Below are 54,984 nucleotides of genomic sequence, written 5' to 3'. Positions count from 1 at the left end.
GACCGATCAGGCGCCGGGCGCTCTGTTCGAAGATGTTCTCTGCCGCTGCGTTGGCTGCCGCGATGGTCCGGTCGGCATGCAGCATCACTACAGCCATGGGCAGGCTCTGCAGCTGCGCAGCGGCGTCCGGAGCCTGAGCGGCCACCGGGTGCATCAGGCAGCGGCGCGGCGCAGCCAGGGGCGATAGAATTCACCCAGCATGCCCAGAACCTGATCGGGATTGTCCAGCGTGTTCATCTTGTTGCGCAGCTCAGCCGAACCTGGAAGCCCCTTGGTGTACCAGCCAAGATGCTTGCGCGCCATCTTCACGCCGGTTTCGGCCCCGTAATGCTCGAGCATCGCGTGATAATGCTCGACGATCACGCCATATTGCTCGTCCAGATCGGGATCCGGCAGCGTTTCGCCGGTGCGCAGCGCGTGCATCACCTGGCCCAGCAGCCAGGGCTTGCCATAGGCGCCGCGCCCGATCATCACGCCATCCGCACCGCTCAGTTCCAGTGCCTTGCGGGCATCGTCGATGCTGCAGATATCGCCGTTGACGATCACCGGCAGCTTCACCACCGCCTTGACCTTCGCAACGAAGGCCCAGTCGGCGCTGCCCTTGTACATCTGGTTGCGGGTGCGGCCGTGCACGGTAATCATCTTCGCTCCCAGATCCTCGGCGATACGCGCGAGTTCGGGCGCGTTGAGGCTGTCATGGCACCAGCCCATGCGCATCTTGACCGTGACCGGCACCTTGACCGCATTGACCGTGGCCTCGATCAGCCTGGCTGCAAGTGGCAGGTCGCGCATCAGTGCCGAGCCGGCATCACCATTGACCACCTTCTTCACCGGACAGCCCATGTTGATGTCGATGATTGCGGCACCACGATCCTCGTTGAGCTTGGCAGCCTCGGCCATTTCGTAGGGCCCGCAGCCGGCAAGCTGCATCGAGACCGGTTCCTCGACCGGATGCCAGGCGGCCTTTTGCAGCGACTGGCGAGTCTCGCGGATCATCGCCTGGCTGGCTATCATCTCGGTGACATTGAGCCCCGAGCCGTAACGCCGCACCAGCGTGCGAAACGGCATGTCCGTGACGCCGGTCATCGGCGCAAGCAGCACCGGCTCGTCGATCTGGAGCGGGCCGATCTGGATCGGCTTGAGGAGCGGTTCGTGGTTCATGGGATATCGATGCCTAATATTTAGGCAGCGCACATAGTCGCAAAGCGGCTGGCGGGCAAGCGGCTCTTGGTCTATGCGCCCTGCCCGATGAATGACGTACCGTCCCTTCCGGGCCAGTCCGCCCCTCGCCGCGCCGCGCTGATCGTCGCGGCGGGCAAGGGCCTGCGGGCAGGCGGCAGCCTTCCCAAGCAATATGCCCTGCACCAGGGCAAGCCCCTGCTGCGGCACAGTGCCGAGGCCTTTGCAGCATGGCAGCGCGATTGCGCCATCATCGTCGTTATCGGCGAAGCGCAGCGGACCCTTGCCGAGGCAGCACTGGAAGGCCTGGGAGACGTCACCTACGTAACCGGTGGTGTAGAGCGCAGCGATTCCGTGCGCGCAGGCTTGATGGCGATCGCCGCTCAGGGCGGCTGCGACCGGGTGTTCATCCACGATGCCGCGCGCCCGCACCTGTCCGCTGCGGTGCTCGACAGGCTGGACGAAGCTCTGAATACACTGGCCGGGGCCGTGCCGGTGCTTCCGGTCGTCGACAGCCTGGCGCGTGGCAATGACGGGCTGATGCAGGAAGCGGTGGATCGCGCCGCATTGTGGCGCATCCAGACTCCGCAGGCCTTTCACTTCGACTCCATTCTGGCGGCGCATCTGGCGTGGCCGGTTTCGGCGCCAGCAAGTGATGACAGCCAGGTGGCCCGCGCGGCTGGACTGGACGTCGCGATTGTTCAAGGCGACGAGGCGCTCAGAAAGATCACCTTTGCCGAGGATTTCGCAATGCCTGCCCCACTCCCCCAGCTGATGACGCGCACCGGGATGGGCTATGACGTCCACCGTCTGGCCAGCGGCGAGGAACTGTGGCTCGGCGGGATCCGGATCGAGCATGACAAGGGGCTGGTTGGGCATAGCGACGCTGACGTCGCGCTCCATGCGATCACCGATGCGCTGCTGGGCGCCATGGCACTGGGCGACATTGGCGAGCATTTCCCGCCCAGCGATCCGCAATGGCGCGGTGCAGATTCGGCGCGCTTTCTGGCCCATGCGGCATCGCTGGTGCGCGCAAAGGGCGGCGAAATCGTCAATATCGACCTGACTGTCATTTGCGAGGCGCCCAAGATCGGTCCGCACAAGCGCGCCATCCAGCAGCGCATTGCCGAAATCCTGACGCTCCATCCCGATCAGATCGGCGTCAAGGCAACGACGACGGAACGTTTGGGCTTTACCGGTCGTGGTGAGGGTATCGCGGCGCAGGCCGTAGCCAATGTCATCGCGCCCGCGCCATCGCAACCAACAAAGGATGAACGCGCATGATCGGTTCTGTTCAAGTTCTGCGCATCTCGGCTGCGCTCGCCACAATCGCAGCTTTGGCCAGCCAGTCGGCATTCGCTGCTCAGGCGGGCAAGTGCCTGTCGGCCGCCGAGGCCGAATCCGTTGCCGTAAGCGCCTTGCCCGATGCGTTGTCCAGCGCCCAGCGAGCCTGTGCACCGCATCTGCCCGCCCAATCGGCCCTGCGCAATGCAAGTGAACGGATCGCGCAGGTCTATCGGCCAGCCGCCGACAAGGCCTGGCCCAGGGCCGGGCGTGCGTTTCTCTCAGCGGTCGAATTGCCGCTTCCCGAAGGCACCAGCCCGGATGTGATGCGCCCCTTGCTGGTTGCGACGATCAGCGCGCTGGTCGAGCAGGAGATCAAGCCGCAGGACTGCGGCACCGTGAACGAATTCTATAGCGCGCTCGAACCATTGCCGCCGGAAAATATTGCCAGGTTGCTGATTGCCTTCATGAAGCTCGGCGATCGGGAACGAGCTCCGGGCAAGGGGAAGACCAGTCCGTTCACAATCTGCGAGAGCCCCAAGCCATGACCAGTCTTTTCCCTGCATCGCTGACCGATCTTGCGGCTCGCGTCGTTGCCGAAAACGCAGCCGCCGGACGCAAGGTGGTGCTCGCCGAAAGCTGCACCGGGGGACTGGTGTGTGCTGCGATCACGGAAATTCCGGGAAGCTCCGAGGTACTGGAACGCGGGTTCGTTACCTATTCGAACGAGGCCAAGATCGAGTCACTCGGCGTCAGCGCCGAGTTGATCGATACCTTCGGAGCGGTTTCGGTCGCCGTGGCCTGGGGCATGGCGCGCGGCGCGCTCCAGCATTCGGATGCGGATGTGGCGGTGGCGATCACCGGGATTGCCGGGCCGGGCGGCGGATCGGAGACCAAGCCTGTTGGCACGGTCGTGTTCGCCTGCGCACTGCGCGGCCAGAACGAGAACGACATCAGCGCCGAACAGAAGAATTTCGATCCCTCGCTCAGCCGATCCGAAATCCGTCAGGAAGCGGCGCTCGCCGCGCTCGAACTGCTGCTGCCGTAAAGCTCAGCCGCCCGGGTCTCGAATGCGCTGACCATCTTGCGGAAAGCGCGGTCGAAATACTGGCCGGCAAGCGATTCGAACAGCCGGTTCTTGAAAGTGAACGCAACGTAGAAATCGACGGTGCAACCGCCCTGCCCATCGCTCGCAAACTGCCAGACATTCTCGAGGTTCTTGAGCGGGCCGTCGAGATACTCGACCTCGATCTTCTCGCCCGGCACCTTGCGCACCAGCGAGGTGAACTTCTCGCGCAGCTGCTTGAAGCCGACCACCATGTCCGCAACCATTTCGGTCGGGCTGTCAGACTTTACCCGGGTGGCGATCACCCATGGCAGAAACTCCGCATAGCGGCCGACATCAGCGACCAGATCGTACATCTGGTCGGGCCGGAAGGGCAGATGCCGGGTTTCGCGGTGCGAAGGCATGAGCGGCTCAGCGGGCCGCCTGCCTGGCGAGCTTCGCCTCGCGCGCTGCGCGCATCTCGGCAAAATCCTCGCCGGCATGATAGCTGGAGCGGGTGAGCGGGCTCGATGCGACCTGCAGGAACCCCTTGGCGCGCGCGATCGCCGCATAGGCATCGAATGCCTTGGGAGTGACGAAATCGATGACCTTGGCATGGCGCGGCGTCGGCTGCAGATACTGGCCCATCGTCAGGAAATCGACATCGGCCGAGCGCATGTCGTCCATCACCTGGTGCACCTCGAGCCGTTCCTCGCCCAGGCCCAGCATGATGCCCGACTTGGTAAAGATCGACGGATCGAGCCTTTTCACCATCTCGAGCAGGCGCAGCGAGGCGTAGTAGCGCGCGCCAGGGCGGATGGTCGGATAGAGCCGGGGCACGGTTTCCAGATTGTGGTTGTAAACATCGGGCCGGGCGGTGACGATCGCCTCGACTGCCGCCTCGTGCTTGTTGCGGAAATCGGGCGTGAGGATCTCGATGGTCGTGCTGGGTGTGGTGCGACGCAGCGCCTCGATCACCTTGACGAATTGGCTCGCGCCGCCATCGGCCAGGTCGTCGCGATCCACCGAGGTAATGACGATATGCTCGAGCCCCATCGCAGCGGCCGCATCGGCGACGTGCTGCGGTTCGTTCGTGTCGACCTTGCGCGGCATGCCCGTCTTGACGTTGCAGAAGGCGCAGGCGCGCGTGCAGACATCGCCCAGAATCATGACCGTGGCGTGCTTCTTGGTCCAGCACTCGCCGATATTCGGGCAGGCCGCCTCTTCGCACACGGTATTGAGATTGAGATCGCGCATGAGCTTGCGTGTCTCGTTGAAGCCCTTGCTGGTGGGGGCCTTCACCCGGATCCAGTCGGGCTTGCGGACACGGGCCGGACGACCTTCGGGCGTCTCGATGGGTGTGATCTCGTTCATGCTGCGCGCTTTAGCGCAGGGGGAAGCGCACTTCCACTGGTAAAAGCTTGGGTTGAGACTAGATCGGCTTCTCGCCTGAAGGAGAGCCGCTGCGATGAACCCGCTCGATGAAGTGATCGACGACCTGGACGAGATGCGCGCTGACATCTTCCGTCGCCTGGGCCGCGCAGCCAAGGACCGCCGCAGTGCTATGCACACACCGGTGATAGGCACCGTCAAGGCGGATGGCAGGCCCAGCCAGCGCGTCATGGTGTTGCGCGCGTTCGATCCCGCAACGGCGACGCTGCGCTTCCATACGGATTCTCGTGCAGCGAAGGTCGACGAAATCGGCGAAGGTGCTCCGATATCGGTGCTCGCCTATGATCCCGGCGCCAAGCGTCAGTTCCGCCTCTCGGGCACCGGACGGATCGAGGCAGATGGCGCAACAGCGGACAAGGCGTGGAACGATGCGACCCTGTTCGCGCGCCGGTGCTACCTCGCCGATCCGGCCCCGGGCACGCTATCGGACATGCCGATATCGGGCCTCCCCGCCGATATCGAGGGCCGCAAGCCGGAGGATGATGCCGAGGTCGCGCCGGGACGTGCAAATTTCGCGGTGCTGCTGGCGCAAATCGATACGATCGAATTCCTCCACCTCGCGCACACCGGCCATCGCCGCGCGATCTTCCGCTTGCAGCCGGATGGCAGCTGGCACGGCCAGTGGCTGGTGCCATGACCCGTTGCATTTGAGCGCGGCAGCGGCCACCGTTTGCCATGGCAAAAGAAACACCCCCCAATGTCGCCCTGCTGATCGATGCCGACAATGCCAGCCCGGCAGGCATCGACCCGGTGCTGACCGTGCTGGCCGAGCTGGGCACAGTGAACATCCGCCGCGCCTATGCGAATTGGCGCAAGCCCGCACTCAAAGGCTGGGCGGATATTGTCCACAAGTTCGGCATCGAGCCCCAGCAGCAGTTCGATCTGACCAAGGGCAAGAATGCGACTGACATGAAGATGACGATCGATGCGATGGACCTGCTGTTCCGGGGTCGGGTCGACGGGTTCGGGATCATGAGCTCGGACAGCGATTTCATGCCTCTTGCGCAGCGCATCCGGCAGGATGGTCTGCCGGTCTATGGCTTTGGGGGTGACAAGACCCCCGAGGCGTTCAAGCAGGCCTGCACCCGCTTCATCGATGTCAACGCCCTTATCAAGGTGCAGAGCGCAGAAAAGAAAGCGGAAATCGCTGCGTCATCCAAGGCGCCGTCCAAGCCCGACCCGAAGCCTTCCGCAGGTGGCAGCCCGATCGACGATGATGTGATCAAGCTGCTGATCGACGCCTATCAGGCGAGCAAGCGCGACGAACGTGGCTTTGCTTCGCTGAGTGAAGTCGGCAAGCTGGCCGGCAATCGGTCCAGCTTCGACGTCCGAAACCACGGATTTGCGCGACTGCTCGACATGTTCGAAGCCTCGCCGCAGTTCGTCACTGAGCGGCGCGACAATGGCGGGCTTTTCGTCAAGCGGCTGCGATAAGGTTCATTCCCACTCGATCGTGCCGGGCGGCTTCGAGGTGTAATCGTACACCACGCGGTTGATGCCCTTGACCTCGTTGATGATCCGCGTCGCGGTGCGCTGCAGGAAGCTGGAATCGAACGGATAGATATCTGCGGTCATGCCGTCGGTGCTGGTGACGGCACGCAGCGCGCAGACGCTGTCATAGGTGCGCCCATCGCCCATCACGCCCACCGTCTTGACCGGCAGCAGCACCGCAAAGGCCTGCCAGATCGCATCGTACAGCCCGGCATTGCGGATTTCGTCGAGATAGATCGCGTCGGCCTTGCGCAGGATATCGCAGCGCTCGCGCGTCACCTCGCCGGGGATGCGGATGGCAAGACCTGGTCCCGGGAAGGGATGGCGGCCGACGAACACGTCGGGCAGGCCAAGCTCGCGGCCAAGCGCGCGCACCTCGTCCTTGAACAGTTCGCGCAACGGCTCGACCAGCTTCATGTTCATCCGCTCGGGCAGGCCGCCGACATTATGGTGACTCTTGATCGTCACCGAAGGCCCGCCGGTGAACGAGACGCTCTCGATCACGTCAGGATAGAGCGTTCCTTGCGCCAGGAACTCCGCCCCGCCGATCTTGCGTGCTTCGCTCTCGAACACGTCGATGAACGTCTTGCCGATGAACTTGCGCTTCTGTTCGGGGTCGGTGACCCCCGCCAGTCCGCCGAGAAACAGCGCTTCGGCCTGAACATGCACCAGCGGGATATTGTAATGGCCCTTGAAAAGACTGACCACCTGGTCGGCTTCGCCCATGCGCATCAGGCCATGATCGACGAACACACAGGTCAGCTGGTCGCCGATCGCCTCATGGATCAGCACCGCCGCGACCGCGCTGTCGACACCGCCGGAAAGCCCGCAGATCACCCGCGAGCTGCCCACCTGCGCGCGGATTTCGGCGATCTTGGCGGCCTTGAACTCGGCCATCGACCAGTCGCCGCGACAGCCGCAGACATGCCGGACGAAATTGGCGATGAGCTTGCCGCCATCGGGGGTGTGCACCACTTCGGGATGGAACTGCATCGCGTAGAAGCAGCGCTCGTCATCGGCGATCACGGCATAGGGCGCGCCGGGCGAGGATGCGACGGACCGGAAGCCAGGAGCGAGCGCGGTGACCTTGTCGCCATGGCTCATCCAGACCTGATGCGCCTCGCCTTCCTTCCACAGGCCGTCGAACAGGCGGCAGCGGTCGGTGATCTCGATGAACGCGCGGCCGAACTCGCCGCCCTTCTCGCCGCCGCCCTCGACCGTGCCGCCGAGTTGCTGCGTCAGTGTCTGCTGGCCGTAACAGATGCCCAGGATCGGCAGGCCCGAATTCAGAATCGCTTCCGGTGCGCGCGGGCTGCCATCCTCGGTCACCGATGCCGGCCCGCCCGAGAGGATGATGCCCTTGGGCTTCATCCGGTGAAACGCGGCCTCCGCGCTGCTGAAAGGGGCGATCTCGCTATAAACCCCCGCCTCGCGCACCCGGCGGGCGATCAGCTGCGTCACCTGGCTGCCGAAATCGACAATCAGCACGGATTCGTCATGGGCTATGGTCATACCCCAGCCGATAGTTTGGCGGCCCGCCCAAGTCTAGCCCGCAGTCTCAGCCAGCATCGCGCGGAGATCGGTTTTCAGGATCTTCCCGATATGGCTGCGCGGCAGCTCGTCGATCGGGTATAGAGCGGACAGGCGCTGGGTCTTGCCGAGTTCGGCGTTCACCGTCTGCAGCAGCACATCAAGATCAAGCGCATGGCCTGGCGCTGTGACCACGAAGCCAACCGGCGTCTCGCCCCAGCGTTCGGAGGGCATGCCGACCACAGCCGCATCGGCGACGCCGGGCTGCTGCATGAGTATCTCTTCAAGATCCTTGGGATAGATGTTGAACCCGCCCGAGATGATCATGTCCTTGGCGCGGCCGACGATCTGGACAAAGCCATCCTCGTCCATGATTCCGATATCACCCATCTTGAACCAGAGCTGGCCATCGGCGTCGCGCCATTCCATCTCGCGCGTCTTCTCAGGCTGGTTCTTGTAGCCGCTCATCATGGTGGGCGAGCGACCGACCATCTCGCCCTTGGAGCCGGGGGGCAGTTCGTTGCCCTGCTCATCAATCACCTTGAGCTCGTGCCCCTTGACCGGCTGGCCGACGGTATGGAGCTTGTCGGCGAAGTTGTGCGCCTGAAGCATGCACACCACCCCGCCCTCGGTCATGCCGTAGATCTCGACCAGCCCCCCGGGGAAGCGGCGCAGCGCCTCGGCCTTCAGTTCGGCGCTGAACGGGGCGCTGGTGCAGAACTTGATCTGCATCGAGGAAAGGTCGTGCGCATCGAAAGCGGGATCGGAGAGCAGTCGCTGATATTGCACCGGAACCAGCATGGTGTGGGTCGCGCGCATTGCTTCCGCAGCCTTGAGCCATTGGCTGACATCGAACTTGCCCATCAGCCGTGCGAGGCCGCCATGCACCATGGTAGGCAGGAAGACGGCGAGCGTGGTGTTCGAATAGAGCGGGGTCGACAGGATCGAGCGCGCGTTCTTGCTGTAGATTGACTGGAAGCCGGCCACCGATTGCCGCCAGCGCATCGCATGCGAATGGACGATGCCCTTGGGCGTGCCGGTGGTACCGCTCGAATAGATGATGTTGAACGGATCGCTGGGCTCGGGTGGGGCGACATCGGGCATCGTGCCCGCTGATGCCATCCATGTGTCCATCGCGGGCGCATCGCCGTCCGCAGCGTCCAACATGATGCGTCGCGCTTCGCCTAGGCCGATGCCGCTGGCGATGAGTTCGGCGCGCTTCTCGCGGTCGATGAACAGATGGATCGCGCCCGAATCCGCCAGCATGTTGGCGAGCTGGCGCGGGGTCGCGCTGGTGGTGAGCGGCGCAGCGCAGCCCCCTGCCCGGATCGCGCCGAGATAGGCCAGCGCATAGGCCACCGATGTCGTGCCGAGGATCGCGACGGCCTGGCCGCGCTGCAGCCCGTCGGCGAGCAGCTGCGCAGCGATACGATCGACGCGCGACGACAGCTCGGCCCATGTGACCCGGCTCGTCCCGTCATCGAGTGCGGGCGCCTCGGGGCGCTGGTGGCCCCAGGCCGCGATGATGCCCGGCCAGTTGCCGAATTCCTGCTCAAGCTCTGCGCGAATATCCATGAAATCCCTCTCCAAACGGCAGTTGTCCTGCCTTGGGCATGACTATGCCGAGAGGTTGCGCAGGAAGAAAGAGGCTATCGTAGACGTAAAGCGATGGCGTGCTCAGCGGGCGACGACTGCGACAAAGGTATTTTCAACCCAGCCGCTGAGACAAGGTCCGGCATAGGAACGCTTGGTCCTGACAGGCGTCGTGACGCCGCAGTCCACGCCAGCGGCAGATGGGGCTGGTGTGGCGTCGCCCTGACCATCCTGCACCGCCTCGGATGAACGAACCGCGATCGGCTTCATGCCATCCTCGCTCGCGACGACCACGCCCAGCCATTGCTGGTCGAGGCTGCGGGTGCAGATGAAAACGTGCGCATTTTCTTCGAGCGAACCGATCTGCTTGGCTTCGTCAAATGGGGCATCACGCACGACGAGCGTGCCGCCGCGCAGATTGCCGACGCGCCCGCGCCCCTGGCAGGCCGCAAAACGTGGTCCGCCCTCTCCGATCTTCACCGGACGCGCGGTCGGGCTGGGTTCGGCAGCATCCAGACGCTCGCCCGCCTGAACCCCGCCTGGCGCACGCTTGGTTGCAGGCTCCGGATCGGCACAAGCAGACAGGACAAGAAGAGCGGCAAATGGCAGCAGGGCAGCTTTCATGGCCTCAAGCTAAAGCGTTCCCAGGCCGCATTCAAGCAAGCTGCGGCAGGTGCCCTGGCACGGTATCGCCAAACCGGCGATGAATGTGGAAAATATGTGCAAAACCGACCGGTAATGCTTGGGTTTCACGGGTCACGCGGCTATGGCAAATTCATGACAGAGAACACCAATACCTCCACCGAAAACAACCAGAACCCCGCCAACACCAACAGCTATGGCGCGGATTCGATCAAGGTCCTCAAGGGACTGGACGCCGTGCGCAAGCGCCCGGGCATGTATATCGGCGACACCGACGACGGTTCGGGCCTGCATCACATGGTGTTCGAGGTATCGGACAATGCGATCGACGAGGCATTGGCCGGGCATTGCGACCGGGTGCTGATCACGCTCAATCCCGACAATTCGGTAACTGTGGAAGACAATGGCCGCGGCATTCCCACCGGCATTCACCCCGAAGAGGGCATTTCCGCAGCAGAGGTCATCATGACCCAGCTGCATGCGGGCGGAAAGTTCGAGAACACCAGCGACGACAATGCCTACAAGGTTTCCGGCGGTCTGCACGGCGTGGGCGTCAGCGTTGTCAACGCGCTCTCCGAATGGCTGGAACTGCGTATCTGGCGCGACGGACAAGAACACTGGATGCGCTTCCGCCATGGCGATTCCGAAGCTCCCCTGGCGGTCACCGGCACCGCGCCCGAAGGCAAGAAGGGCACACAGGTGACCTTCCTGTTCTCGCAGGACACCTTCAAGAACGTGCAGGAATATGATTTCGAGAAGCTCGAGCATCGCTATCGCGAACTCGCCTTCCTCAATTCCGGCGTACGCATCGTGCTGCGCGACGAGCGCCACGCCGAGGCCAAGGAGCACGATCTCTATTACGAGGGAGGCATTGCCGCATTCGTCAAATGGCTCGATCGCAACAAGCAGCCGTTGATGCCCGATCCGATCGCGATTTCCGGATCGCGCGACGATGTCACCATCGACGTCGCTCTGGAATGGAATGACAGCTATTACGAAAACGTGCTGTGCTTCACCAACAACATCCCGCAGCGCGATGGCGGCACGCACCTGGCGGCGTTCCGCGCCGCGCTCACCCGCACGCTCAACGGTTATGCCGACAAGTCGGGGCTGCTGAAGAAGGAAAAGGTGTCGCTGACCGGCGATGACATGCGCGAAGGCCTGACCGCGATCGTCTCGGTCAAGCTGCCCGATCCCAAGTTCAGCTCGCAGACCAAGGACAAGCTGGTGAGCAGCGAGGTCCGTCAGCCGCTCGAAAGCCTGATGGCCGACAAGATGGCCGAATGGCTCGAGGAAAACCCGGCGCACGCCAAGGCCATCGTTGCCAAGATCATCGATGCGGCTGCTGCGCGCGAAGCCGCCCGCAAGGCGCGCGAGCTCACCCGGCGCAAGGGGGCGATGGACATCGCCTCGCTGCCCGGCAAGCTGGCGGACTGCCAGGAGCGCGATCCCGCCAAGTCCGAACTGTTCCTGGTCGAGGGTGACTCGGCAGGCGGATCGGCCAAGCAGGGCCGCGACCGGCACTATCAGGCCATTCTTCCGCTCAAGGGCAAGATTCTGAACGTTGAGCGCGCGCGCTTCGACCGGATCATCTCGTCCAAGGAGGTCGGCACGCTGATCCAGGCAATGGGCACCGGCATCCGCGACGATTTCAACCTCGAGAAGCTGCGCTATCACAAGATCGTGATCATGACCGACGCAGACGTCGACGGCGCGCATATCCGCACGCTGCTGCTCACCTTCTTCCACCGCCAGATGCCGGACATCATCCGCGCCGGCCATTTGTACATCGCGCAGCCGCCGCTGTACAAGGTCGCCAAGGGCAAGAGCGAGGTCTATCTGAAGGACAACGAGGCGCTCGACCAATATCTGGTCGACGCCGGGCTTCAGGGCCGTCTGCTGGAAACCGCTGGCGGTGCACGGGGTGGCGAAGATCTGCGTGAGCTGATCGAGCATGCCCGCCGCATGAAAAGCCTGATGGCCTATATTCCGCGTCGCTATGACCCGCTGATCATCGAGGGGCTCGCGCTCGCGGGAGCCCTGTCCCCCGACATGCCCGAAGGCGATCGAAAGGCAGCGGTCGACACGGCAGCCGCATGGATGGACGGGGCCGATCCTGAAGCGCGCTGGCAGGGTGAAATCTCGGCCGAGGGCGGCTATCACCTGCAACGTTTCTGGCGCGGCGTCACAGACCATCATGTCGTCGACCTACCCTTCCTCAACAGCGCCGAGGCCCGTAAGCTGCACCGCGTTGCCGGCGAATTTGCCGAGGTGTACCTGACGCCCAGCCGCCTGGTGAAGGCGGGTGCTGCGCAGGCTGCATCGACAGACGACGCTGGCGAGGATGCGGACGAACCCGTGGTCGCGACAGGTCTGGTCATCAACCGCCCGTCCGCGCTGCTGGAAGCCGTGCTTGTCGCAGGCCGCAAGGGTCTCGCGATCCAGCGCTACAAGGGTCTTGGCGAGATGAACGCCGAGCAGCTGTGGGAAACCACGCTCGATCCGAACCATCGCTCGCTGCTGCAGGTAAAGGTAGAGGACGCCGATGTGACCGACGAGGTGTTCACCCAGCTGATGGGCGATGTCGTCGAACCGCGCCGTGACTTCATCCAGGAAAATGCGCTGAACGTCGCCAACCTCGACGTGTGATGGCGGTCGGCGGGTGAAGCCGATCCATCTGGCCTATACCGTCGCGCAGCGCGTTCGCGTGCTGTGGCGGCGCGCAATCGGGGTGCGCACGCGGGGCGTCAAGGCCGTGGTGCTGAAGGGCGATGCCGTGCTGCTCATCCGGCACAGCTACCAGTCGTCGCATCTCTACATGCTGCCAGGTGGCGGAGTGAAGCGGGGCGAGACGCCTATCGCTGCAGCCATTCGCGAAGTGCGCGAGGAAACCGGATGCCGGCTCACCGGGGCGCGAGAGCATGGCGATTTTCTGACCCGCGCTGAGGGCTGGTCCGATCATGTCACTGTGGTGATCGGCAGCACTGTGGACGAACCCGTCGCGGACGGCCGAGAGGTCATTGAAGCGCGCCTGTTCCCGATGCACGCGTTGCCGCCGAACGTATCGGATGCGTCCTTGCGCCGCATCGCCGAAATTCGCGATGGCAGGCCGCCTTCTGGCGAGTGGTGATCAGGCGAAGGGCAGTTCGGGCTGGCGCATGTCCTGAGCTTCCTCGTCTCCAGTGCGCGACAAGCCCGATAGCGTCAGGCCCAGCAGCCGCACGCCGTTGTGCAGGGGCAGAATCTGTTCGACGAGCGCATGGCCGATCTCGGCAAATACGGCCCGGCTCTGAACCGGCTGGCTGAGCGATCTTGCCCGGGTTATCGTGTGAAAATCGGCGAACCGGGCTTTCAGCGTTACCGTGCGCCCCTGGGCATCGGCGCGTTCGACCCTCTCCCACACGATATCCGCAACCTGTTCCAGCGCCGAGCGAAGCGCATCCTCTGTCCAGATATCCTCGCCATAGGTCCGCTCCCCACCGATCGATTTCCGGATGCGGTCAGGCCGTACCGGGCGATTGTCGATGCCTCGTGCCGCGCCAAACAGATAGCTGCCCCAGCTGCCGAAGTGCTGGAGCAACCATGGCTCGGATTTCGAGGCGAGGTCTGCGCCGGTGACGATACCCAGCGCTTCCATCTTCTCCGCCGTGCGCGGCCCTACCCCGTGGAAGCGCTTAACCGGCAGCCCGGCGACGAAGCCGGGCCCCTTTTCGGGCCGGATGACGCACAGGCCATCGGGCTTGTTCTGGTCGCTCGCGAGCTTGGCAATGAACTTGTTGTACGACACTCCGGCACTCGCGGTGAGACCTGTTTCGCGACGGATTTGAGCACGGATCGCTTCGGCAATATGGGTGGCCGACACGATCGCCTGCTTGTTGATGGTGACGTCGAGATAGGCCTCGTCGAGCGAGAGCGGTTCGATCTGGTCGGTATGCTGCGCGAATATCTCCCGGATCTGGCGCGATACCGATTGATAGACATCAAAGCGCGGCTTGACGAACACAAGGTCCGGGCAGCGGCGCAGCGCGGTTACCGAGGGCATGGCCGACCGGACCCCGAATGCCCTTGCCTCATAGCTGGCCGCTGCCACCACGCCTCGCCGGGAAGAGCCTCCAACCGCGACAGGAAGCCCGCGAAGATCAGGATTGTCGCGCTGTTCGACGCTCGCGAAAAAGGCATCCATGTCGATATGGATGATCTTGCGCAGGGGTGGATCGGATGCTGCCTCCATGGGTTCTGGCAAAATAGAAATCACGCGCGCGGTTGGCAATGACCACCCCAGCGCCCATTATGGTGCAATGCACAATGAAAAGATCCTGAATATGGCAACGACTGCAGTTCCCGGTGAAACCGGCACTTTCCCCATGGGCACGCGCGAACTGGTGGCGATGATGGCCGCGCTGATGGCGCTGAATGCGCTGGCCATCGATTCGATTCTGCCGGCCTTTCCGGCGCTGGGTGCCGCATTCGACGTCGCGAGCCCGAACGATCGCCAATATGTGATCAGCAGCTATCTGATGGGCATGGGAATCGGATCGCTGTTCTACGGCCCGATCGGAGACCAGGTCGGTCGCAAGCCGGTGTTGCTCGGATCTCTGCTGTTCTACGTGATCTTCGGGGGGGCCTGTGCCTTCGCCCCCGATTTCCAGACATTGCTGGTGCTGCGCTTCGCCCAGGGCTTCGCCGCCGCAGCGATGGGCGTGCTGGTGGTCTCGGTGATCCGGGACATTTTTTCGGGCGACCGCATGGCAAGCTTCATGTCGATCATCTTCATCGTGTTCATGGCGGTGCCGGTGCTGGCGCCGACGGTGGGCCAGCTGATCCTCTATTTCGCGCAGTGGCAGTTCATCTTCATCCTGCTCGCAGTGATGGGCAGTGCGGTGGGCGTGTGGGTCTGGCTTCGTCTGCCAGAGACGCTGCGCCCCGAAAATGTCATCCCGATCCGCCTCGATACCATCGGCAGCACGTGGTTCCAGGTCGTGTTTAACCGCCAGGGCTTTGGCTATGTCGCGGGCGCCGGATTGCTGGTCGGCGCCATGTTCGGCTTTCTCAACAGCTCGCAACAGGTCTTTGCCGACGTGTTCGATGCGGAAGCCATCTTCCCCTATGCCTTTGCTGCCGTGGCTGGCGCGATGGCGGTGTCGAATTTCTTCAACAGCCGCATCGTCGAACGCTTCGGAGCGCGAAGGGTGTCGCACTCGGCGCTGATGGCGTTCCTGGTGCTCTCGCTGCTGCAGATTGCCGCAGCGAATGTTCCGGGAGAGCCTATGGCCCTGTTCCTCGTTATTGTTGCGCTCAACATGGCGATGGTCGGCTTTATCGGTGCCAATTTCAGCTCGATCGCCATGGAACCCTTCGGCGCGATGGCGGGCGCGGCCTCCTCGTTCCAGATGGCCTTCCGTACAGTCCTGGGCGCAGGGATTGGCGCGATTGTGGGTCAGGCATTTGACGGAACCACCCTGCCGATGGCCGTCGGGTTCTTCAGCTGCGGTGTAGCTGCTCTTGTCGTCATTCTCTGGGCGGAAAAGGGCAAGCTCTTCCGTCGTCCCGGAACCTGCCCCAATTCGCCGATGTGACGCCCGCGCAAAGAAAAACCCCGGCGGATCGCGCCAGGGTTCTTGCCTTAGTCAGTGCGGCATGATGCCGGGTTCGTCATCGACCACCTCGACAATGCCCTTGCCCAGATGGCTCGCCTTGTACCCATAGAGGTAATAGATCACGAGGCCGATGGCACCCCAGGCGGGCAGCACGATCATTGCCTCGAACGGCAGATTGAGGAACAGGAAGATGCATCCTGCGATCGTCGCCGGACCAACCAGCCACAGCATCGGCGTGCGGAACAGGCGTTCACGGTCGGGATCGGTCTTGCGCAGCATCATCACCGCAATCGCCACCATCATGAACGCATAGAGCGTTCCGGCATTGGCGATGTCTGCCAACTGACCGACAGGCAGGAATGCCGCGGCGAAGGCCACGATTCCGCCGGTGATCGCGGTCACGACATAGGGTGTCTTCCACTTGGGGTGGATCTTCGACAGACCCTCGGGCAGCAGACCATCGCGCGCCATCACGAAGAAGATGCGGGTCTGGCCGAACAGCAGGATCAGGATCACCGAAGGCAGCGCGACAAAGGCGGCGATGCCCAGCATGTTGCCCACGGCACCGAAGCCGATCTCGCGCAGCACGTGCGCCAGTGCTTCGTTGGAGCAGACCAGCATGTCGGCATATTGCGGCAGCGCGCACTGGCGCGCGAGTTCTTCCGATCCGGCGGGGAACGGAATGCTGTTGGGGCCGAGGATCGGCTGGCCACCGATGGTGCCCACCGCGCCGGCGGCAACCAGAATGTAGAACACCGTACAGAAACCAAGGCTGCCGATCAGACCGATCGGAACGTTACGCTGCGGGTTCTTGGTTTCTTCAGCTGCGGTCGAGACCGCATCGAAGCCGACATAGGCGAAGAAGATGGTCGCTGCCGCACCCACTGCACCAATGCCCGATCCGAATCCACCGAACACGCCTGCGGGCAGAAACGGGTTGAAATTGGCCATTTCGGTCTTGGGCACCGTCAGCACGATAAATGCGGTGAGGGCTGTCACCTTGATCGCCACCAGAACCGCATTGACCTTGGCCGATTCATTGGTGCCGATCATCAGCAGCCAGGTGACGAGCAGGGCGATGACGATCGCGGGAAGGTTCACGAAACCGCCGGGCGCACCGCCGAGCCAGAGCGGCCCTGCGGTGAGATAGGTCGGCAGAGATATGCCGAAAAACTCGTTCAATATCGTACCGGTGAAATAGCCGGACCAACCGACCGCCACCGCACTTGCTGCCACGGCATATTCCAGCACCAGCGCCCATCCGACAGTCCAGGCCAACAATTCGCCCATCACGGAATAGGTATAGGTATAGGCAGAGCCCGCGACGGGGATCATTGCAGCAATTTCGGCATAGCAGAGCGCTGCGACGATGCAGATCAGGCCCGCAATCGCAAATGCCAGCATCAGGCCGGGGCCGGCCTTCTGGGCGCCGGCCGATGTCAGCACGAAGATACCGGTGCCGATCACGCAGCCGATGCCGAACAGGGTCAGCTGAAACCAACCCAGGGTCGGATGCAGCGACTTCTTCTTGGCTGTCGCCAGAATGGCGTCCAGCGGTTTGACACGCGCAAATTTCATGATGTGTACGATTTCCCACCCTAGGCAGGCGCATGGCCGGCCGGTTGCGTCCCGGAGGTTCCACCCCCTCCATGCTGGCGACAGGATTAGCGGCTTTTCACGCTCTGGCAACCGGCTTGTCACGCATCTGTCGCATGGCCATCAGGCTTATGGCTCCAATTCGGCGCGCGCGGCATAGCTGGCCAGCACATCGGGAGGCAGCATGATCCGCCGCATGGGTTCAAAGGCGGCGCGCGCTCCGCAACTGGCAAAATCGGCCTCCGCCTCTGCCACCTCACCATAGGGATGGCCACTTGCAAAGACCCGCAGCCAGTCGCCATCGATCTGCACCACCCTGATCTTGCGGTTGCTCCCCCTGGCCGTAACACTGTACCAGCCCGTCATCGGATCGAGGCGCAGGCCGCGTGCACCCAGCGTACAGCTGTGCGCATTGGCGCCGATCGATTCCCCACTCGCGATGTACTGGCCATCGCCGGACCGCTCGACATGAACATAGCCCATCGATGCCTGCGCCAGCAGCGGCGCGAGGCGAGCGAACAATGCGGTCTGGCGCATGCTGTCGCTGACCGGAAGTTCGTCATCGATGAACAGCGCAGCTTCGCCCGGTTTCAACCAGTCGCGTTCTCCCAATGCCCCCAGCAATTGCCCTTGTCGATCCGCATAGGCGCTGCGCAGGCAATCGGTCGGGAATTCCTTCCCCATGCAGGCATCGCGCTGCTTCAACCATTCGCGCTGTCCGGCGACGAGCTGCGAATCCTTCTTTCGCGCTTGGGCGAAGGTGCGGGCCAGCAGGCGGTCGGCGTCCGCAAGATCGCGACTGTCCTGCAGACAGATGGTTTTCTCTGCAGCGCTGTTCGCCGTGGAGCAATCGAACGAGGGATCCTTTACCGCAGGGTCGGCGATTGCGACGTCATCGGCAAGCGCCTGCGCCTCGGCCGCAGTCAGCTCGATCCGCATGGCACCCCCCACAAGCACCAGGGGATGGCTGATCAGCAATCCCTTGAGGCTCGCCAGCTGGGCGGGCGAGATTTCGGTTCGGTCCAGCACTGCGCCGTCCAGTTCGATATCGAAGAGCCCATAACGATGGAAGGTGCTGAGCTTCGCGCGGGTCAGATCGGCGCCACGTGCCGATATCGGCTTGTCGCTGCCATGAAGCGGGCACCCGTCGGACAACGTGATGCCGCAGGAAAAATCGAAGCCGGAAAGATTGGCATTGTCCAGGACCAAGCCATCGATACTGCCGTCAAACCATCCGCCCTCGAGCTTGCCGTCGCTGAAATCGGCCTTGGTCGCCTGGACATCGGACAGATTGGCGTCGCGCAGCAGGATGCCGGGCGCCTGGATACCGATCAGCGATGCGCCTGCCAGGTTCGACTGGATGAACCCGATGCCCGGTGCGCGTGCCTCGTCCCACAGGCTGCGCTGCAAGTCCGCCTCGACGAAGCACACATTGGTGAGCGAAAGTCGACGGAAATCCCATCCGGCGAAATTGCCGCCCCTGATCACCGTGTTCTGGCGGACCGCCTTGATCAGCTGGGCTGGAGCACCAAGTTTTGTGCCGTCGATCTGCCTGACGTCGCTCCGCCCTTCCCTTTCGCCCCAGAGATCGCCAAGCATGGCTTCGCACGGCACACTGGCCTGGGCCGAGGCGGGTGCTACCGCCAACCAGATTGCACACAGCGCGGCCAGCGATCGCAACATGTATCGTCTCCCTCAAGCCCGCTGATTCTATTCTAGTCCTGGCGTCACGGCTTGCAAAGAGAGCGACCTCAGCCCCGCATCAGCATCGGGCCAAGCGGCTTTCCGGCGAACAGGTGGACATGCAGGTGCGGTACCTCCTGATGCGCGTCGAGCCCGATATTGGCGAGCAGGCGATAGCCGGGCTCGACAAGACCCAGCATGCGCGCCACCTCGCCTACGCCCCGGACAAAAGCCGAAATCTGCTCGTCGGTGCCGCGAGCGGAGAAATCGTCCCAGCTGACGAACGGAGCTTTCGGGATTACCAGCACATGGGTCGGCGCCTGCGGGTTGATATCCTTGAAGGCAAGCACGTGGTCGTCCTCGTGCACCTTGGTGCAGGGAATCTCGCCTCGCAGGATCTTGGCGAAGATGTTCTGGTCATCATAAGGCAAGGTCGGATCGATCGGCATGAGCGTTCACTCCTGAGGACGCGACAGTTTTTCAGTGATGCCTGACGTGCCTTCGCGCGCATCCAGTTCGGCAAGCACGTCGGACCAGCCCAGCCCCATATCAGCGAGCAGCACAAGCAGGTGGAATATCAGGTCGGCGCTTTCGCCAACCACGCCCTTGGCATCACCCTGAATGGCGGCGATGACCGTCTCGACGGCCTCTTCGCCTATCTTCTGGGCAATCCGCTGCCGCCCCCGCGCGGTCAGCTTTGCGACATAGCTGCTGTCGGCCGATGCCTTGCGGCGCTCTGCGATGACGGCTTCGAGCCGTTCGATGGTGGATTGAGCCATGGCGGCATGCTCTGCGCGGCTGACCGGCCTGCGTCAAGCGCCCTCAGGGACGGGGTGGCCCCTTGTGGCTGCGACCTGCCGCCCAGCGACCGATCAGCAAGCCGAGAACACCCATGCACAGCAGACCCAGACTGCCAGGCTCGGTAATTTCTATCCAGCTGCGAATGCCCTCGGCACGGGTGAGGCCGTCAAGAGTGATACGGCTCAGAGGGCTCGCCTCGCCCGGCACGGCCGAAGCCATGGCCAGCACGCCGACAGCCCAGCGCTGCCCGACCTTAAAGCTGTGCAATCTGCCGGGTTTCATTCCGAGACACTTCATGCCGAATGGTTAAGCAAGCCCTTTGCCAGAACCGGCAAAGCCACAGATCCGCTTGCTCCGATTGGTTAACGCATCTTGCGTCGGCAGCGCAAGTGTCAAGCCAGCCGACGTTGTCCGTTCAGGTGACCGGAGTTGACGAATGCGATCGGGCAGGCAGTCCTGCCGCCACGAGTGCGCGGTGAGCGTCGGCAATGCTGGCTTCGCCGAAATGGAAGATCGAAGCGGCCAGCACCGCGCTGGCATGGCCGCGAGTCACACCTTCCACCAGATGCCCGATATGCCCGACCCCACCGCTCGCAACCACGGGAATATCGACCTGATCGGCTATCGTCCGGATCAGGTCGAGATCATAACCGTCGCGGGTGCCATCTCGATCCATCGAGGTGACCAGCAATTCCCCTGCCCCGAGCCTTGTGAGTTTCAGCGCGTGCTCGATCGCGTCGATCCCGGTTTCCTTGCGCCCACCATGCGTGAAGATTTCCCAACCCTGGCCATCGGCGCGACGGCGCGCGTCGATGGAAGCCACGATGCACTGGCTGCCGAAGCGCTCGGCAATGTCGGCCACGACCTCCGGGCGCGACACCGCTGCGCTGTTGACCGCGACCTTGTCTGCTCCGGCGAGCAGAAGCGCGCGCGCATCTTCCGCGCTGCGCACCCCGCCGCCGACCGTGACCGGCATGAAGCAGACTTCGGCCGTGCGTCGGACAACATCAATGATGGTACCGCGCGCTTCGTGGCTGGCGGAGATATCGAGAAAGCAGAGCTCGTCAGCCCCGGCGGCATCATAGGCACGTGCCTGCTCGACCGGATCGCCGGCATCACGCAGATCGACGAAATTCACGCCCTTGACCACCCGGCCATTGGCGACGTCGAGACAGGGGATGACGCGAACCCGGACGCTCATCAGCGCGACGCCATGGCAATCGCGGTGGCTAGATCGAGCCGTCCGTCATACAGCGCGCGGCCCGTGATGACGCCTTCGATGCCGTCTTCGGCGTGGAGGCTGAGCAGATGGATGTCGTCGAGCCCCTTCACCCCCCCACTCGCGATCACCGGAATGTCGGTGGTGCGGGCGAGCGCGACGGTCGCATCGATATTGCAGCCCTTGAGCAGCCCATCGCGGCCGACATCGGTGAAGAGGAGACTGGCGACGCCGGCATCCTCGAACCGGCGGGCCATGTCGGCGACCGGAACGTCGGATACATCGGCCCAGCCATGGGTTGCGACCATGCCGTCGCGCGCATCCACTGCCACGACAATTCCGCCTTCATAGGCCCTGGCCATGTCGCGGACAAATTCGGGATCGGTCAGCGCAGCAGTGCCGATCACCACGCGTGCCACGCCGAGGTTGAACCAGCCTTCGACCGCCTCGCGCGTGCGGATGCCGCCGCCGAGCTGCAGATAGCCGGGAAAGCTCTTGATGATCGCTTCCACCGCGCTGCGGTTCACCGCCTCGCCCGCGAACGCGCCATCCAGATCGACGACATGCAGGTGCTGCGCGCCGGCTTCGGCAAAGAGCTGCGCCTGCGCCGACGGATCGTCGCCATAGACCGTCGCGCGGTCCATATCGCCTTCGGCCAGGCGGACGACCTGACCGCCCTTCAGATCGATCGCGGGAAAGACGATGATGCTCATGTCATGGTCCAGTCGAGAAAGCGGCGGAGCAGATCCAGCCCATAGGCCTGGCTCTTTTCCGGATGGAACTGCACGCCCAGGATATTGTCGCGCGCGACGGCTGCGGTCACGGGACCGCCATGATCGGTGACTGCCGCGACATGACCGGCATCGGCCGCATCGAAAAGATAGCTGTGCAGGAAATAGGCCTCGCCCGGCAAGATCAGCGGCGCGCCAGCGGACGGGGTGACGTCGTTCCACCCCATATGCGGCACCTTGATGCCCTGCGCGGCATCGAGCATGCGCACCTCGCCGTCAATCCAGCCAAGACCTGCGTGCGTCCCATGCTCCAGCCCGCGGGTAGCGAGCAGCTGCATTCCGACGCAAATACCGAGGAACGGCACCTTGTCCTCGCGCACGCGGGCTTCGAGCGCATCGATCATGCCCGGGATTGCCGAAAGCCCGTTCATGCAGGCGGCAAATGCCCCGACGCCGGGCAGCACGATACGGTCCGCCGCACGTACCAGCGCAGGGTCGTCGGTCACCGCAATATCGGCAGCCCCGGCGGCTTTGAGCGCGTTGTGGACACTGTGCAGATTGCCCGCGCCATAATCGATCAGCGCGACGCGATCAGCCACCCAATATGCCCTTTGTCGAAGGCACCGCGCCTTGCTTGCGCGGGTCGATCTCCACCGCTGCGCGCATCGCACGAGCAAAGCCCTTGTAGATGCTTTCGCAGATATGGTGGTTGTTGGCGCCGTAAAGCAGTTCGATGTGCAGCGTCAGGCCCGCCGTCTGCGCGATCGAGTGGAACCAGTGCTCGAACAGCTCGGTGTCCATCTCGCCGAGGCGCGGCTGGGTGAAGCCGGCCTTCCAGACGAAATAGGGCCGACCCGAAATATCGACCGCGACCCGGCTCAGCGTCTCGTCCATGGGCGAATAGGCATGGCCGTAACGCACGATGCCACCCTTGTCTCCCAGCGCCTGGGTCAGCGCCTGACCGATCGCGAGCGCGCAATCTTCGGTCGTGTGGTGCTGGTCGACATGCAGGTCGCCCTTGATCCTGCAGGTCAGATCGATCAGCGAATGGCGCGAAAACTGCTCGACCATATGGTCGAGAAAACCGATGCCGGTCGACACGTCGAACTGGCCTGTCCCGTCGAGGTTTAACTCGACGAAAATATCGGTTTCATGGGTCTTGCGTTCTATCCGAGCCGTGCGCATGCTGCGCCCTATAATCACCTTGCGGACACGCGCAACATTTTTGCCGCACTGGGTCGGTCGATGGCCTGCGTGCCATTAGCGCCTTGACCCTGAACGATTGTCAGTCCAACAAAATGGGCATGAGTGACGATGCGCCCGACAGCCTGATTCCCTATGACGAGATCGTCCAGGAAGCCTTGCGCGCGGTCGTCGGCCGGGTGCTGGGCGAGGTCGAATCGAATGGCCTGCCCGGCAATCACCATTTCTACATCACCTTCAAGACCCGCTCGCCGGGCGTCGATATCCCGCGCCATCTGGTCGAACGCTTTCCGGACGAGATGACGATCGTCCTGCAGCAGAAATTCTGGGACCTGAAGGTCGAGAAGACTGGATTTTCAGTCGGCCTCAGCTTCAACCGTGTCCCTGCGCATCTGTTCATCCCGTTCAGTTCGATCACCGCATTTGTCGACCCGGCGGTCGATTTCGGCCTGCAATTCCAGGTCTCGGGCGATACGCCCCCGCCCGAACCGCATGAAGCGGCGGAAAACGACCATCCCGGCGGCGATGGTGATGGCTCCAACGTCGTCAGCGTGGACTTCGGCAAGCGCAAGTAACGGCTATGGGGCCGTTCGCCGCGGGTAACCCAGAACGGACTTAGCCTTTGACTGACATTGAAATGCGCATGGAAAGCGACTCGCTGGGCGAGATTGCGGTTCCGGGATCATGCTATTGGGGCGCGCAGACACAGCGAAGCCTCGAGAACTTTCCCTTCCCTCCGCACGAGCGCATGCCGATTGGCATTGTCCATGGCCTGGCGGTGGTCAAGCAGGCGGCAGCGCGGGTCAACCGCAACCATGGCCTTTCCTCAGAGCTTGCCGACGCGATCGAGATTGCTGCCGCCGAAGTCGCGGCAGGCGCACTCGACGACCAGTTTCCGCTGACGATCTGGCAGACCGGCAGCGGCACCCAGAGCAACATGAACGTCAACGAGGTCATCGCGAGCCGGGCCAATGAATTGCTCACCGGTCGGCGCGGCGGCAAGTCGCCGGTTCACCCCAACGATCATGTGAACAAGAGCCAGTCGTCGAACGATGCCTTCCCGACCGCGATCCATATTGCCGCCAGCCTCGCGGTGCAGACACGGCTGCGCCCTGCCCTCGACCGGCTGACATCTGCGCTCGCGGAAAAGGCTGCAGCCTGGGATCATATCGTCAAGATCGGTCGTACGCATCTGCAGGACGCGACACCGCTGACACTGGGTCAGGAATTTTCCGGCTATGCAAACCAGGTCTATCGCTGCGGACGCAGGATCGAGCCTGGTGTGGTGGCGGGTACGTATCGGCTTGCCATCGGCGGCACGGCTGTCGGTACCGGCCTCAATGCACCTCAGGGCTTTGCGCAGGCCATGTGCGAGGCCATCGCGGAGATTACCGGCCATCCCTTCCACCCGGCGGAGAACAGCTTCGAGGCGCTCGCCAGCAATGATCCGCTGGTGCATCTCTCGGGCACGCTGAACACGCTGGCCGTCGCGCTGACCAAGATCGCCAACGACATCCGGCTGCTTGGCTCGGGTCCGCGTTCCGGTCTGGGCGAGTTGGACCTGCCAGCCAACGAGCCGGGCAGTTCGATCATGCCGGGCAAGGTCAATCCCACCCAATGCGAGATGCTGACCATGGTGGCAGCGCAGGTGATGGGCAACCATCAGGCGATTACCATAGGCGGGCTGCAGGGGCATATGGAGCTCAACGTGTTCAAGCCGATGATCGGCGCGAACGTCCTTCGATCAATCGATCTGATGGCGATCGGCATGGAAGGTTTTGCAGAGCGCTGCGTCGACGGGCTCAAAGCCAACGAGTCGCGGATCGCGGAGCTTGTCGATCGCTCGCTGATGCTGGTGACTGCCCTTGCCCCGGTGATCGGGTATGACAATGCGGCCAGGATTGCCAAGCACGCGCATCAGAATGGGCTGACGCTCAGGCAATCCGCCCTTGCACTTGGGCTGGTCGACGAAGCCACGTTCGATGCACATGTCCGGCCCGGCGACATGATCGGGCGTTGATCCAACCGCGCCGCCGCAGAGGGTCGGAACGGATCGGCGAACGCAGACGTTTATGCCGAGGGCAATATCAGCTATGGAATACCAATGACCAGGGCAGAACCGCAGCTTTCCGACACCGACGCACCCGTCATTGACGCTCCAGCACCGATCGCGGGATCAGGCGTGGTCGCCAATCCCCCCGCTGCCCAGGCACATTGGACCGTGGGCGCCTGGAACGGAGCGAGCCGACTGGTTGCTTCCGCGGCCAAGGATCAACTGATTCGCGACCTGATCGGCGCCAAGGCACGCAACCAGATTGCGGCAACGGTGTTCGGCGGGACCGTGATGGGAGCGATTGCGGCGCGTGTGGCGACCAGGTCGGTGCCGGGCGCGCTGCTGGTCGGAGGGGCGTTGATCGCCAAGGCGGTCTACGATCAGCGCAAGGACAGGAACAAGCCTCCCAAGACCTGATCAGAGGGACAAACCGCACAAACCGGTTGACCTTTCGGCATGGCTTTGGCCATGAGCCGCCATGGTCGATACCGTCATCCAAGCGCCCCTTGCCCGCCGTGGCCTGCTGTTCATCCTGTCATCGCCTTCAGGCGCGGGCAAATCCACGATCGCCAGAATGCTGCTCGAGCAGGACGGGCATATTGCACTGTCGGTTTCGGTAACGACACGGCCCCCACGCCCGGGCGAGGTGGACGGGCAACATTATCATTTCATCGACGAGAGCGAATTTCACCGACTGGTCGAAGAGAATGCGCTGCTCGAATGGGCCAAGGTGTTCGGCCATTATTACGGAACGCCCAAGGCGCAGGTGAAGCAGGGCTTGCGCGAGGGTCAGGATTTTCTTTTCGATATCGACTGGCAGGGGACGCAGCAGCTCTACCAGAGGGCCGAGGGCGATGTCGTACGCGTGTTCATCCTGCCGCCGTCACTCGAGGAGCTCCATCGCCGCCTGCGCAGCCGCAACACCGATAGCGAAGAGGTGATCGCTGGCCGCATGGCCCGCGCGCAGGACGAGATCAGCCACTGGGATGGCTATGATTTCGTCGTCATCAACGACAATGTCGACAATTGTTTCGAGAAGGTCCGCCAGATCCTGAATTCGGAGCGGATGCGCCGCGCGCGCCAGACCGGCCTGATCGACTATGTCCGCGATCTGATGAACGCGCCCGCCCCCTGATCAGTTTGACCTCATCCGATCGAGCAGTTTCTTGCCGGACTTGAGCGGATTCTGACGAAAACTGGCTTCCTCGCGCCCGATATAGGTGAAGATGCCCGACATCGCCTGATCGGTGACGCTGTCGATCAGGCCATCGCGGCTGAGATCGACGCCCGCCAGCGCACCCAGAACGCCGCCGGTGCCGCTGCTGCCAAGACTGTCGAGATGCTTGAAAGCTCCGGTGCGGCCCAAGGCATTGCCCACCAGCGGCCGCATTTTCTGCCGCAGCACTTCGCCCGAAGTTCGGCGCAGATATTGTGTTCCCGCCGTGTCGCCGCCCGCGACGACGCCGACGCCGTCCGCCAGCGTCATCGAATCGATCGCCGAGCGGAACACCGGCTTGGCCTCCTGCGCCGCGAGGCCCGCCGCATCGTTGAGCGACTTTACAAGATTGTTGGTGATGCCCGCCCGGTCGGTGAGTCGCATCAGCCTGGTCGCCTTTTGCAGCGGGCCCGGGAGTAGGATACGCACAGCCTGATCCGCATAGAACGCGCCGGGCTGTCCCAGCTGATCGAGCGCGCTGTCCGACGCATTGCCGAGCAGGCCCTTCATCGACCCGCCTAGTGAGGGCGAGGATTTGCGGGATTGCGCCTCGGCGATCGGAACGGTCACAACCACTGCCATGCTCAGGCCGATTGCCATCGCCAGGTTGCGCAAGGCCATCACACATCTCCCCAGAATATTCCCGGTCAGTGTGCATCAAAACGGCGCGCGCAACCAGTGCGCGCGCCGCGATTTTACGACCTGTCGGGACCGATCAGTGCCCTTCGGGGTCGTAGCCGCCCTGCGGGACCGAGGCATTGACGATGCCGCCATCGACCGGGATCGTCGTTCCGATGACATAATCGCCGGCCCGGCTGGCGAGAAAGATCACCGCGCCCGAGATATCCTGCCAGTCGCCGACCCGCTTGTTGGGGATGCCGCTGGCGACCTTGTCGCCATAATCACGCGCGGCCTTGTTCATGTCTGACGGGAAAGCGCCCGGACCGATACCGGTGACATAGATATGGTCGCGCAGCAGGCGGACGGCCATGCGCTTGGTCAGCTGGATCAGCGCCGCCTTGCTCGCCTGATAGCTGTAGGTTTCCCACGGATTGACGCGCATGCCATCGACCGAGGAGATGTTGATCACCTTGGCCGGGGTTTCGGCAGTCGCGCCTGCCTTGAGAAGGTCGTGAAGCGCCTGGGTCAGGAAGAACGGCGACTTGACGTTCAGATCCATCACCTTGTCCCAGCCGATTTCCGGGAAATCCTCGAACTCCGCCCCCCAGGCGGCGCCGGCATTGTTGACCAGAATGTCGAGACGGCTTTCATGCTCGGCGAGCTGGGCCGCAAGCTGGCGCGCGCCTTCGACACTGGATACGTCGCAGGGCAGCGAAATGCAGTTCGGACCCAGTTCCTCGGCAGTCGCATCGCAGGCCGCCGCCTTGCGCGCCGAGATATAGACCTTCGCGCCACCGGCGATCAGGCCCTGTGCGATCATCTTGCCAATGCCGCGCGACCCGCCCGTAACCAGGGCGACCTTGCCCTTGACCGAAAACAGATTCTCAATGCTCATGTTCATCCCTCCGAACGCAAGGCTTCCCTTGCGATAATGGTCCGCTGTATCTCGCTCGTTCCCTCATAGATGCGGAACAGGCGGACATCGCGGTAGAAGCGTTCGATGCCGTAATCGGCGATATAGCCCGCGCCGCCGAAGATCTGCACGGCGCGGTCGGCGACGCGGCCGACCATTTCCGATGCGATCAGCTTGGCACAGGCGCAATCCTCGGTGATCCGCTCGCCGCGGTCCTTGGCCTTGGCCGTCTGCAGCACCAGAGCCTTGGCCGCCTTGCACTCGGCGACCGAGTCGGCAATCATCGCCTGGATCAGCTGGAACTCGGCAATCGGCTTGCCGAACTGCTGCCGGTCCTTTGCATAGGCGATGCTGTCCGCGATCAGCCGCTCCGCCGCGCCGACACAGACCGCCGAGATGTGCAGCCGCCCGCGATCGAGCACGCGCATGGCGACCTTGAAGCCATCGCCCTCCGCGCCCAGCCGGTTCTCCACAGGCACGCGCACATTGTCGAAATTGACATCACAGACATGCGCACCCTGCTGGCCCATCTTGCGCTCGGGCTTGCCGACCGACAGTCCGGGCAGATCGCGCGGCACCAGGAATGCGCTGACGCCCTTGGGGCCGGGCCCACCGGTGCGCGCCATCACGGTGAACAGGTCGGCCTTGTCGGCGTTGGTGATGTAGCGCTTGGAGCCGTTGAGCACATAGGCGTCGCCATCGAGCTCGGCGCGTGTCTTCACCGATCCGCTGTCCGATCCGACATCAGGCTCGGTCAATGCAAACGAGGTGATGATCTCGCCGCTCGCGATCAGCGGCAGGTACTTGGCTTTCTGCGCCTCGTTTCCGTCCATCACCAGCCCCTGGCTGCCGATGCCGACATTGGTGCCGAAGGTGGAGCGCATCGCGGGCGACGTGCGCCCGAGTTCGAAGGCGATGCGCACCTCCTCCTCCATGTTGAGGCCGAGACCGCCATAATCCTCGCTGATTGACAGGCCGAACAGGCCGAGTTCGCGCATGTCCTGGACGAGATCGTCGGGAATCTCGTCGGTTTCGGACACCTGCGCCTCGAGTGGACGCAGGCGTTCGGCGACGAAACGACGGACGCCTTCGAGCAGGGCTTCGAAAATTTCGGGATCGAGTGCCATTTATCGTGTTCTCCCCAAGCGTGGCTGGGCGGTACCGACCATCAGTACCCGAATATCTCCGCAACCCGGCCAGCGTGGAAATTGGCATCGCCCATGAACTCGTTGAGCGCACGATCTCGCTTCATGTAGAAGCCAATATCATATTCATCTGTCATGCCGATGCCGCCGTGCATCTGCACGCCCTCGCGCACTGCCAGATTCGCGCTGCGACCTGCCTTGGCCTTGGCAACCGAGACATAGATGTCGGCGCTGTCCTTGCCCTCGTCGAGCAGCTGCTGCGCCTTGAGCACGGCGGCGCGCGCGATCTCCATCTCGCTGTACAGGTGCGCGGCGCGGTGCTGCAGCGCCTGGAATTCGCCAATCAGACGGCCGAACTGCTTGCGCTGTTTCAGATAATCGACCGTCATGTCCATCGCGCCCGATCCGACGCCGACAAGTTCGGCGGCAGAGCCGGCACGGCCCGCCTTGAGCAGCGCGGCAAGCACCTGCCAGCCCTGATCGACCTCGCCGATCACCGCGTCGCCATCGACCTCGACACCGTCGAGCGTGACATGCGCGGCCATGGAGCTGTCGACCAGCCGGGTGTTGTCGATCGACATGTTCGCAGCGTCCTTGTCGACCGCAAACAGAGTGATCCCGTCGGTCTCGCCCGGCGCGCCAGCGGTCCGCGCCGCCACGATCAGCGCGTCGGCGCTGGCGCCCTGCACAACGAACTGCTTCTTGCCACTGAGCTTGAAGCCGTTACCCGACTTTTCTGCCTTGGTCGCGATCTGCGCGGGGCGATGCTTGGCATGCTCGTCGATCGCCAGCGCCAGCACAGTCTCGCCCGCCAGGATGCCGGGGAAGAACTTGTCCTTGAGATGCTGGCCGCCATGGTTCAGCGCCGACACGCCTGCGACTGCCGTGGTCAGGAATGGCGAAGGCGACAGGTTGCGGCCGATCTCCTCAAGCACCACGCCGGCCTCGACATGGCCGAGCCCGAGCCCGCCATCGTCCTCGCCGATGAGGATCCCGGTAAAGCCCATCTCGCCGAACTGCTTCCACAGCGCATGGCGGAAACCGTCCTTGCAGCCTTCGTCGCGCAACTTGCGCATATGGCTGACCGGGGCTTCGGATTTGAGGAATTCGCGCGCGCTGTCGCGCAGCATGGCTTGGTCTTCGTTGAGGAACATGGGCATTTAAAGTCTCCGTCTCCCTTTCAGGGGAGAAGGCCGGGGAGAGGGAAGCGAAGCCCTGGCCGGCCCTTTAAAATATGGAAAAAACGAGGGGGTTGCCCCCTCTCCCAACCCTCTCCCCTGAAGGGGAGAGGGCCATAATGGCTCAAGCGCCCGGCAGGTCGAGGATGCGCTTGGAGATGACGTTGAGCATCACCTCGCTGGTGCCGCCCTCGATGCTGTTCGCCTTGGTGCGCAGCCAGTTGCGGGCCTTGGCACCGCCCTTGCTGGCTTCGCTTTCCCACTCGAGCGCGTCCGAACCGTTGCCCGCCATGACCAGCTCGTGACGACGCTTGTTCAATTCGGTCCCGGCGTATTTCATCATGTTGGGCTGGGCGGGATGCCCCTTGCCCGCCTTCATCTCGTCTCCGAAGCGCTCGGCCATCGCCTTGAATGCCAGCGCATCGACATCGAACTGCGCGAGTTCGGCGCGCAGGATGCCGTCGTCGAGCTGACCAAGGCCGTTGGTGCCGATCGAGTTCTTGAGCTGCGCGCCAAGCGACGGCGCGCCATCGCCCAGGCCACCGCCCGAGATCATCTCGCGCTCATGGCCGAGCAGATACTTGGCGACGTCCCAACCGCGGTTGAGTTCGCCGACGATCTGGTGCTTGGGCACCACGACATTGTCGAAGAAGGTCTCGCAGAAGGGCGAATTGCCGCTGATCAGCTTGATCGGCTTGGTGGTGACGCCGGGCGTCTCCATGTCGAACAGCAGGAACGAGATGCCCTGATACTTGTTCGTCTTGTCGGTGCGGACCAGACAGAAGATCCAGTCGCACTTGTCGGCATAGCTGGTCCAGATCTTCTGGCCGTTGACCACCCAGTGATCGCCCTTGTCCTCGCCATAGGTCTGCAAGCTGACGAGGTCCGATCCCGAACCCGGTTCCGAATAGCCCTGGCACCAGCGGATTTCGCCGCGCGCGATCTGGCCGAGATAATGCACCTTCTGCTCTTCGGTGCCAAAGTGCAGCAGCGCGGGGCCAAGCATCCAGATACCGAAGCTCGACAGCGGCGGTCGGGCATTGATGCGCGCCATTTCCTGGCGCAGGATCTTGGTTTCAGCTGCCGACAGGCCGGCACCGCCATAGGCCTTGGGCCAGTCGGGCACGGTATAGCCCTTGGCGACACAGCGATCGAGCCACAGCTTCTGCGCCTCGTTCTTGAACTTCCAGTTGCGTCTGCCCCAGCACACGTCGTCGTCGCCGCGCACCGGCTCGCGCATCTCGGCGGGGCAATTCTCCTCCAGCCATGCGCGCACTTCTGTCCTGAACTGATCGAGATCGCTCATCGTCATCCTCTCTGCGCCTGAATTCATTACGGGTCCCAACGGGCTTTGGCCGGGAAGCTTTTCCTGCGGCCAAAACCGTCCGTCGCGGACCAATCTATGGTGGACGCAAGGCGGCTGCAAGCCTGTTGAATCCTAGGCCCGATGCCGTAACGTCACCCTCACGGCGGTTGACGTTTACGGTAGCTGCCATATGGTATCGGCCAAAGGACACGGACAGGAGAGAATCAATGCAGCGGGCCAGACCGGCCATTGCATCGCGCGTGCGAGAGCACCGGGCGAACCAGCCGCGCGGCGGCCATTTGCGTTGCATTGCGTGACGGTTCTCGGCGCTCCTCCTATGGCTCCGACAGTGCAAAAAGTGTCGATGGGCACCAAGCTGGCGTTCGGCTTCGGGTCGGTGGCCTACGGCATCAAGGACAACGGCTTTGCGGTCTTCCTGCTGATCTATTTCAACCAGGTCATCGGCATGCCGGCAGAACAGGTCGGCCTTGCCGTCGCTCTGGCTCTCGTGGCGGATGCGTTCTTCGACCCCTTTGTCGGACACCGGTCGGACTCGACGCGCAGCCGCTGGGGGCGCCGCCATCCCTGGCTCTATGGGGCAGCGCTGCCGATCGCGCTGTCGTGGCTGCTGCTGTGGAACCCGCCCGAATGGAGCAACGGCTCGCTGTTCTTCTACCTGATCGCGGTCGCGATGGCAGTGCGCTTTTCCTTTTCGGCCTATGAGGTCCCGGCACTGGCGATGCTGCCCGAGATGACGCGCGATTATCACGAACGCACCGAGGTGCTGCGCTATCGCTTCCTGTTCGGCTGGATGGGCGGGCTGGTGATGCTCTACGCCGCCTATGCGCTGCTGCTGGTGCCCGAGCCAGGTTACGACAACGGCGTGCTCAATCCGAACGGTTATCATCGCTATGCGCTGGTCGGCTCGGCGGTGATGATCGTGTCGGTTGTGGTGTCGGCACTCGGGACGCACAGGCTGCTCGCACATCCCAATACCGATGCGCCGGCGGCGCATTCCCACGGTCTGAAGGACTTTCTCACGGCACTGCGCTTCCGGCCGTTCCAGCTACTGCTGGCCGCCGGGATGTGCGCGTTCGCCAATCAGGGGCTGTTCTTCGCGCTGCAGAACTATCTGATGCTCTACGTCTGGGAGTTCCAACAGAGCGTTTTCAACATCTATCCGTTCGTGCTGTTCCTCGGCGTCGCGCTCGCCTTCTTCATCGTGGGCCCCGCCTCGCGCCGGCTCGAAAAGCCGCGCACCGCAGCAATTGCCTCGCTGCTCTCGCTGATTTTCGCCACCGCGCCCTATTGGCTGCGGCTCGCAGGGCTGTTTCCGGCGACGGGCGGGGGCATGGCGACGGTGCTGATCCTCTCGCTCATCGCCTTGTCCATCACATTCGGCATCTGTGCGATGATGATGATCAGTTCAATGATCGCGGACGTCACCGATGCCAGCGAGGCCGAGACCGGCAAGCGCACCGAGGGCATCTTCTTCGCCGGGTTCTTCTTCATGCAGAAATGCATCGGCGGACTAGGCATTCTAGCCTCTGCGCTGATCCTCGCCATTGCCGGTTTTCCCGACAATGCCCAGCCGGGCCAGGTCGCGCCAGACGTGATCGACCGGCTCGCGCTGACCTTTGCCATCGCCACCACCGTGATCGGCCTTGTCTGTGCCTGGCTGTTTACCCGCTTTCCTCTGGGCCGCGCCGATCATGAAGCGCGGCTGGCCCAGATCGCCCAACCCTGAAGAATTTCACGAAAGGAAGATGAGCCATGGATTTTGACCTTACCGAACGCCAGGCCTATTGGCGCGACCGCGTCCGCAGCCATATCGAGGCGCATGTCCGCCCGCGCGTGAAGGATTATTACGCGCAGCAGGCCGAGGGCGGCCGCTGGAAGGTGCTGCAGGTCATCGAGGACGAGAAGGCCAAGGCCAAGGCTGCTGGCATCTGGAACCTGTTCATGCCGCCGTCGAACCCCAATCTGCCGCATGTCGACGACAGCTTCGAATTTGACGGCCCGGGTCTTACCAACCTCGAATATGCGCTGTGCGCCGAGGAAATGGGCCGGGTCGAGATGGCGAGCGAGATCTTCAACTGCTCCGCGCCCGACACCGGCAACATGGAAGTGCTGCACCGCTATGGTACCGCCGCACACAAGGAGCAGTGGCTCAAGCCCCTGATGAATGGCGAAATCCGCTCGGCCTTCCTGATGACCGAGCCGCAGGTCGCCTCGTCGGATGCGACCAATATCGAGACCTCGATCCGCCGCGAGGGCGACGAATATGTGATCAATGGCCGCAAATGGTGGTCGTCCGGCGCGGGCGATCCGCGCTGCAAGATCGCGATCGTGATGGGCAAGACCGATTTCGAGGCCAAGCGCCATGCACAGCAATCGATGGTGCTGATGCCGCTCGACGCGCCGGGCGTGAACATCCTGCGCCATCTGCCGGTCTTCGGCTATGACGATGCCCCGCACGGCCATATGGAAATCGAGCTCAAGGACGTGCGCATTCCGGCCAGCAACATGCTGCTCGGCGAAGGCCGCGGCTTCGAGATCGCGCAGGGCCGCCTCGGGCCGGGCCGCATCCATCACTGCATGCGCACCATCGGTGTCGCCGAAGAGGCGCTGGCCAAGATGGTCCGTCGCCTGCAGTCGCGCGTCGCTTTCGGCAAGCGGATTTCCGAGCACTCGATCTGGGAACAGCGGATCGCAGAGGCGCGGATCGATATCGAGATGACGCGTCTGCTCTGCCTCAAGGCAGCCGACATGATGGACAAGGTCGGCAACAAATACGCCAAGGCCGAGATCGCGATGATCAAGGTCGCCGCCCCGCGCATCGCGCTCAAGGTCATCGACGATGCCATCCAGGCGCATGGCGGCGCGGGCGTCAGCGAGGATTTCGGTCTCGCCAAGGCCTATGCGCACATGCGCACGCTGCGTCTCGCGGACGGTCCGGACGAAGTGCACAATCGCACCATCGCCCGGCTCGAAATGGGCAAGCATGGCGTGAATTCGGAAGAAGGCTTCACCTCAGGGGACCTGGGCGTGGCGCGGTGACGATCAGGCCCTCTCTCCTTTAGGGGAGAGGGAAAGCTTCGCTTCAGCGAAGCAGGGAGAGGGGCAAGCGTGCGCCAAGCCGCATCCCCTCTCCAACTGCGCCTAGACAGCAAGCTGCCAAGGCTTCGTTTCCTTTCCCCTGAAGGGGCGAGGAGCAATCGGGAGAGACTCATGAAAGCTGCCATCTGTTTCGAACCGGGCACGCCGCTCGAAATTCGCGACGTCACGATCGACAAGCCCGGCCCACGCGAGGTGTTGATCCGCACCGCTGCCACCGGCGTCTGCCGATCGGACCTGCATTTCGTCGACGGCAGCTATCCCGCCCCCCTGCCCTTCATTCCTGGCCATGAAGCCGCCGGCATTGTCGAGGCGGTGGGCGACGGCGTATCGACGGTGAGGCCCGGAGATGCGGTGGTCACGTGCCTCAGCGCCTATTGCGGGCATTGCGAGTTCTGCGTCACCGGACGCATGGCCCTGTGCATCGGGCAGGATACGAAGCGCGGACCGCACCAGCACCCTCGGCTCAGCCTGGATGGCGCGCCGGTCAACCAGCTGCTCAACCTGTCGGCCTATGCCGAACAGATGCTGGTGCACGAACACGCCTGTGTCGCGATCAACCCCGACATGCCGCTCGATCGCGCCTGTGTGATCGGCTGCGCAGTGACGACGGGCGCGGGCGCGGTGTTCAATGCGGCGGACGTGACGCCGGGCGAGACGGTCGCGATCGTCGGCTGCGGCGGGGTGGGGCTTGCGGCAGTCAATGCGGCGAAGATCGCGGGCGCGGGCCGCATCATCGCGATCGATCCGGTGGCCGACAAGCGCGCGCTAGCCGAGAAACTGGGCGCGACCGATTGCATCGATTCGAGCGCCGATGGTGCGGCCGAACAGGTGATCGAGCTGACGAAGGGTGGTGTCCACCATGCTATCGAGGCGGTGGGACGCCCTGCTTCGGCCAATATGGCGGTCAAGGTGCTCCGGCGTGGCGGAACCGCGACGATCCTCGGCATGATGCCGCTCGCCGAAAAGGTCGGCCTCAGTGCCATGGAACTGCTGCAGGGCAAGAAGCTGCAGGGTTCGCTGATGGGCAACAATCGTTTTCCGGTTGAAATCCCGCGCCTTGTCGAGTTCTACATGCGCGGAATGCTTGACCTCGACACGATCATTGCCGAACGCTTGCCGCTGGGACGCATCAACGAGGCATTCGACGCGCTCAGGGTCGGTGATTCTGCGCGGTCAGTCATCGTCTATAACTGAACTGGGTGGGGAATTTCTGAAATGGAACAGATCGACGCGCAGGCGACGATGACCGGCACGATGGACGTGCCCGAGCAGGACCGGCTCGACGAGGCAAGTCTGACCCGCTGGTTCGAGGCCAATGTCGAGGGCTTTGAAGGACCGCTTTCGCTCTCCAAGTTCAAGGGCGGCCAGTCCAACCCGACCTACAAGGTCACGACGCCGGGCGCCGCCTACGTGCTGCGCCGCAAGCCCTTTGGTCCGCTTCTGCCTTCGGCGCATGCGGTCGATCGCGAATACAAGGTGCAGGCCGCGCTGTACGAGCAAGGCTTCCCCGTCTCGCGCCAGTTCGGGCTGTGCCAGGATGACTCGGTCATCGGATCGATGTTCTACGTCATGGCCTTCACCGATGGCGCCAGCTATTGGGACGGTACCCTGCCCGGCAAGACGCCGGAGCAGCGCACCGCCATCTACCATGCGATGATCGATACGCTCGCACACCTGCACAGCTTCGATCCTGCAGCGATCGGCCTCGAGGATTACGGCAAGCCCGGCAATTACTGCGCGCGCCAGATCTCGCGCTGGACCAAGCAGTATCGTTTGTCCGAGACCGAGACGATTCCGGAGATGGACCGGCTGATCGAATGGCTGGAAAGGACCGTGCCCGAACAGCGCGGTTTCGGCATCGCGCACGGCGATTTCCGCATCGACAACATGATCTTCGCGCATGACGAGCCCAAGGTCATCGCCCTGCTCGACTGGGAGCTCTCGACGCTCGGCGATCCGATCGCGGACTTGAGCTATTTCCTGATGAGCTGGGTTCAGCCTGCCGAGGGCCGCAACGGGCTGCTCGGCGTCGATACCAAGGCGCTGGGCATCCCGACGCTCGAAGAGGCGCTCGCGCGCTATGTCGAGAAGGCCGGGCTCGACGAGGTGCCGGACATGGACTGGTATCTCGCCTATAACCAGTTCCGCATTGCCGCGATCCTGCAAGGCATCAAGAAACGCGTGATCGATGGCACCGCGTCCAGCGCCCAGGCCGCGCAGATGGCGCAGCGTGTCATCCCGCTCGCCCAGGCGGCGTGGGAATATGCCAAGAAGGCCGGCGCGCAGTGAGCGATGGCAGCTTCGATCTGACCGGGCGCGTGGCGATCGTAACCGGATCGTCGCGCGGCATTGGCGCAGCGATCGCGCGCAAATATGCTGCGCATGGTGCGAAGGTGGCGATCTCGAGCCGAAACCAGGACGCCTGCGATGCGGTCGCTGCCGAACTCAACAGCGAGTTTGGCGAAGGCACCGCAATTGCCGTCGCCGCCAGCATCTCGCGCAAGGAAGACCTGCAGAACCTGGTCGACCGCACCCGCGCCGAGCTTGGGCCCATCGATATCCTCGTCTGCAACGCCGCCAGCAACCCCTATTACGGCCCGATGGCAGGGATCAGCGACGACCAGTTCCGCAAGATCATGGACAACAACATCCTGTCCAACCACTGGCTGGCCCAGATGGCGCTGCCCGACATGAAGGCTGCGGGCAAGGGGTCGATGATCATCATCTCGTCGATCGGCGGCATGCAGGGATCGGGCAGCATCGGCGTCTACAATATCTCGAAAGCTGCAGACTTTCAGCTCGCCCGGAATCTGGCCTATGAGCTGGGCCCCGACAATATCCGGGTGAACTGCATCGCGCCCGGCCTGATCCAGACCGAGATGGCGCGCGCGCTGTGGGAGGACGAGAAGGTGATGGGCTATGTCCGCCGCATCACCCCGCTGCGCCGCATTGGCCAGCCCGAAGAGATTGCAGGCGCAGCGGTGTTTCTTGCATCGGACGCATCAACCTATATCACCGGCCAGTCGATCGTGATCGATGGCGGCACAACCATAGCAGCGGCGCTGTAAGCCGCGAAAAGCAGAGCGAGAGGGAATTCCATGGATTTGCAGGGCAAGGTTGCAATCGTTACCGGGGCGGGCAGCGGCATCGGCCGCGCAAGCTCGCTGCTGTTCGCCGCGCACGGGGCAAAGGTCATAGCAACCGACATAACCGGCAAGCAGGACGAGACCGCCGCGCAGAACCCGGATGCCATCACGGCGGTCCAGGCCGATGCCAGCAGCGAAGCCGATGTGCAGATGCTTGTCGCCAAGGCGCTCGAACTGCATGGTCGGCTCGACGTGTTCTTTGCCAATGCAGGGATTTCGGGCGGGTTCGACGGCATTTTCGACCAGACGGTGGAAGAATGGGAGCGCATCCTGAAGATCAACCTGATCGGCCCCTTCCTGGCAATCAAGCATGCGGGCAAGGTGATCGCCGATGCCGGAAACGGCGGCTCGATCATCTGCACGGCCTCGGTCGCAGGGCTTCGTTCGGGCGCAGGTGGCCCCGCCTATACCGCGAGCAAGGCGGGCGTGATCAACCTGGTGCGCATCGCCGCGCAGCAGTTCACCGGCAGCAACGTGCGCTGCAATGCGATCTGCCCCGGCCTCATCGAAACCGGCATGACCGAGTTCATCTACACGAAGGCGCGCGAAAAGGGCTTCGAAGACAAGATCGGTCAGCTCAATCCGATGCAGCGCGGCGGCGTGCCGAACGAGATAGCCGAGGCGGCGCTGTTCCTGGCCTCTGATCGTTCGAGCTATGTCAACGGCCACGCGCTGGTGGTCGATGGCGGGCTCACCAGCTCGCACCCCTATGCGCGGCAGCGCTTTGGCCAGACGGCCACCTGATCCCTGTCCTCCCTGGAGAAATGAAAGTTACCTGATGACCCTTACCGTGTCGGATCCGGCTGACCTTGGCTTCAACCACGCCTTGCTCGAGCGCATTCCCGTCCACATCCGTACCAAATATCTCGATACCAGACGCCTGCCACATGCAGCCCTGCTGATCGGTCGCGGGCACGAGCTTGCGCACCTGTCGCTGCAGGGAGATGCGCGCGAGGGTCAGGCGCTCCAGCAGGATACGATCTTCCGCATCGCCAGCATGACGAAGCCGATCACATCGGTCGCCTTCATGCAGCTGGTCGAGGAAGGCCGCATCGCATTGTCCGATCCGGTGCACCGCATCATTCCCGAATGGAAGGACCTGGGCGTTTTCGTCTCGGGCGGCGGCGCGCAGCCATTCGTCACGCGTCCCACGACGCAGCCGATGCGAATGATCGACCTGCTGCGGCACACATCGGGCCTGACCTATGGCTTTCAGGAGCGCACACCGATCGACGCTGCCTATCGCGCGCGCAAGCTCGAAGCCTTTGCCGGGCCGGATCTTGAGGAGTTCATCAGGATCCTCGCGCAGATCCCCCTGCAGTTCGACCCCGGCACGGCGTGGAACTATTCTATCTCGACCGATATCCTTGGCGCGATCCTTCAGCGGATGGATGACAAGCCGCTCGACGAAGTGATTGCCGATCGCATCACCAAGCCGCTCGGCATGGTCGACACGCATTTCCAGATTCCGCAGGAAAAGCTCGATCGCGTGCCTGATTGCTATGTCTTCCACCCGACCGAGAAGATGAAGCTCTACGATCCGGGCGCGACCACCGCCTGGGGCCGCAAGCCCAGCCAGCTTTCGGGCGGCGGCGGAATGGCCTCCACGCTTGCCGACTATCACCGCTTCTGCCGCATGCTGCTCAATGGTGGGCGGCTTGAAGGCGCGCGCATTCTGGGCCGCAAGACGCTCGACCTGATGGTCGCGAACCATCTGCCCGGCGGTGGCGACCTGACCCAGCACAGCAAGGCGCTGTTCAGCGAGGCGGAAAATGCAGGCGCAGGCTTTGGCCTGGGCTTTGCGACCACCATCGACAATGCCGCGACCGGCGTCGCGGGATCGAATGGCGATTTCTACTGGGGCGGCATGTTCTCCACCGCCTTTTTCGTCGATCCGGCGGAGGATGTGATCATGATCTTCATGACGCAACTGATGCCTTCCAGCACCTACCCGATCCGGCGTGAGATCAAGTCGATGCTCTACGCCGCGGTCGAATAAGCCAAAGGAACCTGATTCATGACCGATTCACCGATCTCCACCGCGAAACATGGCGATATTCTTGTCGTCACCTCGGATAGCCCGCCGGTCAACGCGCTTGGTGCAGCCGTGCGTATCGGCCTCGACAAGGCGTTCGACGAAGCTGCATCCGATGACAGCATCAAGGCCGTGGTACTGATCTGCGCCGGACAGACCTTCTTCGCCGGAGCGGATATCACCGAGTTCGGCAAGCCGCCGGTCGAGCCGATGCTGCCTGCGGTCATCGCCAAGATGGAAGCGCTCGACAAGCCGGTGGTTGCCGCGATCCATGGCACCGCATTGGGTGGCGGCCTGGAGACGGCACTTTGCGCGCATTACCGCGTCGCCGTGCCCTCGGCCAAGCTTGGTGTGCCCGAAGTCAAGCTTGGCCTGCTACCTGGCGCAGGCGGCACGCAGCGCCTGCCGCGCATCGTCGGCGTCAAGGCCGCGCTCGAGATGACCGCCAAGGGCGATCCCATCGCCGCCAAGCTCGCCAATCAATGGGGTCTGGTCGATGAGATCGTCGAGGAAGGCAAGCTGCTCGAAGGCGCGCTGGCCTTTGCCGAGAAGATCAAGGCCGTGCGCCCTGTACCCCGGATCAGCGAACGCGAGGCCAAGGCCGACGCGGACACGATCGAGGCGTTCAGGAAGGAAAATGCCCGCAAGTTCCGCGGCTTTGATGCACCGGCTGCAAACATCGCCTGCGTCGAAGCGGCGACCCGCCTGCCCTTTGCCGAGGGTCTGGAGTTCGAGCGCGGCGAGTTCATGAAGCTGATGTTCGGTTCGCAGTCCGCAGCGCAACGGCACATCTTCTTCGCCGAGCGCAAGGCGAGCAAGATCGACGGCATCGCCAGCGACATCGCACTGCGTCCGATCGCCAAGGTTGGCGTGATCGGCGCTGGCACGATGGGCGGCGGCATCACCATGAACTTCCTGTCCGCAGGCATTCCGGTGACCATCGTCGAACAGGCCGAGGAAGCGCTGAACCGCGGTGTCGGCGTGGTGCGCAAGAACTATGAGGCAAGCGCGGCAAAGGGCCGCCTGACCACCGAGCAGGTGGAAAAGGCGATGGGCCTTCTCACCCCCTCGCTCTCGCTCGACGATCTCGCCGATTGCGACCTGATCATCGAGGCGATCTTCGAGAACATGGACGTCAAGAAGGAAGTGTTCGGCAAGCTCGATGCCATTGCCAAGCCCGGCGCCATCCTGGCCAGCAACACCAGCTATCTGAACGTCGACGAGATCGCGGCCTCGACCAGTCGTCCGGCTGACGTGCTGGGCATGCACTTCTTCTCGCCCGCCAATGTCATGAAGCTGCTGGAGGTCGTGCGCGGCGCGAAAACCGCAGATGACGTGCTCGCGACGGTCATGAACCTGTCGAAGAAGATCAAGAAGGTCGCGGTGGTCGCGGGCGTTTGCCACGGCTTTATCGGCAACCGCATGCTGATGCCGCGCCAGGTCGAGGCCAACAAGCTCTTGATGGAAGGCGCAACGCCCGAGCAGATCGACCGCGTCCATGTCGAGTTCGGCATGCCGATGGGGCCGTTCCAGATGAGCGACCTCGCTGGTGTCGATATCGGGTGGCACCGCGATCCGAGCCGGATCGAGAGCATCCGCGATGCGCTGTGCGCAGAGGATCGCTGGGGCCAGAAAAAGGGTGCGGGCTTCTATGATTATGACGAGAAGCGCAACCCCACGCCCAGCGCGCGGGTCGCCGAGATCATCGAGGATTTCCGCTCGCGCTCGAACATGCCCAAGCGCGACATCAGCGATCAGGAAATCATCGAGCGCACGCTCTATACGATGGTCAACGAAGGCGCGATGATCCTCGAAGAAGGGATGGCACAGCGCGCATCGGACATCGATGTCGTGTGGATCTATGGCTATGGCTGGCCGGTCTATCGCGGTGGTCCGATGTTCTGGGCTGGCCTGGAAGGTACGCCGAAGATCGTCGAGGGCCTGAAAAAGCACGGCTTTGCCGTGTCGCCGCTGCTCGCCGAAAAGGCCGAAAAGAACGAAGGTTTCTGACCTTCAGGGACAGGACACGAAAAAACCCCGCCGGAGCGATCCGGCGGGGTTTTCAGTACCTTCGATGCAAACGATCAGGCAGCGCCGAGAATGGCGTCAACCGCAGGCTTGTTGGCGGCGCTGACAATGCCCTTTTCGCGAAGTTCGGTGCCGACAGGCTTTGCAGCTTCTAGATAGCTTGCCTCGCCAGTGGACTGGTTGAGACCGATGAGGCTCGAGAATTCGGCGTTGGCGAGATCAGCATTTGCCGGATCAGCCGCGCGGCCTTCCTTCGCGATGGCCAGTGCCTGCTCGAAGTGCGGCTTGGCTGCCATCTTGTCCTGCTTGGTCAGGTTATAGTTGCCCAGATTAACCAGAATCGCGACAAGCGTGTTGCGAACTCCCGCATTGGCCTTGTCCGCTTCGTAGACCTTCATCCACTGCGGCGCGGCCTCCTTGTAGAGCGGTGCAATCGCGTCGATCTTGCCCAACGCACCCTGAGAGTTGGCTGTAATGGTCAATGCGCTCGCGAGGAAACCCGCATTCTGGATATTGGAAGGGTCACGCGCCACGATTTCGCGGATGGTCGGCAACGCCGGTTCCATCTTCGCGATCACTTCCGCGTGATTGCCGGCAGCCTGTGCCTGCTGGGCCGCAGTGAAATCGGCGATCGCCTTGTTCTGTGCCTCGACCTGCTCGGGGGTCAGTGCAGGCGCTGCAGCCTGTGTGGACTGGCCGGCGGAGGCAGCGGCTTCCTGCGCCATGGCAGGTGCTGCAACAGCAGCAGCGGAGAGAAACAGTGCGGTAACGGCAGATTTCAGCATCGGAAAAATTCTCCTCAATGGGGTGCGATGCAGCCTACCCGGAAAGGATCTTGCGACCCAGTGAAACGGCATGGCTGCTTCGACTGAAAAAACAATGGCAACGTTTCAAGAACGCAGATGAAGCGCCATCGTTCCGGCCTTAGCCATTGACAGTACAGCAAAATCGCCAGGCAGCGTCAAATGCGGCCCGTCGATGATCGCGAGCCGCGACCGCTTCGGCATCAGCACCCCACAGTTCTTCCTGCCACAGTTCCTCGAGGCATATCGCCTGCCAGATCGTCCCGGAATCAACGGCTTGCTCAAGAAGCGCGAGCGCACTGACCAGCGAACCACCGATGCCGACCAGAGTCGACAACCCGGCCAGCGTGAATGCGTCCATCGCACTGACACTGGTTCTCAACCGCGACAGACTGTGCGCTGATTGCGGCTGATGGATGATGCCGGCCACACGGATGAGCCGGATATCATAGCGATTTTCGGCCCATTGCAGAATGGGTTCCCAGATGCGATCCTGCCTCTCGGCCAAAGGGTCGCCCGGATCGGCGCGATAGCAAAGGGTGTCGGTCTCGCCATAGGCGGCGATATCGTCGACAAAGCGCTGACGCTGTCGCGCGACCTGATCGATCGCGGCATTGGCAAAGCCGGTCAGCGGCATCGACGCAATGATGATCTCGTCATCCTGCGCGTCCCATTCGTGTGCAATGGCATCAGCCATGGCCTGGCTTGGCAGCACCAGCGGTTCGCGCAGCGGAGTTTTCACCGGACGGTTGTCAAGCAGGAGCGCATGGCCGCCTTCGACCTGCTGGATGGAGACAGTCTTGTAGAAACGCTTCATCTGTACTCGATCATTCCGATGTCGGGGTTTTCCAGCGTTTGACGAGCATCTGGGGCAGCAGCAGGAATTCCACGATCCCCAAAGCCAGCAGCACATAGCCCAGTTCGCCCGGCAGCCCTGCTATCCGCCCAAAGCTGATTGCGACCGCCAGCGCGATGGTAATGGCGCCCGCCAGACGGACTGCACCGATGACAAAGAACCGCGAGCGCGCGCGCCGTTCGTCTGCAGTCATGCCCCGCTCCGGACGATCTGGTCATAGAGTTGGTCCATGTCGAACGCGATCGAGGCCGCTCCGGCTGCCTCCAGTTCATGCGCGTCATGATAGCCCCAGTCCACACCGATAGGCCGGACATTGGCGGCGACACCCATCGCCATGTCATAGCTGGTGTCACCGATCATGACCGCACGCTCCGGATCGGCACCCGCGTCAGCGAGCGCCTGGAAGATCATCGAGGGATGCGGCTTGGATGGGTGGCGATCGGCAGTCTGCAGCGAAATGAAACGCTGTCTGATGCCATGATGGGTGAGGCACAGATCAAGCCCGCGATCGGACTTGCCGGTCGCCACGGCGAGCAGCCAGCCGGCCGCATCGAGCCGGTCGAGCAGCTGTAGCAGGCCGTCGTAAAGCGGTTCGTGCTGCAGCGTGCCGTTGCCGCGCAATTCGTGAAACGCGTTCTTGTAATGGTCGGCCAGCACGACATGAAAGCCAGGATCGGCATCGGGCAGCATCACCCGCATCGCCTCGACCAGCGAGAGCCCGACGATCCGCCTGACCAGATGATGATCCGGATGGCCCAGGCCTTCGGCTGCATAGGCGAGTTCCATTGCCCGACAGATATTGGCCTGGCTGTCGACCAGCGTGCCATCGCAATCAAAAATCGCAAGCTGTACGGTCATGGCTTGCGAGGGCCTGTCTTGGGTGCGGTGCGCGGCTTGGGAGGCCTTGGCTTTGCAGCCGAACCAGCCGATTTCGCCTTGGGCTTGCCGCTCGGCTTGGCCGGCGCCGACCGGCTCCGCCGCTCGCCGCGCCGTTCCTTGCGCAGCGACTTGGCATGCGCCTTGGCCTGCTGCTTCTTCACCTCGCGCGTGGTGGGCGGCGGGCCGTCATCGGCGAAGGCGGCATCGCCCAGCGAAAGGTCGAAGCCGAGCTGCTCCATGGAATCGGCGAAATGTTCGGGCAGATCGGCGATCACGTCGATCGCCGGGCCGTCGGGATGCGCGATCTTCAGCCGACGCGCATGAAGGTGCATCTTGCGGCTGATCGTTCCGGTCAGGAACGCATCGGGCCCGCCATATTTGCCATCGCCGACAATCGGATGGCCGATCGCCGCCAGGTGGACGCGCAGCTGATGCGTGCGCCCGGTAAAGGGCTGCAATGCGACCCAGGCGGCGCGCGATCCGGCTCGTTCGATCACCTGATAGGCGGTGCGCGACGGCTGACCGTTTTCCCTGTCCACATGCATCTTCTCGCCACCGGTCCCCGGCTGCTTGGCAATGGGCAGCTCGATGAGGCCGGAATAGATATCGGGCACGCCGACTACTAGTGCCCAATATATCTTCTTGGCGCTCCGCCCGGCAAAGCGCTTCGAGAAATAGGCGGCGCTGCCCGGTGTACGCGCGAGCAGCAAGGCGCCCGAGGTGTCCTTGTCGAGCCGATGCACGAGCTTTGGCCGCACCGGGCTTTCATAGGTGAGCGCCTCGGTCAGACCATCGACATGCGCATGGGTGCGCGTTCCGCCCTGGGTGGCGAGGCCCGGCGGCTTGTTGATGACGAGCGCCGCACGATCCTTGTGAATCACCAGCGACTGCGCGAAAGCGACCTGATCTTCGGTCAGCGTGCGCGGCGCAGGCTTGGCGGCGGGACGATCGGTATCGCCATCGGCGGGAGGAATCCGGATGGTCTGTCCAGCAGCGATGCGGTCGCCGGGTCCGACGCGCTTTCCGTCGAGCCGCACCTGACCTGTGCGCGCCCAGCGCGAGACGAGATTGAAGTTCACATCGGGCAGGTGCCGGTGGAACCAGCGATCGAGCCGGATGCCGTCATCGTCCGCGTCGACAGTGAACTGCCGAGCTTCGGCAGATTCTTTCGAGATGGAAGCGCCCACGCCAGCCGCACGCGCCCGGCCCGTGGAAGGACGGCGCGGGCCGGAGGGCTTGCCTGTCGCAAGCTTGCGCGACGGGGTTCTTGCAGGCGGCTTCATGCGAGCGCCCTTGTTACGACAAAACCGATGGCGAGGGCACCCAGCGAGAGCAGCACCGATGCAAGCACATAGCCGGATGCGGTCAACAGCGCACCGCGCTCAAGCATCTGGAACAGTTCAAGCGAGAATGCGGAGAATGTCGTGAAGCCACCCAGCACACCGACGCCGACCAACAACCGCATCGGTTCCGCGACATGGCCCTTCAATACCAAGGCGGCGAGGATCCCCATCAGCAGACCGCCGAGAACATTGACCGCCAGCGTTGCGGCGGGATAGCCACCCTGGCCCAGCCGGATGGCGAGTTGTGTCGCCTGGAATCGAAGAGCAGCGCCAATAGCGCCGCCCGCCATCACCAGACCGGTGGCCTTGAAAGTCAAATGCGCGTCCATTCCGCTGCCTTAGCGGGATTGGACGCGCATTGGGAAGGGTTATTCGCTGTCCGTGCGGCCGTCAGGCAGCATGGCCATCGCGCGCAGCGGCTTCGGCCTGCTCGAGTTCGGCTGCTTCCGAGCTGTCGAGCGCGTCGGCCGCATCGCGGGCCTTCTCTTCAACCTTCTGCTTGTCAGCGGCAAATTCTTCCTGGGCTTCGCGAAAGTTCTGCGCAGCCTTGTAATTACCCTCGCCAAATTCCTTGCCCGCGTTCGGGTTCTCGGCCTTGTCGGTCATCTGTGTGCTCCTGGTCCACTAAGCTTCTGGACCGGATACGCGAGCCGCCAAGGCCGGTTCCCTCAGCGCCTGAGCAGGGTAGCCAGCCAGCCTGTATCGGCCTTGGCGATGTACCGCGGTGGCAACGCGCCCGAGCATTCGAGGCACCAGGCCTGGACGCCCTCTGCGCCGCCCAGAACATTGAGGTCGCCGAGCACCTGGCCAAGCGCCGCGCGCTGCTGCCAGGCGAGCCGGGCCACCAGACCAGTAGCCTGCTTTTCCTCCTCCGCCGGCGCGAACATGCCCGAAACGAATTGCTCGAAAGGATCGGGCTCGGTCTCGAGATATTTCACGCTATAGCTGTCCTTGCCGAGCTTGGCGCGTTTTGCCGCTTCGGCAATGGCATCGTCGATCGATCCAAAACGGTCGACCAGCTTGATCTGGCGTGCGGTGCCGCCATCCCATACGCGGCCCTGCGCGATGTTGTCGACCTGATCGACGCTCATGCCCCGCGCCTTTCCGACCAGCATCAGAAAACGGCGATAGTCATGCTCGATCGTGCGCTGGATGAAGGTATCGACGGTGCTGTTGAACCCGCCCAACACGTCGGGCTGACCCGAAAGCGGCGTGGTTGCGACACCATCGGCCTTGACGCCATATTCGGCAAGCGCCCGTTCGAAACTGGGCAGCACGGCAAAAATGCCGATCGATCCGGTAATGGTGGAAGGCTCGGCAAAGATCGTGTCCCCAGCGGTTGCCACCCAATAGCCGCCGCTGGCCGCAACATTACCCATCGACACGACCACGGGAATCTTGCGAGCACGATATTCCTCGATCGCACGGCGAATCTGCTCGGAGGCAAAGGCCGATCCGCCTGGCGAATCGACCCGCACGACTAGCGCCTTGACGTTGTCGCGCTTGAGACCTTCATGGAGCAGTTCCTCTATGCGGTCGCCCCCGGCGGTGCCGGGTCCGGCCTCGCCATCGACGATCGTGCCCGCAATGGTCACGACCTGCACCTCGTCACCGCCGGTCTTGGCCGGGTTGGCTGCAACCCAGTCTTTCAGACTGGTGTGCTTGAACGCGCCGGGACCTTCGTCGTCGTCGGCCCCGGCAAGCTTGGCCACGCGCTTGCCGAAGGTCGTGCGATCGCCGACCTTGTCGACGATCTTGCGGTCAGTCGCGATCTTGACCAGATCGCCATTGGCGGCCGTCACCGCGCCTGCGGGATCGGCAATCAGCCCGGCGATATCGGCCTGAGGCCGCGCCTTCCTGACGACAGCCTGCCAGTTTTCCCAGATCGGCCGATAGACGGCGAGCAGCGCCTGTTCGGCCTCGGGCGACTGGTCGGAGCGCAAATAGGGTTCGACCGCGCTCTTGAAGGTGCCGACGCGATAGACATGCGCGGTTACCTTGAAGCGATCGAGTGCGTCCTTGTAGTAAAGACGGGTGCCGCCGGGGCCGGTAAACGCTGCACCGCCCATCGGATCGACCCAGATTTCGCTGCCGTGCGAGGCAAGCATATAGGCGGCATCGCTATAGAAGGTGGCAAAGCTGAGCACCGGCTTGCCCTTGGCCTTGGCTCGGCCGATCGCCTCGCCCACCTGCTCGAGAGAAACCTGGCCGCCGCCCATGAAGCTGGCAAGATCGAGCACGATGACCTTGATCCGGTCATCGCTCGCTGCAGTGTCGATCGCGCGGATCAGGTCACGCTCGCGATATTGCTTGAGCGGTGCCTGGCCGCCGAGGACAGTCGCGAAGGGATCGATATTCTCCGGCTCCTCGACAATCACGCCATCCAGTTTCACCAACAGCGCGCCATCGGTGACCGCAGCCGGATTGGGTCGCCACGACAAGGCTGCCAGTATCAGCCCGAAGAACATCAGCATCGCGAGCAGGACCAGACCGTCCTTGATCGCCACCAGCACCTTCCAGGCGCCTTTCACAAAACCCATTATCTGCTCCGCATCGGGCGGACATGCCCCAGGCACCCTATCTAGGTCAGCCGGGGTTGATTTGCCACTGCCTCGCGCGACAGACGGCTCATGCAGTTCGACCGTCGACTTGAGGTCAATGCGCAAAGCCCGATGGGCGGGGCGGCAGGGCGGGAAGGAAGCGGCGCTCGACCAGCCTGTCGAGCGCGAACAGCCCACCTCCGCGCGCCACCAGAATGATCGAAAGCCCGAACCACATGACATGCGGGTTCCAGAAGGCTTCGGGATAGACGAACAGCTGGATTACGGTTGTCATCACGAACAGTCCGGCTGCGCCGAAGCGCGTCGCCAGGCCCAGCATCACCAGTATCGGTAGCGCATGCTCGGCATAGGTCGCGATCGTGCCGGTAATCTCGGGCGCTGGCATGTGATATTCGTCGCGAAACAGGTCATAGGTGATTGGGTTGATCGTGAGGAAGCTCCCCTCCTCCACCTTGGTGCGCGCCGAGCGCCAGAATTGCGCCGCAAGTGCCAGCCGCACCACCAGCAGGGCAAGGCCGTTGAACACAGGGCTATCGAGCAGCGCCAGGCCGCGCTGGATCAGGGTTTTCATCATGGGTCATCCGGCAAGTTGGGACTTGAGCGAGATCGAGACCACCCTGGCGCGCCGGGCACCCTGCCCGATTACCCCCTGGATCGTACCAGCGCCCTGGCGCCAATGAGCGCAAAGACTGCCGGCAGTGCCTCTGCCTCACCAGCCCGTTCGACGGCTTGGGACAGAAGGTTACCCATCAGGGCCGGAAATCGCACCTGCGACAGAAGGTCGGCGGGTAAGGCGGCCAGCGGGTGCAGCAGCACCTCGTGCTCCGGCCGCGTGATGAGCAGATGGCGCATATGGGCCGCAGCGCTATCATCGAGCTCGGGCATCAGATGACCAACCGAGCCTTGCGTCTCGACCAGCCTTGCCGATGGGTGCAGTGCAAGACCGAGATCGAGCAGGCCGGGCTCATCCAGACCGGCGAGATCGGCCAGTTGCAGCGCCACCGCCTCGGCCGCGTGATAGCTTTGCAGCCAGGCCCATTCGATCCGGGCCAGGTCGACGGCTGCACCATCATGCCCTTGGTCCGCGAGATAATCGGCAAACCCCTCGCCCAGTCCCATCAACTTGCGTGAGCGAACGTCGGCGCGTTCGATGAACGTCCGCGAAAGCGCGTTGAACTCTGCCTCGCCCATATGTGCTCGGGTGCGCGGATAGGTCTCTTCCAGAGCCACAAGCCGGGCGTGGCTGATGGTATTGGCATGCGCCTTCAGCCCAAGCAGCGCGCGTTCGGGAGAACCGGCAAATAGGCCTTCGGGAAAGGCCGCCGGCCCCTGTTGCAGCACCTTGATGAAGCGTGTCTGATCGTCGTGCAGATCGCCCATCGGCTCAGGCCGCCCGGGCGGCAGTTGCGCGGGCCATGACGGCGGCCGCGCGGTCGGCCTCGGCCATCAGCACCGCATATTGGGGAATGTTGGTGTCCCATTCGATGAGCACCGGCCTTGCACCGGCGCGCGCGATGAAGCGTTCGAACAGCGACCAGCTGAGATCGGTCACCGCACTGCCATGATCGTCGATCAGAAGCGGCAGGCCTCCATGCCATTCGGTGGCATGGCCCGCGAGATGGATTTCACCGACCAGTGCCGGGTCGATCGCATCGACATAGGCCATGGGGTCAAGCTGCCGATTGTTGCAACTGACCTCGACATTGTTGATGTCGAACAGCAGACCACACCCGGTTCGCCGACACAGGGCATGCATGAACTCGACTTCGTCCATCTCGTCCGTCGAATAGCTCAGATAGCGCGAGGGGTTTTCGATCAGGATCGATCGACCCAGAAGCTCTTGCACCCGGTCGACCTGGACCGCCAGATGGTCGAGCACTGCGCGGGTATAGGCAATCGGCAGCAGATCGGGATAGCGGTCGTCAGGGCTGCCAGACCAGCTGAGGTGATCGGAGACGCTGGCAGGGTTGTACCGTGCGCACAGCACCGCGAGCTGGTCCAGCTCCTCCTCATCCACCCCCTGGGCGGTGCCGAGAGAGAGACCGACGCTGTGAAAGCTCAGCGGATAGCGCTCTGCCACCGCACCGAGCCAGCGATGAGGTGGCCCACCATCGACGAAATAGTTCTGCGGGTGAACCTCCACCCATCCGGGTAGCGGAACACCGGTTTGGGGCTCCAGAACATCGCGATAATGGGCCGGTTTCAGCCCTATGCCAACGAGGGAGGGAAGCATCGGCTGAAGGGGTTTCCTCATTCGCAGGTCCGGCGCTGGCATCTAGGAACGCGCCAGCGCCGAAGACCGGTTTGCATCAGCCGCGCGGAGTCGGCTTCTTGTTTCCCTTGAGCGCGGTCAGCGAGCCGCCGAGCTTCGCACACTCGCCCTTGGCAACATATTTCCAGGCATTGCCCTGATAGTCGACGGTCGAGGTACCGGCGCACGAAGTGCCCGGGCCGGCGGCGCAATCATTCTTGCCCTTCAGCGACACGCCATAGCATTTTTCCTTTTCGCCAGCGGCAGCGGCGGGCGTGGCCGCAATGGTGGCAGCGGCCAGAACGGCAGCAGCCGCAGCGCCAAGGGTGATCATCGAATTCGACATGGCAAGTTCCTTCATCAGAATAAGGGTTTGGCAAGTTGGACAGCGCGGCTGTCCAGCCTGCCTGTCAGAGCGGTCCTTCGTGCGATCCTGCGTACAGGTTACCGCTATTTGTCCGTCCCGGCAAAAATTTCCTGCGTGAATCGCTTGACCCTTCGAACACGAGCGCTATCTAGCGCATCGTTAGCACTCACCCCAACCGAGTGCTAATCGCGAGAGCGGGCGCAACATCCTGTGCCAGCCGCGAAGGGGGTTTCACTAATTTCAGTGACGCAAGGAAAGGCTTAACGCATGACATTTCGTCCGTTGCACGACCGGGTTCTGGTGCGCCGCATCGAAGCCGAGGAAAAGACCGCTGGCGGGATCATCATCCCCGACGCCGCCAAGGAAAAGCCGTCGGAAGGCGAAGTGATCGCCGTCGGCGAAGGCACCCGTGACGAGGCCGGCAACCGCATCGCGCTCGACGTCAAGGTCGGCGACAAGATCCTGTTCGGCAAGTGGTCGGGCACCGAAGTGAAGATCAACGGCGAAGACCGGATCATCATGAAGGAAAGCGACATTCTGGGCATTCTGGGCTGATCATTCGCCCCTGACCCACCGACCTCATTCGACAAGAAGGAACATTTCTCATGGCAGCTAAAGACGTAAAGTTTGGCCGCGACGCACGCGAACGCATCCTGCGCGGCGTGGATATCCTCGCCGACGCCGTCAAGGTGACCCTGGGCCCCAAGGGCCGCAACGTCGTCATCGACAAGAGCTTCGGCGCTCCCCGCATCACCAAGGACGGCGTCAGCGTCGCCAAGGAAATCGAGCTGAAGGACAAGTTCGAGAACATGGGCGCGCAGATGGTCAAGGAAGTCGCTTCCAAGACCAACGACATTGCCGGTGACGGCACCACCACCGCCACCGTTCTCGCTCAGGCAATCGTGCGCGAAGGCATGAAGTCGGTTGCCGCCGGCATGAACCCGATGGACCTGAAGCGCGGTATCGACCTCGCTGTCACCAAGGTCGTCGAGAACCTGAAGAGCCGCTCGAAGGACGTGGCCGGCTCGAACGAGATCGCCCAGGTCGGCATCATCTCGGCCAATGGCGACCGTGAAGTCGGCGAAAAGATCGCCGAAGCCATGGAGCGCGTCGGCAAGGAAGGCGTGATCACCGTCGAGGAAGCCAAGGGCCTCGAGTTCGAACTCGATGTCGTCGAAGGCATGCAGTTCGATCGCGGCTATCTGTCGCCGTACTTCATCACCAACCCCGACAAGATGACCGTGGAACTGGATAACCCCTATATCCTGATCCACGAGAAGAAGCTGTCGAACCTGCAGGCGATGCTCCCGATTCTGGAAGCCGTCGTCCAGACCGGTCGTCCGCTGCTGATCATCGCCGAAGACATCGAAGGTGAAGCGCTGGCCACCCTGGTGGTCAACAAGCTCCGCGGTGGCCTGAAGGTCGCAGCCGTCAAGGCTCCGGGCTTCGGTGACCGTCGCAAGGCGATGCTGGAAGACATCGCGATCCTGTCGAAGGGCGAAATGATCAGCGAAGATCTGGGCATCAAGCTCGAGAACGTCACGCTCGGCATGCTCGGCCAGGCCAAGCGCGTCTCGATCGACAAGGACAACACCACCATCGTCGATGGCGCCGGTGAAGCCGATGCGATCAAGGCTCGCGTCGAAGCGATCCGCACCCAGATCGACAATACCACCAGCGATTACGACCGCGAGAAGCTCCAGGAGCGTCTGGCCAAGCTCGCTGGCGGCGTCGCCGTGATCAAGGTCGGCGGTGCTTCGGAAGTCGAAGTGAAGGAAAAGAAGGACCGCGTCGACGATGCGCTGCACGCCACACGCGCAGCTGTCGAAGAAGGTATCGTCCCCGGCGGTGGTACGGCGCTGCTGTACGCAACCTCGGCGCTCGAAGGTCTGACCGGCGAGAACGACGACCAGACCCGCGGTATCGACATCATCCGCAAGGCGCTGTTCGCCCCCGTCCGTCAGATTGCGCAGAATGCCGGTCACGACGGTGCGGTGGTTTCGGGCAAGCTGCTCGATGGCAACGATCCGACGCTGGGCTTCAACGCTGCGACCGACACCTATGAAAACCTGGTCGCCGCTGGCGTCATCGACCCGACCAAGGTCGTGCGCGCTGCGCTGCAGGATGCTGCCTCGGTTGCTGGTCTGCTGATCACCACCGAAGCTGCAATCTGCGACGCTCCGGAAGACAAGGCTGCTGCTGGCGGCATGGGCGGAATGCCCGGCGGCATGGGCGGCATGGGCGGAATGGATTTCTGATCCAGACCGTTCGGCACAGCCGACAAGAGAAACGGGGCCGGAGGGGAAACCTTCCGGCCCTTTTTTTGATCAGGCCGTGGCGTTCAGCGCGGCTTCCATCTCGGCTGCGCGGGCATCGTAGAAGCGCTCGCGCATCATGGCGACGATCGGCTTCGGGCTGGTGGCGGGCGTGCCCCCGGCAAAGGGCGGCGCGGGATCATATTCGAAATTCAGCTGGAGCGACCGGGCCACGTCTTCCCCGTGCAGCTCGGCAATGATCGTCAGCGCGAAATCGATGCCTGAGGTCACGCCGCCTGCGGTCACGACATTGCCGTCGAACACCGTTCGCGCGTCCTCACGCACGGCACCGACCATCGGAAGCAGGCCGGTATAGCCCCAATGCGTCGTCGCCCGCCTGCCCTGGAGCAGCCCGGCTCGGCCGAGAATGAAGGCGCCGGTGCATACGCTGGTCACCCATTGCGCCTCTGATGCCTGGTTGCGGACGAAATTGATCAGCTGCGCATCGCTGAGCGCCGGGGCGACGCCCAGCCCGCCGGGGACACAGAGCAAGTCAGCCTGCGGGCAATCCGCAAATGTCGTGGTTGGAACGATCGCAAAGCCGACATCGGTCACCACAGGATCGAGCGTCGCAGAGGCCACATGCACCTGCGCCCCGGGCATACGGCAGAGAAACTGAGCTGGCCCGGTGAAATCGAGCTGGGTGATCTGGTCGAAGATCGCAAACACGACATGGAAGGGGGTTTGGGTCACAGGACATTCCTTTCAGATCAGGAGAATGCCCAGGCGCGCGACAACACACAATCGCCCGCTCCCCGATGGTGACCCATCTGATGCGCCAGTTGCGGACGAACGCAGGATAACCGCTGTTCGCGGCGCCGCCAAGCAGCCTTTCGTATCAGCGCTCGAATGGATATACTGGTCAAATGGCAACCAGTCCCAGACCAGGCCTCATTACGGCAGCTCAGTTTCTCGAGATCGATTTCGGTCCCGACATCAAGGCTGAACTCGACAATGGCGTGATCCGGGTCGTGCGGAGCATGGCAGGCGGATCATATCGAAACTCGCGTATTCAGATGAATATCGGTGCGATCTTGTGGACTGCGCTCAAGGGTTCGAAATGCCATGTACACGGGTCGGACATGGCCATCCTCATCGACGATTATTCCGTCCGATATCCCGACCTCAGCGTGTTTTGCGGCAAGCAGGATAAAGCGTTCGACGAAATCAAGGCGGCGAATGACCCTGTCATGATTGTCGAAATCCTCTCGCCGTCTACCGCATTGCTCGATCAAGGGCTCAAGCTGGATGAATATCGCGCCATCCCGAGCGTCTTGGCGGTTTTGCTGGTTGACCCGAAAGCGGAATGTGTGCGCGTGCTTTCGAGGACTGGTCCCAATGCCTGGACCGACGAAATGCATGGAGATAGAAAGGCGATCTCTATCTCTGGATTGAGCATTGAACTTTCCTTGACTGACATCTTCGCCCGCTGAGAAACCACTAGCGGCTCGCGCCATATTATGGCACAACATGTGACATAATATTCGGGAGGGGTTCATGCGCCGCGTTGTCACCGGGCTGCTGTTCATCATCGTGGTTGTCGCTGGCCTCGCCTGGTTTTCGCGTGACAGGCTGGGCGAGATCGTGTTCGAGCGCGCGGTCGAGGCGAGCTATGGTGCCGACGTGACCAAGGGCCTGCCCGATGGGCTCCATGTCATCCTGTGTGGCACTGGGTCCCCCCTGCCCGACCCGCAGCGATCCGGGCCTTGCACGCTGGTGCTCGCAGGCAAGCAGTTGTTCCTTGTCGATGCCGGTGCAGGCGCAGGGCGCCGCATCGGGCAGATCGGCGTACCGCTCGCAAA

General features: G+C 63.0%; 59 protein-coding genes and 1 riboswitch (2 of these 60 only partly in view). Of the genes, 24 read left to right on the top strand and 35 right to left on the bottom strand.

Annotated features, from left to right (window positions below; genetic code table 11):
- Both C7451_RS10985 and dusB read right to left on the bottom strand, forming a co-directional pair.
- Nucleotides 1-154: the start of a two-component system sensor histidine kinase NtrB gene (locus C7451_RS10985; RefSeq protein WP_110298990.1), read on the bottom strand. Its footprint begins 932 nt before the window's first position; only the first 154 of its 1,086 coding nucleotides appear in the window; its start codon is at nt 152-154; the stop codon falls past the left edge of the window.
- The gene (gene dusB, locus C7451_RS10980; protein ID WP_110298989.1) at nt 154-1,161 is read right to left on the bottom strand and encodes a tRNA dihydrouridine synthase DusB; all 1,008 of its coding nucleotides are present in this window, start codon (nt 1,159-1,161) and stop codon (nt 154-156) included. The genes C7451_RS10985 and dusB overlap by 1 nt, the downstream gene beginning before the upstream one ends.
- 87 nt (nt 1,162-1,248) lie before the next feature.
- On the opposite strand from dusB, the gene C7451_RS10975 reads away from it, so the two are divergent.
- From C7451_RS10975 to C7451_RS10965, 3 genes are read left to right on the top strand one after another with little or no spacing between them, the layout of a single operon-like run.
- On the top strand, nt 1,249-2,463 hold the full coding sequence (locus C7451_RS10975; protein ID WP_110298988.1) for a bifunctional 2-C-methyl-D-erythritol 4-phosphate cytidylyltransferase/2-C-methyl-D-erythritol 2,4-cyclodiphosphate synthase: 1,215 nt from the start codon (nt 1,249-1,251) through the stop codon (nt 2,461-2,463).
- Complete coding sequence (locus tag C7451_RS10970) at nt 2,460-3,011, top strand: hypothetical protein (RefSeq protein WP_110298987.1); 552 nt, start codon at nt 2,460-2,462, stop codon at nt 3,009-3,011. Before C7451_RS10975 ends, C7451_RS10970 begins: the two co-directional genes overlap by 4 nt.
- Nucleotides 3,008-3,511 (top strand): CinA family protein, encoded by a 504-nt coding sequence (locus C7451_RS10965; RefSeq protein WP_110298986.1) that lies wholly within the window; start codon nt 3,008-3,010, stop codon nt 3,509-3,511. Before C7451_RS10970 ends, C7451_RS10965 begins: the two co-directional genes overlap by 4 nt.
- Here C7451_RS10965 and C7451_RS10960 read toward each other — a convergent pair.
- Both C7451_RS10960 and lipA read right to left on the bottom strand, forming a co-directional pair.
- Complete coding sequence (locus C7451_RS10960) at nt 3,469-3,933, bottom strand: type II toxin-antitoxin system RatA family toxin (protein WP_110298985.1); 465 nt, start codon at nt 3,931-3,933, stop codon at nt 3,469-3,471. The two genes, C7451_RS10965 and C7451_RS10960, sit on opposite strands and share 43 nt — an antisense overlap.
- A 7-nt stretch (nt 3,934-3,940) precedes the next feature.
- Nucleotides 3,941-4,882 carry a lipoyl synthase gene (gene lipA / locus C7451_RS10955; RefSeq protein WP_110298984.1) on the bottom strand — a complete coding sequence of 314 codons (942 nt, stop codon included), beginning with the start codon at nt 4,880-4,882 and terminating at the stop codon, nt 3,941-3,943.
- Nucleotides 4,883-4,976: 94 nt separating this feature from the next.
- On the opposite strand from lipA, the gene C7451_RS10950 reads away from it, so the two are divergent.
- A complete protein-coding gene (locus tag C7451_RS10950) occupies nt 4,977-5,597 on the top strand; it encodes a pyridoxamine 5'-phosphate oxidase family protein (RefSeq protein ID WP_110298983.1) in 621 nt (206 codons plus the stop codon).
- A gap of 38 nt (nt 5,598-5,635) precedes the next feature.
- On the top strand, nt 5,636-6,394 hold the full coding sequence (locus tag C7451_RS10945; RefSeq protein WP_110298982.1) for an NYN domain-containing protein: 759 nt from the start codon (nt 5,636-5,638) through the stop codon (nt 6,392-6,394).
- A gap of 3 nt (nt 6,395-6,397) precedes the next feature.
- Here the strand turns inward: C7451_RS10945 and guaA are convergent, their stop codons facing one another.
- The 3 genes from guaA to C7451_RS10930 all read right to left on the bottom strand — a co-directional run bounded on the left by guaA (nt 6,398) and on the right by C7451_RS10930 (nt 10,198).
- Nucleotides 6,398-7,963 carry a glutamine-hydrolyzing GMP synthase gene (gene guaA, locus C7451_RS10940; protein WP_110298981.1) on the bottom strand — a complete coding sequence of 522 codons (1,566 nt, stop codon included), beginning with the start codon at nt 7,961-7,963 and terminating at the stop codon, nt 6,398-6,400.
- A 33-nt stretch (nt 7,964-7,996) separates the two neighbouring features.
- Nucleotides 7,997-9,556 (bottom strand): class I adenylate-forming enzyme family protein, encoded by a 1,560-nt coding sequence (locus C7451_RS10935; protein ID WP_110298980.1) that lies wholly within the window; start codon nt 9,554-9,556, stop codon nt 7,997-7,999.
- Between the two features lie 102 nt (nt 9,557-9,658).
- The gene (locus C7451_RS10930; protein ID WP_110298979.1) at nt 9,659-10,198 is read right to left on the bottom strand and encodes a hypothetical protein; all 540 of its coding nucleotides are present in this window, start codon (nt 10,196-10,198) and stop codon (nt 9,659-9,661) included.
- Nucleotides 10,199-10,351: 153 nt separating this feature from the next.
- On the opposite strand from C7451_RS10930, the gene gyrB reads away from it, so the two are divergent.
- Together gyrB and C7451_RS10920 are read left to right on the top strand one after the other, a co-directional pair.
- Nucleotides 10,352-12,865: a DNA topoisomerase (ATP-hydrolyzing) subunit B gene (gene gyrB, locus C7451_RS10925; protein WP_110298978.1), complete on the top strand. Its 2,514-nt coding sequence runs from the start codon at nt 10,352-10,354 to the stop codon at nt 12,863-12,865.
- Nucleotides 12,866-12,878: 13 nt separating this feature from the next.
- Nucleotides 12,879-13,346: an NUDIX domain-containing protein gene (locus tag C7451_RS10920; RefSeq protein WP_244181811.1), complete on the top strand. Its 468-nt coding sequence runs from the start codon at nt 12,879-12,881 to the stop codon at nt 13,344-13,346.
- On the opposite strand, the gene dinB is transcribed toward C7451_RS10920, so the two are convergent.
- The gene (dinB, locus tag C7451_RS10915) at nt 13,347-14,447 is read right to left on the bottom strand and encodes a DNA polymerase IV (RefSeq protein ID WP_110298977.1); all 1,101 of its coding nucleotides are present in this window, start codon (nt 14,445-14,447) and stop codon (nt 13,347-13,349) included.
- Nucleotides 14,448-14,538: 91 nt separating this feature from the next.
- Between dinB and C7451_RS10910 the strand changes: the two genes are divergently transcribed.
- Complete coding sequence (locus C7451_RS10910; RefSeq protein ID WP_110299036.1) at nt 14,539-15,792, top strand: multidrug effflux MFS transporter; 1,254 nt, start codon at nt 14,539-14,541, stop codon at nt 15,790-15,792.
- Nucleotides 15,793-15,843: 51 nt separating this feature from the next.
- On the opposite strand, the gene C7451_RS10905 is transcribed toward C7451_RS10910, so the two are convergent.
- The 9 genes from C7451_RS10905 to hisB form a co-directional block, all read right to left on the bottom strand.
- A complete protein-coding gene (locus C7451_RS10905; protein WP_110298976.1) occupies nt 15,844-17,391 on the bottom strand; it encodes an amino acid permease in 1,548 nt (515 codons plus the stop codon).
- A 147-nt stretch (nt 17,392-17,538) separates the two neighbouring features.
- Nucleotides 17,539-19,092 (bottom strand): pentapeptide repeat-containing protein, encoded by a 1,554-nt coding sequence (locus tag C7451_RS10900; RefSeq protein WP_110298975.1) that lies wholly within the window; start codon nt 19,090-19,092, stop codon nt 17,539-17,541.
- A 68-nt stretch (nt 19,093-19,160) separates the two neighbouring features.
- Nucleotides 19,161-19,541 (bottom strand): histidine triad nucleotide-binding protein, encoded by a 381-nt coding sequence (locus tag C7451_RS10895; RefSeq protein WP_110298974.1) that lies wholly within the window; start codon nt 19,539-19,541, stop codon nt 19,161-19,163.
- A 6-nt stretch (nt 19,542-19,547) separates the two neighbouring features.
- Nucleotides 19,548-19,871 carry a phosphoribosyl-ATP diphosphatase gene (locus C7451_RS10890; RefSeq protein WP_110298973.1) on the bottom strand — a complete coding sequence of 108 codons (324 nt, stop codon included), beginning with the start codon at nt 19,869-19,871 and terminating at the stop codon, nt 19,548-19,550.
- A gap of 43 nt (nt 19,872-19,914) precedes the next feature.
- Nucleotides 19,915-20,160 carry a hypothetical protein gene (locus C7451_RS10885; RefSeq protein ID WP_146215349.1) on the bottom strand — a complete coding sequence of 82 codons (246 nt, stop codon included), beginning with the start codon at nt 20,158-20,160 and terminating at the stop codon, nt 19,915-19,917.
- Nucleotides 20,161-20,308: 148 nt separating this feature from the next.
- A complete protein-coding gene (hisF, locus tag C7451_RS10880; RefSeq protein ID WP_110298971.1) occupies nt 20,309-21,094 on the bottom strand; it encodes an imidazole glycerol phosphate synthase subunit HisF in 786 nt (261 codons plus the stop codon).
- The gene (hisA, locus tag C7451_RS10875) at nt 21,094-21,825 is read right to left on the bottom strand and encodes a 1-(5-phosphoribosyl)-5-[(5-phosphoribosylamino)methylideneamino]imidazole-4-carboxamide isomerase (protein WP_110298970.1); all 732 of its coding nucleotides are present in this window, start codon (nt 21,823-21,825) and stop codon (nt 21,094-21,096) included. The genes hisF and hisA overlap by 1 nt, the downstream gene beginning before the upstream one ends.
- Complete coding sequence (hisH, locus tag C7451_RS10870) at nt 21,822-22,442, bottom strand: imidazole glycerol phosphate synthase subunit HisH (RefSeq protein WP_110298969.1); 621 nt, start codon at nt 22,440-22,442, stop codon at nt 21,822-21,824. Before hisH ends, hisA begins: the two co-directional genes overlap by 4 nt.
- Entirely contained in the window at nt 22,435-23,028 is a 594-nt protein-coding gene (hisB, locus tag C7451_RS10865) for an imidazoleglycerol-phosphate dehydratase HisB (RefSeq protein ID WP_060976967.1), read from the bottom strand. The genes hisH and hisB overlap by 8 nt, the downstream gene beginning before the upstream one ends.
- 119 nt (nt 23,029-23,147) lie before the next feature.
- On the opposite strand from hisB, the gene C7451_RS10860 reads away from it, so the two are divergent.
- From C7451_RS10860 to gmk, 4 genes are all read left to right on the top strand, one after another.
- Entirely contained in the window at nt 23,148-23,621 is a 474-nt protein-coding gene (locus C7451_RS10860; protein ID WP_110299035.1) for an SspB family protein, read from the top strand.
- 62 nt (nt 23,622-23,683) lie between these two features.
- Nucleotides 23,684-25,066: a class II fumarate hydratase gene (gene fumC, locus C7451_RS10855; RefSeq protein ID WP_110298968.1), complete on the top strand. Its 1,383-nt coding sequence runs from the start codon at nt 23,684-23,686 to the stop codon at nt 25,064-25,066.
- Between the two features lie 84 nt (nt 25,067-25,150).
- A complete protein-coding gene (locus tag C7451_RS10850) occupies nt 25,151-25,516 on the top strand; it encodes a hypothetical protein (protein WP_110298967.1) in 366 nt (121 codons plus the stop codon).
- A gap of 61 nt (nt 25,517-25,577) precedes the next feature.
- Nucleotides 25,578-26,234, top strand: coding sequence for a guanylate kinase (gmk, locus tag C7451_RS10845; RefSeq protein WP_110298966.1), 657 nt, complete (start codon nt 25,578-25,580; stop codon nt 26,232-26,234).
- On the opposite strand, the gene C7451_RS10840 is transcribed toward gmk, so the two are convergent.
- From C7451_RS10840 to C7451_RS10820, 5 genes are all read right to left on the bottom strand, one after another.
- Complete coding sequence (locus C7451_RS10840; RefSeq protein WP_244181810.1) at nt 26,235-26,936, bottom strand: DUF4197 domain-containing protein; 702 nt, start codon at nt 26,934-26,936, stop codon at nt 26,235-26,237. It abuts the gene before it with no gap.
- Nucleotides 26,937-27,030: 94 nt separating this feature from the next.
- Nucleotides 27,031-27,831 (bottom strand): SDR family oxidoreductase, encoded by an 801-nt coding sequence (locus C7451_RS10835; protein WP_110298965.1) that lies wholly within the window; start codon nt 27,829-27,831, stop codon nt 27,031-27,033.
- A gap of 2 nt (nt 27,832-27,833) precedes the next feature.
- Complete coding sequence (locus C7451_RS10830; RefSeq protein WP_110298964.1) at nt 27,834-28,976, bottom strand: acyl-CoA dehydrogenase family protein; 1,143 nt, start codon at nt 28,974-28,976, stop codon at nt 27,834-27,836.
- Nucleotides 28,977-29,017: 41 nt separating this feature from the next.
- Complete coding sequence (locus tag C7451_RS10825) at nt 29,018-30,154, bottom strand: acyl-CoA dehydrogenase family protein (RefSeq protein ID WP_110298963.1); 1,137 nt, start codon at nt 30,152-30,154, stop codon at nt 29,018-29,020.
- Between the two features lie 142 nt (nt 30,155-30,296).
- Nucleotides 30,297-31,478, bottom strand: a complete 1,182-nt coding sequence (locus tag C7451_RS10820) for an acyl-CoA dehydrogenase family protein (RefSeq protein WP_110299033.1) — start codon at nt 31,476-31,478, stop codon at nt 30,297-30,299.
- Nucleotides 31,479-31,827: 349 nt separating this feature from the next.
- Here C7451_RS10820 and C7451_RS10815 point away from each other — a divergent pair, with 349 nt between their 5' ends.
- From C7451_RS10815 to C7451_RS10780, 8 genes are all read left to right on the top strand, one after another.
- The gene (locus C7451_RS10815; protein ID WP_167398507.1) at nt 31,828-33,225 is read left to right on the top strand and encodes an MFS transporter; all 1,398 of its coding nucleotides are present in this window, start codon (nt 31,828-31,830) and stop codon (nt 33,223-33,225) included.
- 26 nt (nt 33,226-33,251) lie between these two features.
- Nucleotides 33,252-34,538 carry an acyl-CoA dehydrogenase family protein gene (locus C7451_RS10810; RefSeq protein ID WP_110298961.1) on the top strand — a complete coding sequence of 429 codons (1,287 nt, stop codon included), beginning with the start codon at nt 33,252-33,254 and terminating at the stop codon, nt 34,536-34,538.
- A 171-nt stretch (nt 34,539-34,709) separates the two neighbouring features.
- Nucleotides 34,710-35,792 (top strand): Zn-dependent alcohol dehydrogenase, encoded by a 1,083-nt coding sequence (locus C7451_RS10805; RefSeq protein WP_110298960.1) that lies wholly within the window; start codon nt 34,710-34,712, stop codon nt 35,790-35,792.
- Nucleotides 35,793-35,813: 21 nt separating this feature from the next.
- Complete coding sequence (locus C7451_RS10800; protein WP_110298959.1) at nt 35,814-36,887, top strand: phosphotransferase family protein; 1,074 nt, start codon at nt 35,814-35,816, stop codon at nt 36,885-36,887.
- Entirely contained in the window at nt 36,884-37,666 is a 783-nt protein-coding gene (locus C7451_RS10795; protein WP_110298958.1) for an SDR family NAD(P)-dependent oxidoreductase, read from the top strand. The genes C7451_RS10800 and C7451_RS10795 overlap by 4 nt, the downstream gene beginning before the upstream one ends.
- Before the next feature lie 30 nt (nt 37,667-37,696).
- A complete protein-coding gene (locus tag C7451_RS10790; protein ID WP_110298957.1) occupies nt 37,697-38,488 on the top strand; it encodes an SDR family NAD(P)-dependent oxidoreductase in 792 nt (263 codons plus the stop codon).
- A 34-nt stretch (nt 38,489-38,522) separates the two neighbouring features.
- Nucleotides 38,523-39,743, top strand: a complete 1,221-nt coding sequence (locus tag C7451_RS10785; protein ID WP_110298956.1) for a serine hydrolase domain-containing protein — start codon at nt 38,523-38,525, stop codon at nt 39,741-39,743.
- Nucleotides 39,744-39,761: 18 nt separating this feature from the next.
- Complete coding sequence (locus C7451_RS10780; protein WP_110298955.1) at nt 39,762-41,789, top strand: 3-hydroxyacyl-CoA dehydrogenase NAD-binding domain-containing protein; 2,028 nt, start codon at nt 39,762-39,764, stop codon at nt 41,787-41,789.
- Between the two features lie 74 nt (nt 41,790-41,863).
- On the opposite strand, the gene C7451_RS10775 is transcribed toward C7451_RS10780, so the two are convergent.
- The 12 genes from C7451_RS10775 to C7451_RS10720 all read right to left on the bottom strand — a co-directional run bounded on the left by C7451_RS10775 (nt 41,864) and on the right by C7451_RS10720 (nt 50,846).
- Nucleotides 41,864-42,592 (bottom strand): hypothetical protein, encoded by a 729-nt coding sequence (locus tag C7451_RS10775; RefSeq protein ID WP_110298954.1) that lies wholly within the window; start codon nt 42,590-42,592, stop codon nt 41,864-41,866.
- Between the two features lie 139 nt (nt 42,593-42,731).
- On the bottom strand, nt 42,732-43,427 hold the full coding sequence (locus tag C7451_RS10770; RefSeq protein WP_110298953.1) for an ATP12 family chaperone protein: 696 nt from the start codon (nt 43,425-43,427) through the stop codon (nt 42,732-42,734).
- Between the two features lie 10 nt (nt 43,428-43,437).
- A complete protein-coding gene (locus tag C7451_RS10765; RefSeq protein ID WP_110298952.1) occupies nt 43,438-43,659 on the bottom strand; it encodes a hypothetical protein in 222 nt (73 codons plus the stop codon).
- Nucleotides 43,656-44,324 carry an HAD-IA family hydrolase gene (locus C7451_RS10760; RefSeq protein WP_110298951.1) on the bottom strand — a complete coding sequence of 223 codons (669 nt, stop codon included), beginning with the start codon at nt 44,322-44,324 and terminating at the stop codon, nt 43,656-43,658. The genes C7451_RS10765 and C7451_RS10760 overlap by 4 nt, the downstream gene beginning before the upstream one ends.
- The gene (locus tag C7451_RS10755) at nt 44,321-45,628 is read right to left on the bottom strand and encodes an RluA family pseudouridine synthase (protein WP_110298950.1); all 1,308 of its coding nucleotides are present in this window, start codon (nt 45,626-45,628) and stop codon (nt 44,321-44,323) included. Before C7451_RS10755 ends, C7451_RS10760 begins: the two co-directional genes overlap by 4 nt.
- Complete coding sequence (crcB, locus tag C7451_RS10750) at nt 45,625-46,017, bottom strand: fluoride efflux transporter CrcB (protein WP_110298949.1); 393 nt, start codon at nt 46,015-46,017, stop codon at nt 45,625-45,627. The genes C7451_RS10755 and crcB overlap by 4 nt, the downstream gene beginning before the upstream one ends.
- A 61-nt stretch (nt 46,018-46,078) precedes the next feature.
- On the bottom strand, nt 46,079-46,294 hold the full coding sequence (locus C7451_RS10745; protein WP_110298948.1) for a hypothetical protein: 216 nt from the start codon (nt 46,292-46,294) through the stop codon (nt 46,079-46,081).
- Between the two features lie 62 nt (nt 46,295-46,356).
- A complete protein-coding gene (gene sppA / locus C7451_RS10740) occupies nt 46,357-48,228 on the bottom strand; it encodes a signal peptide peptidase SppA (protein WP_110298947.1) in 1,872 nt (623 codons plus the stop codon).
- Between the two features lie 115 nt (nt 48,229-48,343).
- Nucleotides 48,344-48,823: a DoxX family protein gene (locus tag C7451_RS10735; RefSeq protein ID WP_110298946.1), complete on the bottom strand. Its 480-nt coding sequence runs from the start codon at nt 48,821-48,823 to the stop codon at nt 48,344-48,346.
- Nucleotides 48,824-48,891: 68 nt separating this feature from the next.
- Nucleotides 48,892-49,629, bottom strand: a complete 738-nt coding sequence (locus C7451_RS10730) for an HvfC/BufC family peptide modification chaperone (RefSeq protein WP_110298945.1) — start codon at nt 49,627-49,629, stop codon at nt 48,892-48,894.
- Nucleotides 49,630-49,633: 4 nt separating this feature from the next.
- Entirely contained in the window at nt 49,634-50,482 is an 849-nt protein-coding gene (gene bufB / locus C7451_RS10725; RefSeq protein ID WP_208625193.1) for an MNIO family bufferin maturase, read from the bottom strand.
- A gap of 76 nt (nt 50,483-50,558) precedes the next feature.
- Complete coding sequence (locus C7451_RS10720; RefSeq protein WP_110299032.1) at nt 50,559-50,846, bottom strand: BufA1 family periplasmic bufferin-type metallophore; 288 nt, start codon at nt 50,844-50,846, stop codon at nt 50,559-50,561.
- A 288-nt stretch (nt 50,847-51,134) separates the two neighbouring features.
- Here C7451_RS10720 and groES point away from each other — a divergent pair, with 288 nt between their 5' ends.
- Nucleotides 51,135-51,422 (top strand): co-chaperone GroES, encoded by a 288-nt coding sequence (gene groES, locus C7451_RS10715; protein WP_031317559.1) that lies wholly within the window; start codon nt 51,135-51,137, stop codon nt 51,420-51,422.
- 50 nt (nt 51,423-51,472) lie between these two features.
- Complete coding sequence (gene groL, locus C7451_RS10710; protein WP_023836321.1) at nt 51,473-53,125, top strand: chaperonin GroEL; 1,653 nt, start codon at nt 51,473-51,475, stop codon at nt 53,123-53,125.
- 69 nt (nt 53,126-53,194) lie between these two features.
- On the opposite strand, the gene C7451_RS10705 is transcribed toward groL, so the two are convergent.
- Nucleotides 53,195-53,875, bottom strand: a complete 681-nt coding sequence (locus C7451_RS10705; RefSeq protein WP_110298943.1) for a DJ-1/PfpI family protein — start codon at nt 53,873-53,875, stop codon at nt 53,195-53,197.
- A gap of 20 nt (nt 53,876-53,895) precedes the next feature.
- Nucleotides 53,896-53,978, bottom strand: a riboswitch (ZMP/ZTP riboswitch).
- Nucleotides 53,979-54,048: 70 nt separating this feature from the next.
- Here C7451_RS10705 and C7451_RS10700 point away from each other — a divergent pair.
- Nucleotides 54,049-54,615 (top strand): Uma2 family endonuclease, encoded by a 567-nt coding sequence (locus C7451_RS10700; protein ID WP_110298942.1) that lies wholly within the window; start codon nt 54,049-54,051, stop codon nt 54,613-54,615.
- A 64-nt stretch (nt 54,616-54,679) separates the two neighbouring features.
- Nucleotides 54,680-54,984 carry the beginning of an MBL fold metallo-hydrolase gene (locus C7451_RS10695; protein WP_110298941.1) on the top strand. Its footprint extends 763 nt past the window's final position, so 305 of the gene's 1,068 nt are visible here — the first part of the coding sequence; the start codon lies at nt 54,680-54,682; its stop codon lies beyond the right edge, outside the window.

Source organism: Blastomonas natatoria (assembly GCF_003201955.1).
GTDB classification, from domain to species: Bacteria; Pseudomonadota; Alphaproteobacteria; order Sphingomonadales; family Sphingomonadaceae; genus Blastomonas; species Blastomonas natatoria.
This window is presented reverse-complemented; position numbering and strand designations above follow the sequence as displayed.

What these genes read in the sequence shown, in the direction of transcription:
- dusB (WP_110298989.1), bottom strand. Translation starts at nt 1,161, where the DNA reads ATGAACCACGAACCGCTCCTCAAGCCGATCCAGATCGGCCCGCTCCAG.
- C7451_RS10975 (WP_110298988.1), top strand. Translation starts at nt 1,249, where the DNA reads ATGAATGACGTACCGTCCCTTCCGGGCCAGTCCGCCCCTCGCCGCGCC.
- C7451_RS10970 (WP_110298987.1), top strand. Translation starts at nt 2,460, where the DNA reads ATGATCGGTTCTGTTCAAGTTCTGCGCATCTCGGCTGCGCTCGCCACA.
- C7451_RS10965 (WP_110298986.1), top strand. Translation starts at nt 3,008, where the DNA reads ATGACCAGTCTTTTCCCTGCATCGCTGACCGATCTTGCGGCTCGCGTC.
- C7451_RS10960 (WP_110298985.1), bottom strand. Translation starts at nt 3,933, where the DNA reads ATGCCTTCGCACCGCGAAACCCGGCATCTGCCCTTCCGGCCCGACCAG.
- lipA (WP_110298984.1), bottom strand. Translation starts at nt 4,882, where the DNA reads ATGAACGAGATCACACCCATCGAGACGCCCGAAGGTCGTCCGGCCCGT.
- C7451_RS10950 (WP_110298983.1), top strand. Translation starts at nt 4,977, where the DNA reads ATGAACCCGCTCGATGAAGTGATCGACGACCTGGACGAGATGCGCGCT.
- C7451_RS10945 (WP_110298982.1), top strand. Translation starts at nt 5,636, where the DNA reads ATGGCAAAAGAAACACCCCCCAATGTCGCCCTGCTGATCGATGCCGAC.
- guaA (WP_110298981.1), bottom strand. Translation starts at nt 7,963, where the DNA reads ATGACCATAGCCCATGACGAATCCGTGCTGATTGTCGATTTCGGCAGC.
- C7451_RS10935 (WP_110298980.1), bottom strand. Translation starts at nt 9,556, where the DNA reads ATGGATATTCGCGCAGAGCTTGAGCAGGAATTCGGCAACTGGCCGGGC.
- C7451_RS10930 (WP_110298979.1), bottom strand. Translation starts at nt 10,198, where the DNA reads ATGAAAGCTGCCCTGCTGCCATTTGCCGCTCTTCTTGTCCTGTCTGCT.
- gyrB (WP_110298978.1), top strand. Translation starts at nt 10,352, where the DNA reads ATGACAGAGAACACCAATACCTCCACCGAAAACAACCAGAACCCCGCC.
- dinB (WP_110298977.1), bottom strand. Translation starts at nt 14,447, where the DNA reads ATGGAGGCAGCATCCGATCCACCCCTGCGCAAGATCATCCATATCGAC.
- C7451_RS10910 (WP_110299036.1), top strand. Translation starts at nt 14,539, where the DNA reads ATGGCAACGACTGCAGTTCCCGGTGAAACCGGCACTTTCCCCATGGGC.
- C7451_RS10905 (WP_110298976.1), bottom strand. Translation starts at nt 17,391, where the DNA reads ATGAAATTTGCGCGTGTCAAACCGCTGGACGCCATTCTGGCGACAGCC.
- C7451_RS10900 (WP_110298975.1), bottom strand. Translation starts at nt 19,092, where the DNA reads ATGTTGCGATCGCTGGCCGCGCTGTGTGCAATCTGGTTGGCGGTAGCA.
- C7451_RS10895 (WP_110298974.1), bottom strand. Translation starts at nt 19,541, where the DNA reads ATGCCGATCGATCCGACCTTGCCTTATGATGACCAGAACATCTTCGCC.
- C7451_RS10890 (WP_110298973.1), bottom strand. Translation starts at nt 19,871, where the DNA reads ATGGCTCAATCCACCATCGAACGGCTCGAAGCCGTCATCGCAGAGCGC.
- hisF (WP_110298971.1), bottom strand. Translation starts at nt 21,094, where the DNA reads ATGAGCGTCCGGGTTCGCGTCATCCCCTGTCTCGACGTCGCCAATGGC.
- hisA (WP_110298970.1), bottom strand. Translation starts at nt 21,825, where the DNA reads ATGAGCATCATCGTCTTTCCCGCGATCGATCTGAAGGGCGGTCAGGTC.
- hisB (WP_060976967.1), bottom strand. Translation starts at nt 23,028, where the DNA reads ATGCGCACGGCTCGGATAGAACGCAAGACCCATGAAACCGATATTTTC.
- C7451_RS10860 (WP_110299035.1), top strand. Translation starts at nt 23,148, where the DNA reads ATGAGTGACGATGCGCCCGACAGCCTGATTCCCTATGACGAGATCGTC.
- fumC (WP_110298968.1), top strand. Translation starts at nt 23,684, where the DNA reads ATGCGCATGGAAAGCGACTCGCTGGGCGAGATTGCGGTTCCGGGATCA.
- C7451_RS10850 (WP_110298967.1), top strand. Translation starts at nt 25,151, where the DNA reads ATGACCAGGGCAGAACCGCAGCTTTCCGACACCGACGCACCCGTCATT.
- gmk (WP_110298966.1), top strand. Translation starts at nt 25,578, where the DNA reads ATGGTCGATACCGTCATCCAAGCGCCCCTTGCCCGCCGTGGCCTGCTG.
- C7451_RS10840 (WP_244181810.1), bottom strand. Translation starts at nt 26,936, where the DNA reads ATGGCCTTGCGCAACCTGGCGATGGCAATCGGCCTGAGCATGGCAGTG.
- C7451_RS10835 (WP_110298965.1), bottom strand. Translation starts at nt 27,831, where the DNA reads ATGAGCATTGAGAATCTGTTTTCGGTCAAGGGCAAGGTCGCCCTGGTT.
- C7451_RS10830 (WP_110298964.1), bottom strand. Translation starts at nt 28,976, where the DNA reads ATGGCACTCGATCCCGAAATTTTCGAAGCCCTGCTCGAAGGCGTCCGT.
- C7451_RS10825 (WP_110298963.1), bottom strand. Translation starts at nt 30,154, where the DNA reads ATGCCCATGTTCCTCAACGAAGACCAAGCCATGCTGCGCGACAGCGCG.
- C7451_RS10820 (WP_110299033.1), bottom strand. Translation starts at nt 31,478, where the DNA reads ATGAGCGATCTCGATCAGTTCAGGACAGAAGTGCGCGCATGGCTGGAG.
- C7451_RS10810 (WP_110298961.1), top strand. Translation starts at nt 33,252, where the DNA reads ATGGATTTTGACCTTACCGAACGCCAGGCCTATTGGCGCGACCGCGTC.
- C7451_RS10805 (WP_110298960.1), top strand. Translation starts at nt 34,710, where the DNA reads ATGAAAGCTGCCATCTGTTTCGAACCGGGCACGCCGCTCGAAATTCGC.
- C7451_RS10800 (WP_110298959.1), top strand. Translation starts at nt 35,814, where the DNA reads ATGGAACAGATCGACGCGCAGGCGACGATGACCGGCACGATGGACGTG.
- C7451_RS10790 (WP_110298957.1), top strand. Translation starts at nt 37,697, where the DNA reads ATGGATTTGCAGGGCAAGGTTGCAATCGTTACCGGGGCGGGCAGCGGC.
- C7451_RS10785 (WP_110298956.1), top strand. Translation starts at nt 38,523, where the DNA reads ATGACCCTTACCGTGTCGGATCCGGCTGACCTTGGCTTCAACCACGCC.
- C7451_RS10780 (WP_110298955.1), top strand. Translation starts at nt 39,762, where the DNA reads ATGACCGATTCACCGATCTCCACCGCGAAACATGGCGATATTCTTGTC.
- C7451_RS10775 (WP_110298954.1), bottom strand. Translation starts at nt 42,592, where the DNA reads ATGCTGAAATCTGCCGTTACCGCACTGTTTCTCTCCGCTGCTGCTGTT.
- C7451_RS10770 (WP_110298953.1), bottom strand. Translation starts at nt 43,427, where the DNA reads ATGAAGCGTTTCTACAAGACTGTCTCCATCCAGCAGGTCGAAGGCGGC.
- C7451_RS10765 (WP_110298952.1), bottom strand. Translation starts at nt 43,659, where the DNA reads ATGACTGCAGACGAACGGCGCGCGCGCTCGCGGTTCTTTGTCATCGGT.
- C7451_RS10760 (WP_110298951.1), bottom strand. Translation starts at nt 44,324, where the DNA reads ATGACCGTACAGCTTGCGATTTTTGATTGCGATGGCACGCTGGTCGAC.
- C7451_RS10755 (WP_110298950.1), bottom strand. Translation starts at nt 45,628, where the DNA reads ATGAAGCCGCCTGCAAGAACCCCGTCGCGCAAGCTTGCGACAGGCAAG.
- crcB (WP_110298949.1), bottom strand. Translation starts at nt 46,017, where the DNA reads ATGGACGCGCATTTGACTTTCAAGGCCACCGGTCTGGTGATGGCGGGC.
- C7451_RS10745 (WP_110298948.1), bottom strand. Translation starts at nt 46,294, where the DNA reads ATGACCGACAAGGCCGAGAACCCGAACGCGGGCAAGGAATTTGGCGAG.
- sppA (WP_110298947.1), bottom strand. Translation starts at nt 48,228, where the DNA reads ATGGGTTTTGTGAAAGGCGCCTGGAAGGTGCTGGTGGCGATCAAGGAC.
- C7451_RS10735 (WP_110298946.1), bottom strand. Translation starts at nt 48,823, where the DNA reads ATGATGAAAACCCTGATCCAGCGCGGCCTGGCGCTGCTCGATAGCCCT.
- C7451_RS10730 (WP_110298945.1), bottom strand. Translation starts at nt 49,629, where the DNA reads ATGGGCGATCTGCACGACGATCAGACACGCTTCATCAAGGTGCTGCAA.
- bufB (WP_208625193.1), bottom strand. Translation starts at nt 50,482, where the DNA reads ATGCTTCCCTCCCTCGTTGGCATAGGGCTGAAACCGGCCCATTATCGC.
- C7451_RS10720 (WP_110299032.1), bottom strand. Translation starts at nt 50,846, where the DNA reads ATGTCGAATTCGATGATCACCCTTGGCGCTGCGGCTGCTGCCGTTCTG.
- groES (WP_031317559.1), top strand. Translation starts at nt 51,135, where the DNA reads ATGACATTTCGTCCGTTGCACGACCGGGTTCTGGTGCGCCGCATCGAA.
- groL (WP_023836321.1), top strand. Translation starts at nt 51,473, where the DNA reads ATGGCAGCTAAAGACGTAAAGTTTGGCCGCGACGCACGCGAACGCATC.
- C7451_RS10700 (WP_110298942.1), top strand. Translation starts at nt 54,049, where the DNA reads ATGGCAACCAGTCCCAGACCAGGCCTCATTACGGCAGCTCAGTTTCTC.